Consider the following 57,671-nt stretch of genomic DNA (forward strand, 5'->3'; position numbering starts at 1 on the left):
AGCTGATAGCTGATAGCTGATAGCTGATAGCTGATAGCTGATAGCTGATAGCTGATAGCTAACGCATTTTGGTCAAGCTTTCAGTCTTATCCAAAAACATCTCGGTGAAAATACTCATCACTGTTCGCTTACGCACCCGGATATTGGCACTGATAGACATACCCGATTGCAATGGCACTTCTTTGCCATAAGCTTGAATGAACTGTTTATCCAATTCGATTTTGGCAGGGAAAGTATAGTCTTGACGCAATTCCGCAGGATCCGGTGGTAGGGCATCAGAACCAATAGATAGTACCTTCCCTTTTACATCACCAAACTCACTAAAGGGAAAAGAGTCAACTCTGACTTCGGTTTCCATACCTGCTTCCACAAACCCGATGTCTCGGTTAGTAAGATACACCTTAGCAATCAGAGAGCTACCCGGAACAATTTTTAGCACTGGCTCAGTGGTATTGGCAACAAAACCAGGAGTTGAGGGTTGCAAATCAAAGACTGTTCCATCAACAGGAGCTCGTAGTTCTTGATAGCTTAGGGTTAGTTGAGCCTGCTGCAACTGGCTATCAATTTCAGCCATCTGCTTATTGTTATCAACAATACGTTGATTTAATTGACTTATAATGCTAGCTATTTGGGTGTTTATGCTATCAATTCTTTCATTATTCTGAGCCATCAAATCCGTCAGTTCTCGTTGAGAAGAGGCAATGGTATTGAGTAGATTTGCTCTGACCCCAGCAATTTCTTTTTGCAAGCGTTGTTCTTCTTCAATCCTAGAGTTTATCTCAGTTTGGCGATTTTTGACCTCATTTTCCTGCCTCAAGAACTGAATCTTAGAAAAGCCCCCTTGTTCATACAGGGGTCTGAGATCTGCAAGAATACCCTGCTCAACTGTTAGGATGTCTCTGCCATTGGCAAGTTGAATCTGATTTTGTTTGAGCTGTTCCTGTAGGGAGCCAATTCTACTCTCAAGTTCAGCGATCCGAGCGTCAAGTGCTGAAGTACCATATTGTAAACGAATTCGTTGTTCAGGGCTAAGATTAGCGCTCTTAGAACCTCCACTCAGTTGAGCGCGATAAAGTCGAATTTCTGCCAGTACCGTGTTTCGACTAGCGATCAGAGAAGGCAGTTGTGAGGACAGTTGTATGTCCAAACCTGGTGGTGGTACAGGTGGATAATTAGGATTACTAATTGCAGCTTGATAAAACTGGTTTTCTCTGATTAAGGTAGCCCGGCGTTTATTGAGAGAAGTCAGTTGAGCCTGAGTAGCCTTAGGCTCAAACGAAAGGAGCAAATCCCCTTCTTTAACCCGCTGTCCTTCCTTAATATGAATTTTTGTTACCACTCCACCCACAGGAGCTTGGACTTCTTTAACTGCCCCTTGTGGCTCTAGCTTGCCCCGAGCGGGAACGGCATAGTCAATTTTGGCAAAGTAAGCCCACACCATACCAAAAGTTGTTAGACTCAACAGTGCCCAGAGAATGGCATGAGACCAATGGGGCGATTGTTCTAAAATAACTGGCTGGTCGAATTCGAGGTGACTATTAGAAGCACGATGTCTGTCCCTGGTGTCTTGAGGCACTGTGGTTTTGCTCATAGTACCCACAGAACCTAAGTTGATTTTTGGATTTCGTTTGGAACCATTGCCATTACCATTGCCATTACCATTGCCATTACCATTGCCATTACCATTGCCATTATATTGGCTCATCGTTATTAGCTCCTGCTATTTGTTAATACTTGGGTATTGGATGAATGATCAAGGATCAAAAAGAAAGAATGAAGGATAAAGGATGACGAATTAAGGATAAACAAGAAATAATGAAGGATAAAGGATGACGAATGAGATAATTATCGGGTTTAATAATTAAATTTAGTAACTAATAAAAAAACTGACTCATTGATCATTTTTATCACTTACTATAGGGGGAGTTAGCCAAAACTTCTCGCTCTCAATTAAACGCTTGCTGTAAAAGCAACTACCCGACCACTAGTATTTTTTTATCCTTGAGCCTAGTCTATCCGACACCAAGGGTTAAACCAAATAGCAAATACCGAGACAATACAAACTTCATCCTTCACCCTTAATCCTTAATGCTTAACCCTTCATGGTTAATCCTTCATCCTTCACCCTTCATAGCTACATTTGAGCATCTTGTTGCATGTAGAGGCAATAGTAACGACCTTTCTGAGCCATCAGTTCATCATGAGTGCCTTGCTCTACTATTGAACCCCGATCCATCATCAAAATGATATCAGCGTTGCGAATGGTTCCTAGGCGGTGGGTAATGAACAATACCGTGCTTTGTTGAAAAGCTTCCGCTAGATTTAAACACACTTGCCGCTCGGTGTCATAATCGAGGGCGCTGGTGGCTTCATCTAATATCATTAACTGGGGTGATTGCAAAATCGTTCTGGCGATCGCAATACGCTGTCGTTGTCCCCCGGAAAGACCTGAACCCCTTTCGCCAACGCTGCTATTGTAACCCAAAGGCAAGCTCATGATAAAATCGTGGGCTACTGCTATTTTTGCTGCCTGAATAATTTCCTCACTGTCTGCATCAGGATTGGTCAGAGCAATATTCTCTTGAACGCTGCCCTCAAACAACAGGGTTTCCTGAGGCACAATCCCAATCTGACGCCGCAGGGAATAGAGTTCGACTTTCGAGATATCGTAACCATCCACAATGATGCGACCGGACTCTGGACCATAGAGTCTAGCCAAAAGTTTGGTCATGGTACTCTTACCGGAACCACTTTGACCTACAATCCCTACAAATGAACCAGCTGGAATCTCGACGTTAATGTTATTCAGTTGCATTGGTCCACTCTTGGCAAAGCGGAAGGAGAGATTTTCATAGCGAATGTCTCCCCTGATAGAGGGCAAGGGGATATTACCCTGGTCTGCTTCAGCCACTTCTTTCGGTGTATCGACAATGTCACTGAGGCGTTCGAGAGATAGGGCTGTAGACTGGAAGTTTTGCCAAAGTTGGGCTAAACGCAGCAAGGGACTGGTAACGTAGCCCCCAATAATCCGAAAGGCAATCAACCCCCCTAAGCTTAATTGTCCATCTAGTACTAGATAGACCCCTACCCACAGCACAAGTAAACCAGAGAGTTTGTTCAAGAAGGTGCTCATAGAACTGGCGGCGGTAGAGGTTAGCACATTCTTGAAGCCTTCACTAACATAGCGCCCATATTTCTCTTGCCATTTCCAACGCGATCGCAATTCAATATTCTGGGCTTTGACGGTGGAAATACCAGATAATACCTCTACTAGATAGGATTGGGTTTGAGCATTCCGTTCTGCTTTATTGCGTAGCTGTTGCCGGACAATTGGGGAAACGATCAGGGTCAGGAGCATGAACAAAGGAATCACTGACAAAGTCACCACGGTCAGCACCCAACTAAACATGAACATGACCACGATGTAGATTATAGAAAAGACTGAATCTAACACCACGGTTAGGGCTGTCCCGGTCAAAAAGGAGCGGATATTTTCTAGCTCATTGATGCGGGTGGACAACTCCCCAACGGGTCGTTTCTCGAAATAGTTTAACGGTAAGCGCAACAGGTGGTCGATAATCTCGGAACCGAGAGCCATATCGATACGGTTGGTCGTATCTACAAACAGGTAGGTACGCAGGGTGATTAAAACCCCCTCAAAAACCGACACCACCAACAGTAAAATTCCCAGTACTTGCAAGGTATCGGTACTGTTTTGGGATATCACTTTGTCAATGAGTACCCGGATAATCAAGGGATAGGCTAGACCCAACAGTTGGACAAAGAAAGAAGCAATTAAAACTTCCGCCAATACCTTGCGGTAACGAACGATAGAAGGCCAAAACCAACTCAGACCAAACCGCTGGGTAGGGGTGTCTTTGGTCGGTTTTAACAGAAGTACCTGCCCGCCTTCTCCCCAGTTTTCTTCAAAATCCTTGGGTTTAAGCTTTTGAATTCCCAGCTGTGGCACCGCCAGCACTACTTGCCGTTCACTGGCTTCATAGAGAATAGCTAAGCTATCGTGCCACAACAGTATCGCTGGGGTCGGTAAACGTTTAATAGCGTTAGCTGGTATTGTTGCGAGTTGGGCAGTTAATCCCATCAGTTCTGCCACTGCACCACAGTGCTGAAGGGAGATTTGACCGGTGCGAGCATGCTGGTTTTTTAGCACCTTCCGTATACTATCTTTGCGGAAAGGCATTTTAAAGTACTTACTCAGCATTTGGAAACAAGCCAAGGATTCCTGCACCGCTCCTTTACCCCGTATAAAGGGGAATTTTGTAGGAGTAGTCTGGTCAGTGTAAATTGTCTCGGGAGCCTCATCCGGTCGGTCTGGAGCCTGGGGAATATCGTCTTGAGGTATAGTGCGAATTGTATCGGTAGGCTCAGCCAAGGTTTCCGAGTCAGTAGCGGTAGCTTCTGAGAAAATAGCTTCTGGAATTCCCACCAAGCGCGTTGCACCATGACCATTGACCTGTAAGCTAGACAATGCTTCCGAACTCAGACAAGACCCTACTGGTAAATTGGCGGCTGCTCCTCCACTCACAAACCATACTCGATTGGGGTCGAGTTGGCTTGACATTTGCTTGCCCCGAGGTAGGTTATAAACTAAAGCGTCTGACCAGGCTAACAGGGCAAGTGCTTTGAGGTCAGTCTCTGCCTCAGCCCGACGCCCCAACTCTGTTCCCAAAAGATCAAAGATTTCCACTAGACCACAACGGGCTTTGAAGGCATCTGAGAAAGATTTTTCTGTATCTAGCAGCCCTAAGAAGTCAGCCACATTGATGGTGACACAAACCGCTTCCACCGATGCGATCGCAGTTTCACACGGTATGCCCCTGACCAAACTGACCCAGCCAATAATCGCCCCTGGTTGTAGTAATTTGAGGGTTGTGGGGGTTTGACGGCGTTGGTCATAGCCAATTAGACGGGCTTTGCCTTGGAATAAAATCGAGATTTGGCCTGGCATTTTATCCCTGACCACAATTGTCTGGCCCATGCGGTAGCGCAACAGTTGGCAACTAGTGGACAGTTTTTGCCGTGCTGCCCTTGACAATTGATTGAACGGCGAAATACCAGCTAGAAACTCTTGAATTGTTGTTGTATAGGTCATTGAGCCTCTTAGGATTTGAGATTAGTTTGCAAGAGCGTGAGATTAGTTAGCTTAAATTTAATAACAGCTTCTCATGGGGTATTTATGAGGATATGCTATAAATATTAGGTCGGTTTTTTATGTAAAGACTCTGCAGAGCACCCTAGGACTTGCTTAGCGCTTCTTTCATTAAGAAATGTAACTAGTTGGCTATGCTATGATGGTGCATAGGGAAAATCTATTGAGACTAGCCTTAAACAACAAAAATTTACCCGATCACCATAGACTAATGATCATTTAGCCACGGCACAGTTTCAGGATTACCATAAATGCCAAGCTAGACGGGTTTTTCGGAATCTTCTCGATCTGGCGCGAGATAATCATGCCGAGAACGACCATACCCGCCCATGTTCCCCCAAATCCGGAATCAAAGCCGCTGTCTAAGGTTTCTTGAGTTTAGTTTCATTTCTAGAGTTTTGTTGTTAATCTAGCGCTGCTAATTGCTGATTCAGTTGCTCACTGAGCCAGGTGCTGAAACATTCATTCAGCAGTCGCTGGCGCATCGAATCATCTAACTGGGCTGGCATAAACTTCTCCAAACGCACGATTAACAGCCATTCTCCCAAGCGAGTCGGTGGGAACAATTGTCCGGGTTGGCTCAGGCGAAGCATTTGGGCTAAGGCGGGGTGAGGTACGCTCAGTTCAACTGGACCGATTAATCCCCCAGTTTGAGCTTCTGGTCCTTGGGAATATTCCCTAGCTAGGTCAGCAAAAGACTCTTCTCCTTCTTGAATGCGGAAATATATTTCTTGGGCTACCCCTGGGTCTTTAGTCCGAATCAGGGAATAAATCACTCGGTCTAATTGTCCCTTCCGTTCCAGAAAATAAGATTCTAGTTTGTGACTCCAGGTTTGTTGTTTGTATTTCTCAATCAGAATACTTCGTACCGCTAAGGCTTCTAATTGAGCTGGATTCATCCCACGCTGCTTTAGCCAAGCCTGTTTAGCCGTCTCGTCAATGAGCTGATTTTTTTCCAAGAACTGCTGATAGGCTTGAGCCTTCTCCTCTGGTGTGCAGCTTGCGGTAGCCACTGCCTCGTCAATGATAATCTCACGGATTAACGGTGGCAGCAATTGGTAACCAGCTAGCAGGGGAACAATTTCTTCTGCACTAATGACGCGATCGCCTATTCGTAAAACTGTAGTTGTCCCCATAAGAAATGTTTGGCTTTGTGGTAGCGCGGTTGTGGATATGATTTAGATATCGCCCACTGTATATTATAATTCCTAACTCTAAAGCTTCAACAGTACAGTTTTTGCACATTTACGAAACTAGGGTATGGGGAAAACGCTTTCTCGGGTTTTTGCTACTGGGTAACTGACTACTGACACCACATTACTTGATGTCATTCCATGGGTTGCAGTAATGGGGTTGATTTTGCCTTGCCCACGGAGCAAATGGCTTATTGGTTGAGGCTCGGTTCTGAGCAACTGGGCTGACGGCTAATAGCTGATACCTGAGTACTCGCCACTTGGTATCACTATATATTAAGTTTTAAAAAGATTTGGGAAAGCCAAATAAATCTAATCAAAGTATCTCAAATAACAAAACCAGGATCACAGACCCTAGAGCACCGAGCTATTACAAGGGTATTACAAGTTGCGGAGATTGATTTTACCTTGGTGACTGATTAGCCGAATAGCTATCATTTCATAATAACATAATTCTGATTTTAGAGCATGTGTAACATTGTTAGTCTGTCATTGATAATTAGTCTAAGCTAAGAGATTGTCCTGCCGTTGGGATAAGCGTGAAGCGTAACTATTGCAGAATATAAATCCGACCTGGCATTCTGTCATGATTATAATTACTGAGCAACCAAAACTCGCTGCTTATCGCTCTAGTTCATTGGTCTGAGTCTGTATTTCATTTTTCGCGGGTTTCCCCATTAGCTAGGTCTGTGTTTTACTAGTTCCCTCACATTTTTGTTTGTGTTTGTTCAACTGACTTCTCACCCCTAAAACCCCAATGGCTAGTAACCCCAATACAGAGGTTGGTTCTGGAACTGAGGTGGGATCAGTGGGTGTTGGCACTGAGGGGGGATCAGTGTGTGTTGGCACTGAGGGGGGATCAGTGGGTGTTGGCACTGAGGGGGGATCAGTTGGTTCCAGTCTGACTACATTGACATTATCGATTAGTAGTCCTGAATCAAAGGCACCATCCCCAACATCTGTTACACCTATGGTCACAGTGTAGGTTCCAGAGGCAGCAATTTTCTGAGAGTAGGTCTTAAAACCAGTTTCATTAACAAACGGTGTCATGGAATCAGCTAATACTGAGAAGGTATCAGCCAAACCATTCAACTGACCGGAAATTCCCACAAAAGCGAAGTCATTAAAATATTCAGAACCGAAATCATCTGTGAGGAAGTTGTAATCGAAATTAAGAACATCTCCTGCAACTGCTGTAAAGGTAGTTCTGATTGCTGATCCTTCAAACACCTCCCCCTTTCCTTTGCCGATCTGATCCAGCACTGTAATGTCCAGCTCTAGAAAATTGGCTAGCTCCACGAAGTTTTCTTGTTCCTGGGGAAGGAATGTATCTAGCTGGGCATAGAAACTGCCGTCAGTAGGTTGACTACCAAAACCTGCAGTGCGCACAGAAGCACTACCCAATGTTTCCCAGCCCGTAAAATAATTTTCAAAACTACCATTAGTGATGATGGTGGCTGAGGCAGGATTAGTATCAAATAGACTGGCCACACCGATCAGGCTGACAATACCTGTTCTCAAAGAGAAGCGCTTGTAGTTTTTAAGGTCAAACATATTGATTATCTTTGTTGAGAACTAGAGATTAGTCATTGGTAGATGCTTCCCAGTTCCAAAGTGGATATTTTTTCCGAGTAGACACTCTTAACCCATCTGACAGTCTTAGGTTGAAGACTGACCAGATTGCTGATTGGTTCCACACCTAAACTCGAAGCTGATCGTGAAAATCCGCGCATCACCTGTGGTTAATCATGCGATGATAAAATCGCCATCAACTATATCTAGATTTATATCGTTTTTATCAACATTTTTTAGGATAGCTAATGTTCTGAAGGGGGTGTACCCTTGAATACCATCTGGATCTACTCTAATATAAGTATCTGAACCAAACTGCTCAATTGTCAACCAATCTCCAACATTGGCATCTGAATTCAAACCTTCGTTGTGAAAAAGATCCCAAAAGAAACCAGAGGTTATAACCACAACATCTTCATCGTTGGGATCGAAATCTTCAATGATGTCCATCCTCTCGGAAAAGTTACTATACCAGGTCAGATCACGATCATCATCATAACCAAGGTTGATAAAGTCACCTCCACCACCTCCAAATACAGTGTCAGCCCCCCCTTGAGCGTCGATATTATCTGGCTCTGGGGTACCTGTGAGCCAGTCCCCTTTGTCTGTGCCATGTAGTGGATTAACATTTCGTGGATTAATATCTCGGATTTTCATAAGTGTTTAGTATGTGCTAACTCTGTGGTTTTTGATTGTTTTAATCATTTCCTTTAAGTCATGAGCAGAGGCATATTTTTCTCTATTAACGAGAAAATAATAGTTACTGCTACTGAGGGTTTAGAGTGGCAGCACACCCAGGAATTACTCTCCTAAAAGAGAAAACTATATTTTTCTCCTTGTCCATAAAAACCAGATAAATCCTAACTCATTTTTTCAGTATAAAATTGGTTTTAACACTAAAAATATTTCCCATAAACAATCTTTACTAACAGTTTAAAAATAGTGATAGTTTGTGTGGAGAATGTGAAGAATTTGATAATAATAAGGAAAGGTCAAGTGATGATGCTTATTCTTAGTTTTTCAATCCACTTAGAGGAAAATCCGGAATACTTGTCTGACAATTTTTCTGGTTATATCACAAGTGTTATCACAATTGTATAGACAAGATGCAGCCACAAAGGGAGGTAAGGCGCGCAAAAGCTATTAAGGGATTAAAGGGATGAAAGGGCTAATAGCAGGAAGAGGGTTAAGAGGGAGAAGAGGGGGAAGTTATAGCACTACGCATTAAAGTTAGGACATTGATACAAGCAGCAAAACCTTGTGTAGTAAACTTTTGCCTCTTGCCTCTTGCCTCTTGCCCTTGCGCGTAGCGCTATATACCAATTTCATTTATTCGAGCTACAGATGCTGAGCAGGTATAAGTTACAGGTTGCAGGTGATCAGCTTACAGGTTATTAAGCTAGTGTGCATTTAATGGGCATATTTTATACTTTCGGAATTAGGGAAGGTAGACAAGGGGGGATAAAGGGGCAGTGTTGTCTTTCCACTCTTGTCTCTCTTCCCAGTCTTCCCCCAGAAAAGTATTGCTGATCAAGGTGTCCTCTACTCCAGATTGAGTGTGCCATTCACCGATAACCCAAGCCTCGATGGTGATGATTTTGCCAAAAAAGCCGTCTCATTCGTCTATCCCCTGGTTTAGCATTGGCATGACTGCCATTGTTTTACTGTCACTCGCCCTGCGATTTTGGGGGTTGGGTCGATTTAATCGCCTAGTATTCGATGAAGTTTACTACGCTATATTTGCCAATAACTACTTAACCGGTACTTCCTTTTTCAATCCCCATCCTCCCCTAAGTCAGTACATCATTGCCATTGGCATCTGGATTGGCTCTCATCTACCTTTTGGACAGGATACAGTTAACGAGCTGACTGGTTCCTTACGCTCTACCTGGAGTTACCGATGGCTGAATGCCCTGACCGGTTCTTTGATTCCGATCGTAGTGGCGGCTCTGGCTTATCAACTCAATCGACGTCGCAGCTATGCCTTGATTGCTGCTCTGTTCGCAGCTACTGATGGTTTATTCCTGGTAGAATCCCGCTATGCCCTGAACAATATATATTTAGTGATCTTGGGATTACTGGGTCAGTTGTTTTTCCTTCTGGCTCTGAATCATCAGGCTGCCAAATCCTGGCTGATGCTAATCCTATCTGGTGTGTTTTTTGGTGCTTCCGCAGCGATTAAGTGGAATGGCTTGTGGTTTTTGTTAGGGATTTATATAGTATGGGCTGTGGCTTGGGTATGGCAATTATTTAGAACCTATTTTGGGCAGACAACCCGTACTCGCTCCATACCATCGGGACGCCATCCATTACAAAACCTGACCCAACTGAATGTCGGGCACATCGTGCTAAACTTGGTGATTTTACCAGCTCTGACCTACAGCCTGCTGTGGATTCCTCACTTACTGATGAATCCTAGCCCTGGATTCTGGGAGTCTCAAGTCAAAATTTTAACCTTCCATCAAAATGTGGGCAGTGGCACTGATGTCCATCCTTACTGTTCCCGGTGGTATACTTGGCTGTTAATGTGGCGTCCGGTTGCTTACTTCTATCAGACTGCTAGTCACAGCCCTGAGGCTGTTCCCACTGACTCCCTCTTATCGGCTGATGCGAGCAATGTAATCTATGATGTCCATGCCATGGGCAATCCTTTCCTATGGTGGCTCTCGACTACAGCTATTTTGTTGCTGCTGCTGCTGTTAACCCAACGCATCTTAGAAGGGGTGGGCTGGAAACTCATACCAACTTCCTATACCTGGATTACCCTCTATTTGATCGTAAACTACGCCGCTAACCTATTGCCCTGGACGAAAGTGACTCGCTGCACGTTTCTTTATCATTACATGGGAGCTTCAGTGTTTTCTGGATTAGCACTGGCGTGGCTAGTTGACCGCTGGCTACACAGTGAGAAAAACCAGTATCGTAGTGCTGGTTTCACTGTCATCTTGGTAGTTGTACTAGCTTTTATATTCTGGTTACCAATTTACTTAGGTCTACCCTTGTCTGAGTCAGGTTATCAGCTGCGGATGTGGTTCCGCTCCTGGATTTAGGGAAAATTTATTAATATCAGGGTTCAGCACTTATTGATGTTTTAGATAATGAAGAATGAGAAGTTGATCAGCATTTATTTTGCCGCCTGTGGCTAGTCAATAAGAATGACATAAGCCAATATAGGGCTGAGCAATTTCAGAATGATATTAGTAAAATAATTCAAATCCACAACCATCAATTATTCAAGAATGATACCGGATCAAAACGTTATATCGATGATTTTAAATCACATCTAATGAAACCGAAACAGCCTTAATAAAGTGGCTTTAAAAGCTATCAATTAAAGCCCTTTAAAATTGGATATTAACAATTAACAATATTCCTTTCGTTTCCAGAACAGTTTTAGTCCTGCGACTAAACCTAAGCCAAGGACACTCGAGGCTTCTGGTACTGGCTCTGGTTCTGATGGTGTGTAGTCGTAAGTAACCGTAACATCCGCTTGGGCTTTTGTTGCGATCGCATTGACGATATTAGCGATCCCGGTAACCATTGATATGGTTTCCGCAGAGAATAAAAAGTCTACGGGGTCAGTGCCTAGGAATGCATTAAACACTGAATCATTTGTGAAGGTTTTTTCACCGGATACATCACCGGTTAGTCCGATGAATGAAACTGCAGACGGACCCTGAAAATCTGTTGTGCCATCATAGGCAGCGACTTCCGCTGAATCTTGTACTGTTGCTGTTTCTGTGAACAGGGTTGTATTATTTGGTCCGACCAATGTGAATAAGCCTTCCAGATTCCAAGTCAGAGTTGCTGGCTGTGCGTCTAGGCTTTCACTCCGTGCGTCTCCTGACATTCCCCCGTTAAATTCTATGGTCACGGAATCAAGGGTACCAAGACTAGTGTCGAAGGGGTTGATAACAGGTGTCAGAGGCTCGTCAGTGATATTTGTCGGCATCAGTGGCACTGATGCGGATTGAACAATAGTGGCACTTTTAGCAGCAGTAGTAGTTGCCACAATACTGCTTAAAACAGAAACAGTAGCTACGCAAATCAGATATTTGGTTTTGATTGATGTGAAATTCAATCTTCATTTACAAGTTAATCATTTTTTTTTAAAATGGCAATTTTGATTGGGGATTTATGGGCTGATAAAATAAAATGAATTATCCGAATTTTTTCGGATAGAAATTTTGATTATTTGTGGTAAGGTGTTAGGTTTTTAAAATTTAGATTGTTTTGATTATCAAAAAAAGCCAAAACACTATTTCAGGGGATAATAACCACCGAATACCTTGCCGATCAACTAAGGAAAGCTTATCTAAAATATGGTTTGGTTAGAAAAGTTTAAACTTTACTATTGTCAGTTTTAAATTAACCATTAAGCATTAATCATTAACCATTAAAGAATTTGGAAACTGAGCTTTCAATGCTGGCAATACTGGACAGGGTTTCTTCTGCTGCAAGTTATCTCCTTTACCACTAAAGGTATTCCACCGAAATGGTCCCAAATCAGCTGCGGCCATCCACAGCAACCGTTTAGCTCGGGTCATGGCTACATAGAGCAAGCGGAATTCTTCAGCAGTCTTAAGCTGTGCGGCTTGTTCCCAAGCTTCAGGTGCCATGGGTAAGGGTTTCCCGTGAAGGTAGGCACGAATTTGAGCTCTGGCTACTTCTGCTAGGGTAAATTCTCCCAAAAACTGAGCGGCAGTAGGTACCCACGGATTACCTGGAAGGGTGTCTTCATGGAGAAAGGGCAAGAAAACATAGTCCCAGTCTAATCCTTTGGCTTTGTGCATGGTGATTACAGTCAGTTGATGGGAACGCAGATAAGGGGAGTCTGTATTGTCTGGGTCTACAGGTTCAAAACGTTCTGAGGTAACGATTTCCTGAAGTACTGTTAGAGTTTCACTGATAGAACTGTTAAAGGTCTGTTTTGCAATCCGTTCGGCTAATTTATCTGCTGTGGCTAGCTCGCATTGGTCATAGTTTAAGGTCTGAGCTAGGAAGGAAATTAGGTGATAATTGGGGAGTTCTAAACGAGCACGCAGTAAATCACAGCAGTAGCGGCGAGCTTTGATAACTGCTTTTGTCTGGGGTGGGTCCAATGGACCAGGATAGAGGAATTGTTCAGGATAAGTCGATAGAGCATTGAGGTCTTGGGTGGGAATTAACTGACGTTTTACCAAGACATCTAGGGCAGCTTTTAGATAATCCGGAGAATGGGGACGGTCGAGAAATTGCAGCAGTGTTAGGATTTGACTGGGAACGTGGGATTCGCGATCGCGTTTTTGGACATCATACACTTCAATCCCATGCTGGCGTTTGAGATACTCCAGTTGTTCCACCACAAAGGTTCCTTGTCGATTCTCCCGCACTAACACAGCAGCGTTATGGTTTTGGTTTTTGGCAAATAGCTCTACTACTCGCTTTCCAATCAGCTCGACTGTGTGGTAAATGTCCTTAGGAGTGTAAAGTTCTAAGCCTCTCCCTTCTGGATTTGGGTTGGCATCTAGTTGAGGATCATTGGCATCTACTCGACGAATGGTTTGAGGACGAAAGGGTAGCTCGGTGGATGGTTGGGTTTGGGGGATAGAGTCTGGCTGTGGTACTGTTTCGGTAGCGTTTTTGCTGCCATAGGTGCTATTGACCCAATTCACGATAAAGTTGGCAGCATCGATGATAACCTGGCTACTGCGACCCGCTTGATCCATTGTGGCTAAACGTCCTATTCCCTGACAGTCTTGGCAAAACCAATTGAAATAAATCGGGTCAGCTGGGGTAAAGGTAGAGTTAATGGCTTGATTGGGGTCTCCAACTCGGATCAGATTTGTTAAAGGTTGGGAGGTTAAAGGTTGGGAGGTGGAAGGTTGGGAGGTGGAAGGTTGGGAGGTGGAAGGTTGGGAGGTGGAAGGTTGGAAAGTTGAAGGTTGGGAGGTGGAAGGTTGGAAAGTTGAAGGTTGGGAGGTTGAAGGTTGGGAGGTTGAAGGTTGGGAGGTTGTTCGCGTAGCGTGGCCAATAGGCCAAGGTTCAAGGTTTGGTTCGGAACTAGCTGGGAATGTGGCTAGGGTTTGCAAGAGTCGGTATTGTAACGGTGTGGAATCTTGGGCTTCGTCTTCAAAGACGGCAAAAAATTGATTTTGCCAGAGCTGACGGATGGCATCGTTTTCTAGCACTCTCAGCGCGGCTAGAATCATGTCGTCGTAGTCGATGAATTCACGCGATCGCACTATGGTTTGATACTGTTGATACAGTCCTGCTGCGATCGCTAATATCCCATATTCATCGGTTGTCTGTTCACTGAGGTGCCACAAATCTGCTGGTAATAACCCAGAACTTTTGGCTTCATGGATAACAGTGTAGGCCAGGTTAGGTAACACTTCTGTTCGCAATACGGATTGTCGGCGCAACCGTTCTGTTTCTTCTCCATCAAAGCTTCGACCTTCGAGCAAGGTCAGATACCGGCGTGGATAATTAGCAATCCACTGTTCCACACAGGCACGGATTAAGCGATGACTTTGATTTGGAGTTACTAGAGTACTACTGTCTAGATTCAGTCCGGATAATTCTGGATGACGGTTAGCAATGTAGAGGGCTAAACCATGTAAGGTATAGACTACAAAACTATTTTGTGGGACTTTAAGCGCTTTTAGGTCATCGCGGATTTTAGCGCGAATACTGGCAGCGGCAGAGCGAGTGAAGGTGACTACCAGCAATTGATATCTGCTATGGAGTTGGTAATTTGCGATCGCAATTGCTGCAGCTTTTGCCATGCCAGTAGATTTCCCAGCACCAGGGACAGCGGAAACTGCTAAGGTTCCCCCTTGCCAGTCGGCCATTGGTTGTTGTCCCCTTCTTAAACTATTGCGGAGTCGTTGTAGTTCTTGGGCACGCCAAGCTGCGAGGGGGGTTTGCTGTGAGTCTGACTTGGTATCTGTATCCTCTGACATGTTGAGATGTGGTGCAACTGACTATTTGTTGGTATTTTAATTAGCCCAGGTTGCAAATCGCTATAGCTTTTGGTTAAGCTAGTTGCCCATTCAACCATTAGACCTCGCGAGTAGGGACAGATTTTCACAGGGCACTGAGAGCTTAGAGTAGCTTAATGATTATTCATAAATTGGTAAAGTAATCAGTAATAACGCAACAATAACTTAACAATTTCTGCGTTTTTTTTTTCATAAAACATGCCAAAATTACATGGGCAGTGTCAGTTCTGCTCAGCATAGTTTTAGTAAGGTTAACTCTAAAAGACTTCTTTCGCTTTTTTCATTTCACATTTTAAGGAGGAAATTATGAAGCGAGTTGCGATGTTTTTGATGTCTTTGATGGCGGCACTGGTACTCATTGCTACCCCAGCTCATGCGTCCATCATTCAAGCAGGCATTATTGAGCTGTGTTCACCAGGCCCAGTGGTAACAGCCTCTAAAGACACAAGCACATTTAAAGAAGTGTTCTTCGCACAGCCATTTCCGGAAGGCTCAGATGTGATCGTGATTCCAATGGTTCAAACCTTTAATGGAGCAGATACCCCTGGTGTCAGGATCGCAGATGTAACCACGAAGGGCTTTAAGTTCAAAATGAACGAATTAGTTCGGGGTGGTCCAAGGCAGGCTCTGTCAGATGGAGGACATACAAAAGAAACCATAGGTTGGATGGCTGTCGGTTTCTAATCACTCTTAGGGGTTTTTTCTGACCCCTGTCCCCTGTGCCCCATCCATGGGGCACAGGGGATTTAAGTATTTGGTAATGAAAGTGTGACAAAGGCTGTTGCTTAAGCAATCATTTCATAATTTCATGATTTATCGGAGTTGGTGGAAGTAATTGTTAAGCTAGGCTCATCTGGCAAGGTTATAATCATCACAGTCTATGCACTCTGAAATTGAAGATTTTACTGTTTGCCATGTTTGTGGTTTTCCTGAAGCTAGAACTCGCTACGGATCTCGAGCCTATGGGAAAGGAAAAGATCTACTGGTGATTGAAAATGTACCTATGGTGAGCTGCCCTAGTTGCGGTACGAGTTACTTAACATCATTTACTCTCAAAGAAATTGACCGTATTAAGCGCGATCGCTTGACAGTAGCACTAACAAAATCTGTGAAGGTTGCTAGTTTCTCAGTTTAATATTAACGAGTCCACTACACACAGGGAATTTCAAGATCATGGCAAATGGTAAATCCAAAGTTGCACTTATTACCGGGGCATCATCGGGTATGGGCAAAGAAATGGCCAAATCTCTGCTGAAGGATGGTCTGACCGTGGTAGTGGCGGCACGTAGTGTCGAGAAAATGGCTAACCTTAGAGAGTTGGGTGCTCACCCGCTGCGTATGGACATCACCGATGAGGCAAGTATCCAGGCTGCCGTGAATGAAATTCAAGATACTTATGGCAAGGTCGATGTTCTAGTCAATAATGCTGGTTTTGGCTGCTATGGGACAGTGGAGGAAACCTCTATTGATGATGCCCGCTACCAGTTCGAGGTCAACATCTTCGGCCTTGCCCGACTGACCCAGTTGTTGTTACCAAAGATGCGAGAAGCTCGCTCCGGCAAGATCATTAATATTAGTTCGATGGGTGGCAAGATGTATACACCCCTGGGAGCTTGGTATCATGCGTCTAAGCACGCCCTCGAAGGTTGGTCAGACTGTCTGAGATTAGAACTGGCTGCCTTTAATATTGATGTTGTGATCATTGAACCTGGTATCATCCGAACCGCATTTGGGAATGTACTTATGGGTCCAATGCTGGAGCGGTCGGGAAATGGCCCCTATGCTAAACTGGCCAACAGTGTTGCCAAGGCCACCGAAAAATCCTACAACAGCGGTAGCGGTTCTTCTTCAAAGGTGATTGCCGATATTGTCTCGAAGGCGGTTATTGCACGCAAACCAAAAACTCGCTATGTTGCCGGTCAATTTGCAGCACCAATGATCTTCATCCGAAAGTGGTTTGGCGACCGCATTTTCGATTGGGTGATCATGAGTAGAGTCAAGTAAAGTATGGTTGTTTGCTTCTCTTGCAAACTCCTAATCAGATTCCGATGAACGTTAGACTTTGCTGAGTATCAGTAGATGGTCTTGCAGAAGTGTTAACATTGACTTTGTCTTTGGGATGTGCTTCCATTGTCAAGCACCAAATGCACTACAGTTGCGTGTACCTAAAGGTGAGAGCGATCGCAACATTGGGCTAGACAAATCAATATGGATCAAATCATAGCAAAGGTTTTCTTAGAATGCGTTCGCGCAATCGATGCCAGCGAGTTGATAAGTCGCGTTTCTTCCACGGACAAAGAGTTTAGCTTTCAAAATTGGTTTGCTGTTCGTCTTGAAAGGCTTTCCTTGAACTTCGATGAACCTTCAAGAAATGCTTATCCAGACTTCAGGCTTGTTGATTTCCCCCTTGGCTTCGAGATAAAAGGATTAGGATTTCCAGGCAGGGAAGCAAACTATGACTGCAATAGTCAAGTGCCCTCAGGTCTGCATAATGGGAGGACAATTTACTATGTGTTTGGACGATACCCAGCAAAAACCAAGGAAAAGAACTATCCAGTCTATGATCTTGTCATGTGTCATGGCAATTTCTTAAATGCAGACCATTCTTATATCCATAAAAATAAGAATCTTAAAGGTTTCGGTAGCTATGGAGACATTATGATTCGTGACCGAAAAATGTATGTTGCACCTACACCATTTGCCCTTACGGATGGCACAGAACGCCAAGTTACTCTGATTGCTCCAACTGGCTTTAAATTTGGTATAGATTTAAAACACTCGGGTACTATCACACGTATAGAGACTCCAAGGCTGATCAGGGGTTATTACTTTGATATGATTGAACATACGCTTACACCTTCCTATATAGATAATCCAAACGCAGGAAAGAAACACACATTTGAAGTTTTTCGTGCAGCAAAATCTTTAGGACCAACAGTCACTCTTCGTTGATATGGAACTTTCATTCACAAGTCTTTTTTCTGGTGCAGGTGGCTTAGATATCGGCTTTGAAATGGCTGGTTTTAAACATCTATACTCCACAGATATTGATACATGGAGCGTTAAAACACTCCGTAATAATCGACCTGAGTGGGATGTTGAAGAAGCTGATATTCGAGAACTATCAGAAAGAGATTTACCTGATAGTGATGTAATTTTAGCAGGCGTTCCATGTCAGGGCTTTTCACTGGGCGGGAATCGAAAGGAAAATGACGAGAGGAATTTTCTGTTTCAAGAAGTTGTCCGAATGGCAAAGATCAAGAAGCCTCGCTTTATCGTAATTGAAAATGTTCTCAATCTCAGGACAATGAAAGAACCCAAAAGTGGAAAGCCTTTTGTTGACGTAATTTCAGAGCATTTCAAGAGTCTTGGATACTACATAAAATATAATGTCTTCAGAGTATCTGGTTTTGGAGTGCCTCAAACGAGAAGAAGATTTATTTTTATTGCCAGCTTCGACCGATTTCCCTCAGCTTTTCACTGGCCCACGCCAGAGCCAGATACACCAGCATCAGCATATTTAGCTGATCTGGCTGCCAATCCATTCATTTCCCTTCCTAATCATTGTCCTGAATGGGGGTTCAAAAGCCGTGTTCATGAGGAGACTGGAAAGGCATTTGATCCTACTGAGACCCCTGTACCATGTAGATTCTCTCGAACTGGATCTGACGGACATCCAATAAGATCTTTGGATGCCCCATTTCCTGCTATTGATACTGGAACTATTTGGGGGTGGGCTCAGGGAAATGTGGTGGCAGAAAGAAAGGAAAAAGATCGCGTCAATGGGCAATTTGTAAGGAATCCAAATATTAACTTAAAGCTATGGCGTATCAGTGCAAGCCGTCTTCGACGCTTTACTAATCGTGAATATGCCCGACTTCAAACTTTCCCAGACTCATGGGTATTTCATGGAGGAAATAAACGTCATGTCCACCAGCAGATTGGCAACGCTGTTCCTGTACAATTTGCCTATCGAGTTGCCTGTTTTCTTCAAGCAGTTTACCAAGCACAGTGTTTAGGCCAACCAATGAATTTATTTACTAATAATACGGTATTACAACTGGAATTGAATTTATAACTCAATAATTTGGTATGATCAAGCCGATTCGTAGGTTGGTTTGAAGGACAAAGCCCAACAAGACCCCGGGCAATCCCTAGGGGTGTTAACAGGGTGACAATGAGCAAGTCGAAGCTGGAGATTATTATAGGGATTCCCAGTTAGGCTCCCATTTACCACCTTTTTCCCCCGCTTTACAAATTGGTGACCATTCGCTACTGTAGCGGTAATTCTGTCACCCCAGCACTAGGCTAGAGTAAACTTTACTATCACCGTTATTCAGTTGTCACAAGTCCGAGACCTTGCCGCCCTTCTTTGAGTTTGTTAGCCTAATGGATAACGAAAGATTCCCACACTGTTCACCACAGCGAATAGTGATTGAGCTTTGCTCACGCTACGCGATCGAAGGCAGCAGCAATCGTGGCATATTCCTTGCTATGACCTGTACTTTAGAATTGTGTGATCAGGTTTTAAAGGTTGATTTAAGCGTGAAATTATTAAAAGAAACCATATTAGTTCTTCGTGATATCATTACAGGTGATGGAAATTGTTCACCCTCTCGAAGTGGTCCCCAATTGGTTGAATTTTTTAACCAATTTGGTTCGAACGATGAATACGGTCCAGGTTTTCCTGCACGTAAGAAATACGCTGAGGATAAGTTAGGTGAGTTTAACAATAGGCCAATCATGAAAGATATCCTGCTCGCGGCTATTGATCCTCGTGATTTTTGGGACAAAGGAAGTGAGAATAAAGAGGCAGTAGAACATCTTAATAAATATCTTGAATTTGATAATTATAAACTACAATGTTCAGAAAACAACAAATGGGATGTTTATAAATTGGATAGTTCTCAAATTGAATTATCACATCCTTATGGAAATTCGCAGGAAGTAACACATAAATTTATTGATGAGCAAATCAGTAAATGTGACGATAAGATTGCTAAAAGTGATTTTGATGGTGCAATCACTAACGCACGCTCTCTCGTTGAGGCAGTTTTGTTGGCAATCGAACAAGAGTTTGATCCTAATCCATCGGACTATAAGGTAAACTTACCTGAACGGTATAAGAGAGTTCAAAAACACCTTAATCTTTCTCCAGGACAGGAAAACCTTGCAAAGTGTTTAAAGGAAATTCTCAATGGTCTAACAAAGATAGTTAATGGCTTGGCTACTTTGCGAAATAACATGAGCGATGCTCACGCCAGATCCTATCAACCGTCGGAACATCATGCCAGACTAGCAGTTAATTCGGCTAAAACACTATGCCACTTTCTATTTGCAACAAAGGAGTATCAAATGCAGAAAAACAACAAACCTAACAATTAAAACCCAATGCAATAGCTAATTAAACTCAGTCAGAGAGTCACCCCCGACCCCTGGCTGCAAAAGCAGACATGAGACGATCACCATCACCCGCTCTTCAACATCCTGGTGCCTGACAATCACACCAAACCCCAACCATCCCTAGCCATGTTAAAAGGGTGACAATGGGCAGGTAAAACCTGGAGATTATTAACGAGTTACAACACCTAGAGCCTTGCCATCTCTCCCTGAGTCCAATAGACTCATTTAGAATCAACGAATCGCACCCTAAACTATGCATCGCATCGCCGCAACTCCGGGAGGATGGAACCCTGAAGCTGAAGGGGTTATCTTCATCGAACAAACCCCAGCACCGATTATTTTCCTGACTGCTGCTGACACGGATATCCAAACCCTAGCCGCATCGGTATCCCAACTTCCGCCAGATTTCCCAGCTATTCGAGTTGCTAATCTGTTGCAGTTGCAGCAACAACTAACCATTGATACCTATGCTGAGGATATCTTGGCCAAAGCACGGATTATCATTATCAGATTATTGGGGGGACGCTCCTACTGGTCTTATGGCTTAGAAGTGGTGAAAGAGACAGTAGAACAAACTGGCGCTAGGTTATTGGTTTTACCAGGAGATGACCGACCAGATCCTACCTTAACTAGTCACTCCACAGAAACTATTCCGATAGTGAATCAATTATGGCGCTACTTTACAGAAGGCGGTGTTGAGAATTTCACTAACGCTCTTAAATTTGTGGCAGATGTATGCTTGGAGCAAACTAATAATCCACCACCACCCAAACCTGTGCCTCGGGTTGGGGTTTATCCATGGCAATCGGGGATAACTGAAGAAGCTACTGACAATGTTACAACAAATTTTGCCCCCCTAGCCCCCCAGCGAGCAATCCCTCGCTGGGGGGAAATTGAGGTAAAGTCCCCCAGAATTGGGGGATTTAGGGGGCTTGCAGCTAAAGGTAGTGAGGTCAATTCATCTGAAAACGGCTGTAAAGGCAATCTTAAAGTAGGTATCCTGTTCTACCGTGCCCATTACTTAGCGGGAAATACAGCACCGATTGATGGGTTATGTCAGGCTTTGGTAGAACGGGGCTTGGAACCGGTGCCAGTATTTGTCTCTTCTTTACGGGATCTAGAGGTACAACGGGAATTGTTAGGCTATTTCCAAAATCCCGATAGCTCTAGTAGTGCGATTGAGCTTTGCTCACGCTACGCGATCGCAGTGTTGCTGAATACGACTAGTTTCTCGGTGGCTAAGTTGGATGCTGAGGTACATCAGTTGGAGTTGTGGGAACGGCTGGATGTGCCTGTGTTACAGGTTATTTTAAGTAGTGGCACGGTGGAACAGTGGGAGTCTGGGTTTCAGGGATTGATGCCGAGGGATACTGCTATGAATGTGGCGTTGCCGGAGGTGGATGGGCGAATTATTAGTCGTGCGATTTCCTTTAAGTCGGCGCAACGGTGGAATCCTGCTCTGGAAACGGATGTGGTGGTTTATGAACCGGTATGCGATCGCATTCAGTTTGTAGCAGATTTAGCCATGAATTGGCTACAGTTACGGCAAACCCTACCGAATCAGAGAAAGGTTGCTCTGATTTTAGCTAATTACCCCAATCGAGATGGCAGGCTGGCCAATGGCGTAGGATTAGATACCCCGGCCAGTTGTGTAGAGATTTTAAAAGGGTTACGGGATGCTGGGTATTGGGTTGAGAAGATTCCGGAAAGTGGGGATGAGTTGATTGAGTGGTTGACCGCTGGGGTGACCAATGATCCGGAAGGATGGCAGTTACGTTTGGTACGACAAGAGTTGAGTTGGCAGGACTATTGGGACTATTTTCAAGGGTTACCGATAGGGGTTCAAAAGGGAATCCGTGAGCGTTGGGGAGAGTTTGATGTTACAGCAAGTTTCGCCCCCCTAGCCCCCCAACTTTGGGGGGAAATTGAGTTAAAGTCCCCCAGAATTGGGGGATTTAGGGGGCTTGTCCCTAAAGGTAGTGAGGTCAATTTATCTGAAAACGGCTGTAAATTCTGATTGACAAACCGCTTTACCTGACGGTAGATTCGATTCTTTTTATCCTCTACTTTGCAGATAGAGATATGGTCAACATCCATCGGCACAGGAATAACGTTCTTAATACCAGGGTCAGCACTGGTTTGATTCACCACTAAAATCCCATTGGTAGGTCTGGTTTCGCAGTAAACCAGCATCGGGATTTGGCTAAACTGGTGGTCATTGCGATACAAAAGATTCAGTTCCCGTAAGCGAGAATGGTGCGCCTCCAATTCGTCAACACTGACAGTGGTTTGTAGAATCGTGCCAATGTGCTTAATCCAACTTGCCAAATCAGAACCAGAATGAGGGGTAGACAGGAAAACAATTCCCCTCGTCCCAGATGCGATCGCTTGCCATTTGCCAAAATCCCTAGCACTGCGCAGCATCTGTTTCACCAGCAGTCCCCCCATACTGTGAGTAACGAAAATTATTGGGCGATCGCCTATCTCATAGCTATCCAGTAGATCTAAACTATTAGTCGCCCGGTCTACCAGAGGCATAGAATTACCCTTCCATCTAAACGGTTCTACCTGATAAGCCAGAGACCAAATTCCCAGATCTGATAAATCTTCCCCCAGCCAAGCAGGCCAAAAATTATTATCATCTCGCCGTTCTTGCGGGTGCCAAGTACCCCGGGCATCACCCCCAAGTCCATGGACAAAAATGACATCCCCACGGCGAGAGGGGTTCTCAGTACCAGAAATTTCAATTAAATCGTTACGATCACTCACAGACTAGCTCTCCAGGAATGAAGGTCATTAGACTTCTTGCAGAAGTCGGGAACAGGGAACAGGGAACAGGGAACAGTGGAGAATAATTGAGACAAACAATATAGCACTACCCATTAAAGTTAGGACATTGATACAAGCAGCAAAAGCTGTTTTAGTAAACTTTTGCCTCTTGCCTTTTGCCTCTTGCCTTGGGCGTAGCGCTGTAACCCTGATCCTCAGCTAGGGTGCTGGCATCGGAGGAATTGACACCGATGGGTTTAATCGCCATGCCCTTACCAGATCTTGCTATCCAATAGAATAGCTACCAACTGACTGAGTCCGGAGAAATCCGGAAAGTGCTAATAAATTCTCTGTCTACCCATTATTCCGCCGCTCCCTACTCCCGATTCCCGATTCCCGATTCCCGATTCCCGACTCCCGATTCCTCTATTTTTATCCGGATAAAAAATAACTTATTTTTTTGTTATCAGAGAAAATAAAATTTTTTAAGAAAAGTAAAAACTTTCCGGATAATCAATAATGATGAGTTTTTACTTTAACTCAGTATTATCTCTATTTCTATAACTACATAATAGTTATGTAGTTAATTTTTTTCAGTAGTATTTCTAATTTACAACCATCTTTATAGGCGGTTACTTTAGAACTATGAAACGAGTTAAACACTAACTCAATTCCAGGATAAACTATCAACTCACAAAGCTCGAAAAACAATGAACAACAACTCTCTTTCTCTAAGCAAAACTCTCATCAACACAGGTCTCATTTTTGCGGGCTTAACTGCTGTACTGGCCACATCAGCTAACGCTGAATCAGCGATTCGTGGATCTGCCGTAGAGACACGGGCTTCTGGGAGCTCTATCAGTGTTTCTGGTGAGCTGATTTTACCTGAAGCTCTCCACTTTTCTGGTCCATTGACTGTTACACCAACCTACGCCGATGCTGGAACAAGCACTGCAACTATCGTTAACCTCACCCTAGATGGAACTGGAGTTGCGGCAGTCTCTACTACTACCACTAGTAGCTCAACAAATGCATTCCTTGCCGAAGCTGCAACGGCTCTAGGTGCTGCTACCACCGTTGAGGATCAAGCCGCTTTAATCCGTGCCGGAGCAGGTAATGAAGGCTTGGGTGCTCTAGAGTAAATTAACAGTAAGCAGGACTTACGCCAGGCACCCCGAAATCTCCTAAACGTGGTCAGGGTTGTAACATTGCTCTCGAATAAATTGTCAGGTAAATAGGCGTAAAAGGGAGTTGGGGTGCTGGGGAGAGGGGTTTTTCAGGTTAAACATACCTTTTTATTAGCTTTAATCCCCTCTATCTCCCCACCTCCCCACCAATCACATTTGAGTCCAACTTTGAAACAGCCCTGGGGGGTGAGGGAGGATTCCTGTTCCCTGATCCGAAGCTCACAGCGCTATAACTAGTTACCTAATAACTACAGTTGAATTCTAGTTTTATCCGGATAAAAAATAACTTATTTAGTTTAAAAAAGCAACAACATCCTAGATAAGCTTATCGTAAGCATTCAGCTATCAGCCATCAGCCATCAGCTAATGCGCTAATTGATGTGCTACTTGATGTGCTTATGGGCGATTAGGAAGCTACGGAACTTTTGAATCAAACAAGTAAGCAAAAGTTTAATCTGAGTTATGAAAAGCTGACTGCTGACCGCTGACGGCTGAATGCTTACAGCTTATCTGCCTTTAAATTGTTTATTTCCTATTCTCTGTTCCCTGTTCCCTGTTCCCTTTGATTAACTTATATATCCCAAATTAAATTCTGAACAGATTAGTCAATAAATACTGATCAAGTTTCCACGTAATTCAGTATTATCCCTAGTTTACTGACTACAAACTAGTTATAGATTTCGATAAGTTAAGTGTTCTCTCGGATTTACTATAGTCTTCCCATGAAGTTACTTTATAACTATGAAACGGGTTCAAGGATGACCTAAGTTCAGGATAAACTATCAAGGGACAAAGCTCGAAAAACCATGAATAATAAGCATCTAAATCTAGGAAAAATTCTGATCAACACAGGTCTCGTTTTTGCGGGCTTAACTGGTCTACTAGCTACATCAGCTAATGCTGAATCAGCGATTCGCGGATCTGCCGTGGAGACAAGGGCTTCTGGGAGTTCTATCAGTGTTTCCGGTGAGCTGATTTTACCTGAAGCTCTCCACTTTCCTGGTCCATTAGTTGTTACACCAGCATACACTGGTGCAGGAACAAACACTGCAACTATCGATACCCTCACCCTAGATGGCGGTACAGCTGCGGCAGTGTCGGCTACTACCAGTAGTAGCTCAACAAATGCATTCCTTGAGGCAGCTGCAGACGCTCTCGATGCTGCTGTTACTGCTGCTGTAGTTGAGGATCAAGCCGCTTTAATCCGTGCGGGAGCTGGTACTGAAGGCTTAGGTGCTCTAGATTAAATTAACAGTAAATTCATCCTGTTAAATCAGGGAAAACGCATCTTAATTAAGAAACCCTCTATTAGCCTCAACACTCAGCATTCAGCTATTAGCTATTGAACAGTGCTATAGAGTCATAAGTTTTCCGTAATCCACATCAATGGTTTACTGTCAAGACTAATTTAGATGCGTTTACCCTTTCTCTTCAATTACGTTTTATTGATCATGCCTCCTGGGATTTCTGTGTAGAGAAATGCTAGGAGTATTTTTTATGTTTGTATATAAAAATAGCAAAGGTAACAGGGAGCAGGGAGCAGGGAGCAGGGAACAGGAAACAGGTGATATGGGAGTAGTAAAAAAAAATTGCATTAATTTAAAAATTTATATATCCATAATTTAGGTAATTCTAGGAATTTACGAGAGCATCAATACCATTAAAAAGCGACGATATTGAGTTTTATTAAACTATTAATAAAAAAATATTTTTATGAAACAACTGTATACAATTAGGGGACAACAATGGATGCACTAGCTTTATTTTTTATAGCATTTTTTTCTGATAAAACACCAACGTTTCCTACAAATTTTAATCATTACAAAATTTCTGAAAGCGTACAATTTGAAATCAAAGAGGCGGATTTTTTTAGGTCTAATCCTGATCAGGTTAAAGACTTTATCATTTCTAAGCAGCCAGAGGCTCAGCCAGAAAATCATCTAAATGTATTGGAAACAGAGGTTGCTGAATCTAGGTCACCTGAAGCAGAGTCAAGCACCTTAGCAGCACAAACCCAAAATCAAGAAAATTCAAAAAAAACTCCCATCAGTGATGTTATAACTCAAAGTGCCACCAAGTATCCTTGGATTATTAATCCCACCGATAAGTTAACCTTTGAGCCCACATCATTTAGACCAAATAAAAACGAAAATTATCTAGAGACAGAGTTAAGATTCGCTGACGACAATCCCATTCTGGATAGATTTACCTTTGCTAATTTTCCTAAAGATCATCAATTCTACTGGGTTCTTGATGGCAATACTGTTGTTATAGAGACTCAAGGATTTCAAGGTGGTCTTCTCTACCAAGGAAAGTCAAGGGATACTCAACTCACCCAAACAGCGACTGTAGAGCAATCCTTGTGGGGGCTACAATTTATCTCAGCTTTGCCCACTAATTTTGAAGAGTTAGTTGGAGACGTTGAGGTTAATGACTTGACAGTAAGGGTAATCTCTGGAGAATTGAGAACTCCACAAGGAATACGGGCTGGTGAAGTAATCATTAATAGTGGAATTGATCCTGATGATCCTAATGTCACTGTTTTGGAAAATAGGGTAATTAATCTTGGCAGTGGCTCAACTTTGAATAGTAGCGGTGGAGGCTCTTTATTCCAATTTTTAGATGCAGATAATGCTCCCCAGATTTTGCAAGGTTATCCAACCACAAATCTACAACCTTTGTTAGATAATGGTAATGTCAAATTGGAAGAAGGGGAAATAATTCCTCAAGAGGCTCTACAAGCAGCGGGAATTACCTGGGGAGACCCTTTGACAGGAGAAGGTCTTAATTTCACGGCTCCTTCCACATCTATCCCTGGGGTTAAGATTGCCCAACCAGGGGGAGGGATGACCAATGATTTATTGAATTTATCTGTCAATCCTTTCCTAACTGAAGAGGAAAGAGATTTTCATTATCTAAATTCTTTACATTGGATTCCCCTTGGTCAAAGAGCTACTGAAGTTGACTTGAATCTTGATAGTCAAGACAGTAAGCATTGGTACAGATTTTATATCAGTAAATCTCACAACCGAAGCCTGATTCAGTATGACCCAGTAGATATCAGTGCCAGTTACTCAAGTATTTTTTCCAACCCAGGTATTTCCCTAACCCTATCCTTTGATGGCGACCTGGATTCGAACCAAATTGCCAATGCGACTCTGGGAATGGTACTGGGGATAGTTTTTGAATTTATTGATTTTAATAATATAGACAACAGTATTAAAGACGCTCGACAAAAATTTGACAATAATGAAGGATTTGCTCGGTTACAGACTAAAGCTACTCCCCAACAGCGACGTCAAATCAATCAAAGACTTAATCAAACCTTAGCTAATACTAATCGCTCTAGTCGCCTCAATCAGGTATCGGGTAGGGTGACGTTTCCTAGTAAAATTAGCCCTAACCACTCTAGGATAGTCCAACTGAGAACAGGGAATCATCAGCGAGCTATTGATTTTATTCAAAGAGATATAAGTGATTGGGATCAAGGAGAGACGTCTTTTTCTGAACTAAGACTATCTAACCAAGATTTTGGTCCATTGGGTTTTATTGCTGGAGTAGTTCCTTTGAATAATACTGCGATTACTCCTAGTAACCAATCATCAGCGGTAGACGTTATTTTGACTAGTCCTGATGGCAGACAATTTGTGCAACAATTTAGGTCTTTTGATAATACTGTTGTACCAATCAACAGTGGCCGAGCATTTGATATTGCATTTGATCGGATTACACTCACCCAGACTTCTCAACGAAGTATTCGAGACAAAACCTTTGCTGGTTATGTATCTCTACCGACTATAGAAGTATTAGTAGCTGGTACATCGGAAAATTTTAACTATGGTGTCAGCTTAGGAGGTTGGTTTAATCTGGCTCCTAATTCAGCACCAGGGGTTGGAGAAAACAATCCTTCAGATGTTTCCGACGATAATGGATTTACCAAAGAACCGACTGTGGGAGTCTATAGCCACGCTCAGGTAAATTGGATTAATCGACATGTAGCGGTTGACTCAAGCAATAAACCAATCGCCATCATCACTCACGTGCCATTTTTTAGTATTAATTGGAATAGTTCTGCGAATCGATTGAATCCTTTCCAAATCACAGCCGCTTATTCCTTTTCACGTCAGGGAAAAAGCGTAGGGTATTCAGTTACTCCTGCTATTCTCTATACTCCAGAAGGTCTGAATGCTTTTATGCCAGAAAATAGTCAAGGGGAAGTTGTCGGATATGTTACTGGAGACTTAGGAACTGTCGGCGGTTTAAAATCCAACCTTAATCTAGAGATAGGTAGAAAGGTGTTTTATGATGTAGAGCTTTCACAACGAGTGATCGAGAATTTTTCTCTAGGCGCTTTTGTCAGAAATTTCACCACTACCAATGTGGGGCTTGACAGTCGAGTGTCAGGCTTTAACTATGGCGCTATCTTGAAGTACCATTCAGATAATGGTTTATTTATAGACGCTAAACTAGGTACAGGTGACGAGGGATTTGATGCTAGAGTCGAAGCAGGTGCTCAGTTCAAATTTTAATAGTTAGGCATTGAAGATTAGTTAATTGCAACATATTAAGTTTAAGGTTGTTGAAAGTTAAAGGTTAGTTGTTTGAACGTTGAAAGTTGAATCTTGGGTTTTGAATTTTTAATTTTGAATTTTGAATTCCTAATAATGAGTGATACTTTTTAATAAAGCTTATTCAACACTTGGTAGAGTAGAGTTAACTCGCAAGAAATTATCTAATTTTTCATAGGTTCCAGCGTAGGTAATAGTGGAAGTATCATAACCTTTGAGATTGACAGTGTGTTGCTTGAACTTAAGCTCAGACTTTCGGATTTTGGAAAGGTAGCGGTATGTATCCTCCCCTAGGGCAATATCTAAACCAAGTTCCTTGGTGGCAGATTCGAGGCGAAAAGCGGCAATTACAGTATCCCCAACCGCAGTGTATTCTGGGCGATCGCCACTACCAGTAGTGTTACCAACAATAGCATAACCGGTGTTGATTCCAGTACCAATTCGGAGTGGGAAGGGCAGAGGATACTCCTTAGACAGATTGTTAGTCATTTTGTTCAGGTCATTGACCGCTTGCAAAATACTCATGGCTTCTTCATCACTGACCCCTTTAGAGCCATGAAACCAAATCGCCATAATTGCGTCACCGATATATTTATCTACCCAACTGCCACACCTTTTCAGAATTTCTCCAGACTCCCGGAACCAGCTGCCAATTGCCACTGAGAGGGTGGTTTCATCTAACTGGTGGGTGAGTACGGTGAAGTTCCGGATGTCCACCACCATCACAGAAATCAGGCGGCGCACGTGCAATATTGAGGTTTGGGTATCTTTATGTATAGGTTCGGATGGTTCAGTTTTATGAGCCTTGGGTGGGCAATAAAACTCCAATTCTGTCTGACCAAAGGTAAGATGATCGCCATTGCGCAAGGTCACCGGAATACTGACTCTGCGTCCATTGACAAATGTACCGTTACGGCTGCCTAAATCAATAAGATAGAAATCACCGTTTTCGGTACACTGCAACATCGCATGGTTTCTGGAAATCCAGCGATCTGAAAGTACAAAATTGTTATCATAACTACGACCGACGGTCCAGCAATTACTACCAACTAATGGCATATACTGATCGTCAGAGCCGGTAGGCATAAGTAGGTAAGGGGTGGATCGCAAAGTCACCACAGATATAGGAGCAACAACAGGGTTAATTGAGACGTTGATCATTGCATCAATTTTCCAAGATTTCCCCTGATCAGGGAAGGATAGCGCAGAAGTTGGAGAAACAATAGCAGCCATAAGTTACTAACCAATTACTGCTAATCGAGCTTGAGTTTGCTGCTGTCAAAGACCCAGCAAGACTCAGAAGCTGACCCTAGTAGATGGATTCAAAGGATGATCAAGTCATTTCGGAATGACAACGCTCAAAACTAACCTAACCTAATATAAATATATAAATCACTAAATATAAATAAATAAATGACGAAGGCTTCCGAAGAAGCCCACACTGTACCCTTTAGGGTCAGTGTCTGGAGTCATCATGCTAGGTTAGCTGCCAACCAAAAAAGACTATCTACCACGATTGTACTCAACACCGCTCCACTAAACGTCCACCAATGAGGCTGTTCTTTTGTCAATGACCAAAGACCAACTATTCCTAGCGTAGCAACCAAAACCACTGCCCAGCTAATTCCCCAAGGGGTTTGGACTTGTGCGATCGCATTTTGAAAGATTGGTTTTGCCAGTACTGGCTCTACTACCATCACCTGACGCCAGTAGGGAATTAGATGGGTCAAGTAGAAATAGATGTCGGTCATGGCTGTACCGAATAACGAACCCAAGTAAAACAGATTTCCTACCTTTCCCCAACCCCGCCACAATCCCCACAGAGCAAATGGTAGACCAATCGCCTCTACCGGTAAATGCCATAGAGGTTCAGTGCGCAACCAACCCCAATATAATGAACCAGCCAGCCAACTCCAGCTAAATCCCAACAGCAAGTCACCCCAGACTTGGGTTGATGGACGTTGGAGCAGTTTTACACCCAGCCACACCCAAGCTAGGGTGATGGCTAAACTCAACAGTGGCAAAAGCCGCACTAGGGGAGCTTGGAAGAACACTGGCACAGAAACCAGGAAGGAGGCGGCAGCAAATAATAGCCATCCTTGAGGATTACTAACTCCCCTAGGGGGGATAGATAGAAGTAGTTGCCCTGACTGATGGGAATTCCTTAGGCCTAGATGAGAAAACCAAGTATTTTTAAACAAAATTTTGTTATTTATCGTTAATTATCTTTATTGAACTTAATATATCATTACCAATATCCCCCCTGGGGGCATATTGGTAAGAGTAGTTGAATGTAGTGGTGTATGGCAAGGGTAGAAATATCTAATCTCAAGTCTGAACTCAAAAACTCATGAAAAATTAAGATTTGCCAAGCCATTGGTGGTGGGCTACGGGTAGGGCCATGGCTATAGCGCTACGCTTAGCGTCAGAAGTCAGAAGTCAGAAGTCAGAAGTAAGCTATGAATAAGTTTCGGAGTTTAGGAGCGATGCAGCAAGGGAACAGGGGGTTTCCCCCACTCGCTATTGCATCAAGACAATGTCCTGACCTTCATGGGTAGTGCTATATTGCTAGACTTTTTCCCGATTCCCGATTCCCGATTCCCGATTCCCGATTCCCGACTCCCGATTCCCGATTCCCGACTCCCGATTCTTGATTCCCTAAAACCCAATCGACAACTGGGCTAATTGTGAAATAAATCCTATAATTCCCCCGATTAACACTAACCATAGGGAATTTACCTTAAATCGAAATACCAGCACCGCGCTAGTTATTGCCACTATAACGGTTAACCAATCTACTAAAGCAGTACGTGCTAAAATATATGTTACTCCTGTCATCAGTCCTAAGGAAGCCGCATTAACACCGTCGAGGAATCCACTTGCCCAAGGGGATTGCCGTAGCTTGGGCACCCAAGGATTGATGATTCCCACTAACATAAAGGCAGGCAAGAAGATTCCAACGGTGGCAGCGATTGCGCCAACATTTCCATTCAGGAGATAGCCAATGAAGGTAGCAGTGGTAAACACAGGACCGGGAGTGACTTGACCGATTGCGATCGCATCAAGCAGTTGTTGGGAAGTAAGCCATTGGTGACGCTCTACTAAATCTTGCTGTAGAAACGCCAGCAGCACATAACCACTACCATATAGAACGGAGCCAATTTTTAGGAAGAATAGGAAGACACTAGCAGAAGATATAGAAGCGGCGGATGGTACACCGGTCTGGGCTAAAAGACTAGAGAAAGGCACAAGTAAAGCACCTGTGATGTTATTTCCTCTACGCCACAGGGTTTTGACTAGCATTACCGCAGCTCCGACCAACAGCAGTAACAGAATTTCATGGGTGCCTAAGAAGAAAGCGATAGTAGCTGCAATTCCTGCTACTGTAGTGGGAATATCTTTTGCTGCTTTTTTCCCCAACTTCCATAACGCTTGTAAAACAATGGCGATGATAACTGGTTTGATACCATAAAGGAGCCACTCTACCTGGGGCACACTCTGGTAACGGGCATAAATTGCTGCCATTATCCAGACAATCACCATTGCTGGCAAGATAAAACAAGAACCAGCAACAAACAGCCCTCGCCATCCTGCTCGCTCATAACCGATGTGAATCGCTAATTCTGTAGAGTTAGGGCCTGGAAGAAGATTGGTAACGCCCAGTAGATCCAGTAGCTTCTCATGACTCATCCACTGTCGTCGCTTTACTACTTCATCATCCATCATGGCAATGTGAGCAGCTGGGCCACCAAAGGCAATTGTCCCCAATTTAAAAAAGACTAGTGCTAATTCTTTTAGTCGTTGCCCCTCTTGTTGTGGGGACAGTTGAGCGTCAGAACTGTTGTGTTGCTCAGGCTGAATATCGTCTATTTCGTTAGACACTGGCTTGACTCGAAAGGTGTCAAGGTTAATATACCAAAGGGAAGAGGGAACAGGGAATAGGGAATAGGGAGTCGGGAATCGGGAATCGGGAATCGGGAGTCGGTAGTCGGGAGTCGGGAGTCGGGAATCGGGGTAATAAAATTTAATTTATAGTTATTTGCAGATAACTTATTATAGATAGTTCAGCAGTTATCTTACAGCTATCAGCTATCAGATAACTGCGATGCTCTTTCAGAGCCGCTACGCGATTGGCCGTAGGCCACGCTACGCGAACGTGTTTTTTGAGGTTATTGTATTGGTTATTGAGCAATTCGTGTAGGAATTTTAATAATTTTTGATGCCCTATTCCCTACTCCCTACTCCCTACTCCCTACTCCCTACTCCCTACTCCCTACTTCCTTTGCTATTATTTTGGTTATTTTTATGGTACAATAGTCCTAGAGTAATCTGGTGTAATCTATGGCTAAGTTTTACTCAGAAATCAATCAAGATTTAAGAGAGTTTATTGAGGAGCAAAAGATATTTTTTACAGCCACAGCTCCCCATCAAGGTCGTATTAACCTATCCCCCAAAGGTATTAATACCTTTCGGTGTATTGATAGTAAAACAGTGGCTTATCTAGATTTAACCGGTAGCGGTAACGAGACATCGGCTCATTTGCTGGAAAATGGCAGAATGACAATCATGTTTTGTAGCTTCACTGAAAAGCCATTAATTCTCCGCCTTTATGGTCACGGTCAGGTAATTCGACCTAGGGATAATGAATGGGGAAAATTTTACTCCCTATTCAATAGCCTACCAGGAGAAAGGCAGATTATTGTATTAAATGTAGAATCTGCCCAAACCTCCTGTGGTTATGGTGTACCTTTGTATGACTTAAAAGCAGAGAGGGAAACTCTGCTCAAGTGGGCCAATAACAAGGGAGAAAAGGGAATTCACGAGTATTGGCAAGCCAAAAATATTGAGAGTATAGATGGGTTGCCGACTAAGATTTTAGAAGATTAACCAGAATTAATAATTAAGAATTAAGAATGTAGAATTAAGAATGTAGAATTAAGAATTAAGAATTAAGAATTAAGAATTAAGAATTAAGAATTAAGAATTCTACATTCTGACAAAGAACCAAACTAACTTATTTTTTAGTTTGGTCTAGATTAGCAACAGTGCTATTCAACCCTATGGGATTTTCCTGGGCTAAAGCACTATTGATATGTGATTGCTCTCCCGTAATCAAGGCAGTTGCTTGCTCTAATGCCTCGATGCGATCGCTAACTCGGTTTCTTTCTGGTAATAGTTGCAGGATTTTCAACTTTTCCAGCCTTTGATTAACCCTACCAGTCGCACCTACGATAAACACATCACGACGTTTGTCACGAGCCTCCTTAACCATAGTCTCTATCGCTAAAGAAGCGGTCACTCCCAACAAGGGAACATCGCTGAGATCTAAAATCAGGACATCATACTTTTCTACCATCCCCATCCGCTGAGAGATACCCTTGGCTGCACCAAAGCTCATTGGTCCGCCGAGACGGAATAGGAAAATTCGACCACGAGCTTGTTTCAGAAGTTGTTTTTCTTCATAGCTCAAACTATTTTCACCATCATCAGGAGCAGTAATTTCCTTGATTTGATTAATTTGTAGCTCACTGAGGTTTTTGACAGTCAACAGGTTGGCAATGAACACCCCAACGGCAACGGCTGTAATTAGGTCAACAAATACAGTCATGAATAACACTAAATACATTAATGCTGCTGCCTTGAGGGAGACTTGATGGGCTCGTTTTAGGAAGCTCCAGTCAATAATATCGATTCCTACTTTAATCAAGATGCCCGCCAGGACAGCATGGGGAATACTTTCAGTGAGGCTTCCCGCCCCCACAACAATCACCAGCAGCACTAGGGCATGAATCATGCCTGAAAGGGGGGTTTGACCACCAGCCTTAACATTGATTACCGTCCGCATGGTAGCACCAGCACCAGGGAGCCCACCAAACAAGCCAGCAATCGTATTACCGATACCCTGACCAATTAATTCCCGGTCAGAGTCGTGCTGGGTACGGGTAATATTATCAGCAACCATGGACGTTAACAGAGAGTCGATAGCTCCCAAGGTGGCTAACATTAGACCATAGCCAAGCATGTCTTTGATTTGACTGAACTTAAAGACTGGCAAATATAGCTTGGGTAAGCCTGTGGGGATGTCTCCAATCCGTCTGAGCTCGCTGTCTGGCAGGTCTGGGAAAAAGACAACCGATATCAACGTACAGACTATCAGTGCTAGCAAGGGGGATGGAATTAATCGACTCAGCTTCCTAGGTGATCCAAACATAATCACCAGAGTCAGGATTGCTAGACCGGTAGCGGCAAAATGGGGATTAGCCACAAAGGTAGGAAAATTGCTGACAGATTCCACCACATTCCCAGAACTAGGATGCCCGAAAAATGGACCAATCTGTAACAACAGAATGATCACACCAATCCCTGACATAAAGCCAGATATAACTGTGTAGGGCATCAGGGTAATATATTTACCCAGCCGCAACACCCCAAATAAGATTTGAAATATCCCCCCTAGCATGACAACAGTAAATGCCATGGCTAGACCATTCTCTGGGTTTTTAGCAACTAGCGCCGTAAACACCGTTGTCATCACTACGGTCATCGGGCCAGTGGGACCAGAAATCTGAGAGGGAGTACCGCCAAACAGAGCGGCAAACAGACCAACAAAAATAGCGCCGTAAAGACCATGAATTGCCCCAGCACCGGAGGATACTCCAAAGGCTAGGGCTAATGGTAGTGCAACAATGGCAGCAGTCAGGCCGCCAAAGACATCACCGCGCAAATTACGGAAATGTAAACCATTAACAAATTGCATGAGTGGGTAATTTAGTGAAAGAATAATACTTGCAAAGTGGCCCACATCTAATTGATTCTTTCCATATCACTTGGAATTCCTACCATGATGGTATAGGAAAATCTAAGGGGTAGAGCCATCCAAATATAGAAACCGAGATTTACCTGGGCAACACTAAAGTATATGGAAGCTAGAGTTGCTTATAGCAATAATTGCTATATAAGATGCCATAGAATTTTACACTAGAATTTTACACTGCCAGAGGTGAAACTGTTTAGAGTTTTGGTTAATCGATAGAGTTTTAGCATTAAATCAATGGATGACTAGCACCAGAGACTCTAATCCCCCCAGGGCAAACGGAGCTAAATTATAGAAACCTTACTCAGAAGCGATGCAGAGGTGCGAACCGTGGCGAATTTAATAATTAGATGCGGAAAGCGCACCTAAGAAAGATTTAACACCTAACAAAGATTTAACAATTAATAAGCAAAAATACTTATATTATCAATCTTATATCCAGAGGTGCGACCCGTGGCGAATTTAATAATTAGATGCGGAAAGCGCACCTATAGGCACTTCAAAATAACATAGGTTTACCCTAGTCATCTCCCCAAAGAATAATTGAGCAAGGTTAGTGGGAGTATAAAGAAGAATTGGTGGATTATTTCGCAAATTCTGGTTAAAAATTCCTGGAAAATCAATTACTCTCACTAGAGATTAGACAGTCTCTGACCAGACACGACTCAATGGGACAATAGTTGCTGATATCGAGCTCAGGTTAAATCAGATTGGGATAGTCCTGGTAAGATTGGGCTAATTACTGGTAACCTATCCTGCTGTTGACGAGAAAGCATGCAAAAAATCCTGAGTTGGGCAATACTAGCTTCTGTGATTACATTACCTGTTTTACCTGTTTCGGCTGAGCAACCCCTTTTCCTGGCCTATCCCCCCCGTGAGCATAAAACTACTGCAGAGAAAATTTTCTTGATTGGTACTGCAGCCCCTACTTCAGAGGTATTGGTCAATGGTAGACCTATCCCCCGTAGCCAAAGTGGGAATTTTGCTCCTAGTTTCCCTTTGCAGCTGGGAGAAAATCGGTTTACCTTGCGCTATCTAAACCAGAAAATTCAAGTTAACGTAACCAGGCTGTCTACTGAACCACAGTTACCACAAGGTTTGGGATTTTCCAAAGATTCCCTGACCCCAGCAGCAGATATTGCTAGATTACCTGGAGAACAGATTTGTTTTGGTGCGATCGCATCCCCTCGTGCTAGGGTTTCTGTGACCCTGGGCAATCAACGGATTTCCTTACTCCCTCAATCCCAAGATGTCCAACTTCCGTCTAATTTTGCCGTATTGACTGGTCAAAACCAACCTACACCTCGTGCAGCTATTAATAACTACCAGGGATGTGCCGAAATTTCACAAGCTGGTAATTTTGGCAACCCTGTGTTTCAACTAAATCTCAATGGCGAGAGAGTCAGTCAGCGGGGTACAGGTACAGTGGAAATTTTATCTCCTAACCGCTTAGAGGTAATAGAGGTAATAGAAGAGGCTGGGGTTGCCCGCACTGGACCGAGTACTAACTATTCTCGCTTAACGCCTTTACCAAAGGGAACTAGAGCAGCAGTTACTGGTAAACAAGGAGACTGGTTACGTCTTGATTATGGTGCTTGGATTCGCCAGAAGGAAACCAAGGTAATTTCTGGTGCAACTCCGCCGAAGTCTATTATTCGCAGTATCACCTCCCGACAGGTACCTGGAGCAACAGAAATTCTCTTTCCCCTAGAGATACCAGTACCAGTGAGTGTGCAGCAGTCCGATAAAACCTTTACTTTAACGCTACATAATCTAACGGCTCAAACGGATACGATTTTCTTGAATGATGACCCAGTGATTAAGCGCCTAGACTGGTACCAAGTTACTCCAGACCGGGTGCAGTATAATTTTAGACTCAAATCTGAGCAGCAGTGGGGGTATGACTTAAGGTATGAAGGCACTACTCTAATTCTGTCTCTAAGACATCCACCAAACTTGAGCAGTAGAAGCAGACTGGGTGTATCGACTCAGCAGTTAGCAGGAATTAAGATACTGCTCGATCCCGGACATGGGGGAGCCGAAACAGGAGCGAGCGGACCGAATGGGTATCCAGAAAAGGATGTTAATTTAGTAGTCTCGAAACTGTTGCAAAAGGAATTGGTACAACGGGGAGCAACGGTATATATGACACGGGAAACTGATAAGGATGTGTCATTACGAGACCGCATGGATATGATTCACGAACTAGAACCAACGATTGCCCTTTCTATCCATTACAATGCGCTACCAGATTATGGTGATGCTATTAATACTGCTGGGATCGGAATGTTTTGGTATCATACCCAAGCCCACGATTTATCAGTGTTTTTGCATAATTATTTAGTCCAAAAACTCCGACGTCCATCCTACGGAGTATTTTGGAATAATCTCGCCCTAACCCGTCCTCACAAAGCTCCTTCGGTGCTATTGGAATTGGGATTTATGATTAATCCGGTGGAATTTGAATGGATTAGCAATCCCCAAGAACAAAGGCAATTGGCTAATGCGATCGCAGATGGGATTACTGAATGGTTGGCTACTGTGGAGTAATGCACGCTTTGTGGAATAGGGAACAGGGAACAGGGAACAGGGAACAGGGAACAGTGGACAATAATTGACGCAAAGCGATGCAGAGGTGCGACCCGTGGCGAATTTAATTACGGGTCAAACGCACCATTAAGGTCTTGAGAAGGCAGCGCCGACCTGCGGGGGTTTCCCCCACTCGCGCTTTGCATCAAGAACACTATTAGAAAACTACTTTTGCGCATAGGTCTACTATACCTTGAGCTCAAAGAGGAATCTTAGCAATTCTGTTGATCCATTCTTCAGCACTTGATGCTAACCCAATTAAAACCAACTCCTCAATAACAACTTCAATCGCCGACTTCTTGGACACAACGATAACTCCTGCGCTTTTGCGACTCACAATAAACTCGGCAAAATGCCTTGGCATTGTCTTGCGGTCGTGGGTCACAAGAATGCGTCCTTGCTGTGCTGCTTTTGCAAGTACTTCTAAATCGCTTAAACCTTGCAACTGGGCTTCCAAAGCAGTTTGGAAATCTATTGAAGGCTCTTGTCGTAGAACGCCAGTAACAATTATCTGATTGAAATCAGCATCAGCTTGGTAGCAGACGTTCATTCTCCTAGCCTCTGTTTTTTGGCTAATCGTGACCTAAGTTTGTTATACAGAGACGGATCCGTGTTTTGTAATGGTTGAGCCATGGCATCAAACTCTTCCTCTTCCACAGCGAGGTAAGTATCAATCTGATCACGATTAGCTAAGTAGAAAGCGATCGCTCCGTAAACTTGTTCAAGGGTCAACAGTGGGAAAGATTGAACAATACTTTCTGGTGATAATCCGTTGCGGAAATTATACACAACGGAGTCGAGAGAAATTCGTGTGCCTGCAATCCAGTAACCATGGTCTCGATACTCTACATAGGTTTTAGCTTCTAGAACTGGCATAAATTTACCTTGAATATATCTCCGATCGATCATACTGCGGGTCGCACCTCAGGTACACAGGATTGTTTTCCCACTTCCGACTTACCTGCTCCCTGCTCGCTCCTCCCTGCTCGCTGCTCCCTAAAAACAAGGATAGGTGTGGGTGGGATACAAAGTACCCGCAAGGGTACTGTAAAGTCTCCTAAACTTTGCCTATCATAACTAGTATAAAGCCTATTTATAGTAATCCTTGCATAAAAATCCCAACTCAAGGTGATAAGTAATTAAGGAGTAAAGTTACCCACTCCTAATTAACTTTATAAAAGGTTCTAACCAATCGGTAATTTCTGGAAATTTATAGGAGTCAGATCATCATGGAAAAACATCAACCAATAGAATTTTCCCTAGAACAGGAGTTCAATCTTAAAGTTTTTGAGACGCAAATTCAAAATCTCGACCTTGAACAAGCCAAGAATCTTCTGTGCGAGCTCTATAGACAGATGTCAATTCGTGAAATTCATTTCAGGAATTTCGTTAAGCACAGTTTAATCGGAAATCCTCCACCTTGGAGTGAGTAAGCTCAGGGGGCAAGGGATGAAAGTAAGCTTATGCGCTATGCGCACGCTACTTGAGGTGCTATCAGCTATCAGCTATCAGCTATCAGCTTGCATAGGTAAACATTCGTTTAATTTATTGCGAATCGGCGCAGCTACCCTGGGTTTATGTTAAGCATGATAGCTGACGGCTGACCGCTGACGGCTGACCGCTGACCGCTGACCGCTAAATGCTTACTTTTGCCTCATACGGTAAATTTGCCAATTAAATTCTGATTAGCTTAACCCAATTATCCGGAATCCACAGCTAAATTACTGAAGAAACAATAAACAAAGCAGTTAGAGTCAAGGCGACTGAGACACAATAACATTATTAAGTGCATCATGTAGGTAGCTATAAATACATTTAAACTGAATTGCTAAATTATCGATGAATTCAGTAACTCAGCAATTCAGAGTAATTTATCACCTACTTACTGTTCACAGGGTCAGTTAACCAAGGCTCTCTAGCTTTAATTCACAATCAAGGAGTATCCCATGGTAAAACAAATGTGCTGGTTATCGAGCTTTGGTAGCAATGAACCAAAAATGTTGCACTTGCGGACTTCCCCTTATGAGGCTTGGCGTCCGTACACAGCTTTTCCCCAATATGCTGTCCCAGATTATCCAGTACCTGGCGGTTCTAAAGGCTGGGCAACCTATCAGAAACTAAGACTCTCAGACTGGGTTTTGGTTCCTAGTGACAATGAAACTATGGATTATAAAGCAAGTTAATAATTTAGTAATAAATGAAGAATTAAGAATGTAGAATGTAGAATGTAGAATTCTTAATTCTTAATTCTTAATTCTTAATTCTTCAACAGTTAAACTAATTACTTGACTAGATAAGGACTGGTTAACTTATCTAACTGTTGCACTAACAAGCTAAGGAATAAACCGACATCAGTAACAACACCAACAGATTCTACTGAACCGCGATCGCTTAATTTTGTCACTACGGCGGGGTTAATATCCACACAGACCATCTTCACTCCGGCTGGAGTCATATTCCCGACGCCAATAGAATGGAGCATAGTAGACAGCATCAAGATCATATCTGTCCCTTCCAATAACTTGGCATAGTCTTGCTGTGCTTTAATCAAATCCATCTGGGTATCTGGCAGAGGACCATCATCTCGGATGGAACCAGCTAGGACAAATGGTACGTTATTGCGGACGCATTCATACATCACCCCTTTAGTTAATACACCCTGTTCTACAGCTTGGGCAATACTACCGCAGCGACGGATAGTATTGATTACCTTGAGATGGTGTCGGTGTCCACCATGGACAACTACTCCTCGTTTCATATCCACACCCAAAGAGGTTCCCATCAGGGATTGCTCGATGTCATGAACTGCGATCGCATTTCCCCCTAACAGCGCCTGAACATACCCTTGTCGAATCAAACGGGATAAATGTTCACTACCGCCAGTGTGAATTACCACAGGTCCTGCTGTCACTACTACTCTGCCCCCTTGGTCCCGGATTTGGCGCAGCTCCCAAGCAATTTGTTCGACTACTAATTCTACCCGGCGCTCACTAGAGACCCCAGATGCCATAAAACTAAATTCTTGCTGATTGCGTTGTTCACGGGATTGAGTTTTGCGCACCGTGCGGATTCCTTCTACTCCCACGATCACCTGCTCTCCAACTTCCAAATCCCGCAGCACTTTACAACGAGCGATTACACCGTCTGGGGTTTCAGTTATTGCGATCGCACCATCCATGCGTTGATGTTGCACCTTCAGCCACTCACAATTTACCCGTACTTCCGTCGGATAAATGGTAGTAACATAAAAGTCATCAGGAGCAACCCCTGCTTGAGTAACAGGTTCCAAGTTAGCATCACACACCTCTTGGGCAGGAGTGACAGCTCCTAGATCAATCAGCTTAGTCATAATCTCTGCCATCACCTCATGATCTGGTGCAGAGACTTTCAGTTCAGCATTAGAGGTGCTTTGCCGCTGTGTTCCTAGGTCGAAGTTAAGTACCTGGAAGCTACCCCCACCTCCTACAATTAAATCCAAGGCACGGCTGATGATACCAGAATCAAGCAAATGACCTTCCAAACGAATAATGCGACTTTCAACCGGTTGATTGCCATGGATTTCACTGCGGACTGGTTCAGTTACCCGTAAGGTTAGGCATTTAGCAGCACCACCAGCTTTGAGAAATTCCGTCAAGGGGGTTTCAATCACCTCAAACCCAGCTTGACCGAGCCGATCTTTCAAGCGATCGCTAACTTTGTTCATCACTACAAGTTGATCAATATTGACCGCATTGCAAGCAAAGTTCACTGCATCAGCTTCCTCTATGGCGATTCGTTTTTCCGGTGCTACCCGCATTTCGATTAAGCGGTTGGAATAGGCATCAAATGCTGGGGGATAGTAGAGTAAATAGCCACCACTCAGGGGACAGAAGCAAGTGTCCAAGTGATAGAAACGTTGATCCATTAGGCGCAGGGACACAACTTCAATATCTAGCCATTTAGCAAGGTATGGATGGGAATCAAGTTCTGAGCGGAAGCCATAGCCAGCCCACAGCCAACGCCCTTCCCGGTCTAGCAGAGCATCCCCAGCTCCTTCAAAGGGTAAGTCTTGAGGAAGTTCATAGACAGTGTAGCCATTGTCATTAAACCATTGCTTGAAATAAGGTTCTTCTCCCTGGCGCTCTTTGTGGAGGAAGCGGCTAAGCACTACATTCTTGCCCAAGACTAATCCAGCATTGGCTGTAAATACCATATCTGGCCAACCGGATTGAGGAGAAACTAAATCGACTAGGGCATGCTCTTTGATGACATAGTGCAGTTTTTGCCACTGTTCTACAGCGCGATCCCTCGATGACTTGTGAATATTTCCCTCCATCCAGGGATTAATCACATAATCCACATCGTAGTGGTCAGGGGGACACATGAGGAAGCGAATTGATTCTGTCATAGTCGATTTCTGATCTGGTAGATACCTACACGACCAAGGTAAGTCAGCAATTAAACCAATGTCACGACAATTTGCCATTGACAGGGGAGTAGGTTAAGTTGGTGGATTGGTCTTATATATAAAGGCTAACCCTTAATTATACCATGAAAAAAATATTTATAACTAGACTGAAGCGAATTCTGCTTACCACCAGCATCAGTATTGTGAGCGTGCCACTGTTGATCTATGGCGGATTGCTGGTCAAGCGTCCGCTTCCCACCGACAAGCAGCAACAACTGTTCCAAGGCATCGTATATCAAAGAGATGCTCGCAACTCACCCCGTCCGCTGATGGTACATACTGTTACCATAGACCTAACCGCACCAGGAATTAAACTGTTAGTAACACCAGGAAATAAAGTCGATAAAAATGAATTTGCTGCCCGGACTACTTCGGAATTTGTGCGGGAGTTTAACTTACAATTAGCTATTAATGGTAGTTTTTTTTATCCTTTTCGCCAGTATCCACCGAACTCCTATCCTAAACCTAGTGATCCGGTCATAGTACAAGGCCAAGTTATCTCTGAGGGGAAATCCTATGCTCCTCCAAAAGCAACTTCCTCAGTGCTTTGTATTTCAAAGTTTATCCGCGCTCAAATTTATCAAAACCGTTGTCCTATAGGTACATCTGAGGGACTAGCCGGTAGAGAAATTTTACTAAAAGAAGGAAAGCCAGCAGTATTGGGAGGTCGTGGAGGTGAGAACCTATTCTCTCCCCGCACTGCTGTCGCTATTGATAAATCAGGCAAAACTTTGTGGTTAATTATTGTTGATGGTCGCCAACGGTTTTACAGCGAAGGAGTTAGTTTGGCTGAGTTGACTACTATTATTCAAGAATTAGGAGCCGATAGCGCCCTAAATTTGGATGGGGGTGGTTCCACCACTCTGGTAGTAGCAAATAAGACTAAGTTACGGGTATTAAATTCACCGATTCAGACTCGTATTCCTACCCGCCAACGTCCAGTTGCTAACCATCTGGGCATCTATGCTTTGCCGGTAGATAACAGGGAGTAGGGAGTAGGGAATAGGGAGTAGGGAGTAGGGAGTAGGGAGTAGGGAATATAAAAAAAATATCACCATTAATTGATGATTTTTATAGCTATTTTATACCAAAAGATAGTAGTTAATAAACCCCATTAATATAATACAGTTTAAATGCACAATATACCAATCCTAAATGAATTGTGATAATTTTTGTTCCCTGTTCCCTGTTCCCTGTTCCCTTTGGTATAGCTTAGAGCATGAAAAAATTAAATATAACTAGAGTTAAGCGAATTCTGCTTACCACCAGCATCAGTATTGTGAGCATTGTGAGCGTGCCACTTTTGATCTATGGCGGATTGCTGCTCAAGCGTCCACTTCCTACCGACAAGCAGCAACAACTTTTCCCAGGCATTTTGTATCAAAGAGATACTCGCAAATCTCCCCGTCCGCTGATGGTACATACTGTTACCATAGACCTAACCGCACCAGGAATTAAACTGTTAGTAACACCAGGAAATAAAGTCGATAAAAATGAATTTGCTGCCCGGACTACTTCGGAATTTGTGCGGGAGTTTAACTTACAATTAGCTATCAACGGTAGTTTCTTTTATCCTTTTCGGGAGTATCCACCTAACTCCTATCCTAAATCTGGTGATCCGGTCAAAGTAGAAGGGCAAGTTATCTCTGAGGGGAAATCCTATGCTCCTCCAAAATCAAAAAATTATTCAGTGCTGTGTATTTCAAAGCTTCTCCAAGTTCAAATCTATCAAAACCGTTGCCCTCTAGGCACATCTGAGGGATTGGCGGGTAGAGAAATTTTACTAAAGGAAGGGAAGCCAGCAGTATTGGGAGATAGTACAGATGAAAAACTATTGTATCCCCGCACTGCTGTGGCTATTGATAAATCAGGCAAAACTTTGTGGTTAATTATTGTTGATGGTCGCCAGCGCTTTTACAGTGAAGGGGTTACTTTGGCTGAATTAACTAGTATTATTCAAGAATTAGGAGCCGATAGCGCCCTCAATTTGGATGGGGGTGGTTCCACCACTCTGGTAGTAGCAAATAATACAAATAAGCTAAGAGTATTAAATTCACCGATTCAGACCCGTATTCCTACGCGCCAACGGGCAATTGCTAACCATTTGGGCATCTATGCTTTGCCGATAGATGTGTTGAACAGGGAATAGGTGGATGTAGCATAAATGGGATAAAAAAAATGTCTAGTCTGATCGAATGGTTTCCATAAAAGCACTATAATATCTGACTCGGAAATTAATTTTAGGAGTACTCAAACATGGTAGACAAAAAAAAGATTCTAGAAGACACCATGACTTTATTGATGTCAGTAACCCCAGATACGCCTTTGGGTAAACTGTTAAACCTTTGTTTAGCAGCTAAGGCAGATCCGAGTATCAGCAAAAGTGCCCGTGAATTTGCTGTAGAACTTCTCGAAGATCCTAGCAACATTTACTCTTGGACCATGGATGTTATTGGGAGCGATGCCAACTATACCGATGCAGAGTGGGAAGCTTTGAACGATATGAAATTGGATGATACTGAAGCCTTTGTAGCAGACTTCCAGTCGGAATTGGAAAGTCTGGACTTGGATTGAGATCACAGGGTATCGACGCAGGGTGAAGGGTTAAGAATTTAGGTGGGGAGAGGTCTAATCATCAATAATAATGTTGACTATAAACATATTATCAACACTCAACCTTGGCTTTTCGGCCACGCTACCGAAACAACCTACCCTTCACCGAAGGCCAAAGGCGAAAAACCTTCAACCTTCAACCTTCAACCTTCAACCTTCAACCTTCAACCTTCAACCTACACCCTTCACCATTACTTTACCCTAACAATCATCCCTTCTTTGACTATAAACGCGCGATCAAACACTTCTTTGACTTCCACTGCTAGGTTGTCGAGAAAATCATCACAGTGATTGGGTTCGTGGTGGAAGATAGCCAGTTTCTTAACACCAGCAGCTTCTGCGAGCTTCACCCCTTCCTGCCAGGTGGAATGTCCCCAACCTACTTTGGGAGATTTGGGGTTGTGGTATTCTTCATCGGTATACATAGCATCGTAGATTAACATATCAGCATCACGGGCTAGATACACCACATTTTGATCAAGGCGGTCGGGAAAATGTTCTGTATCGGTGCAGTAGCACACGGAATGCCCTTGCCAGGTTACGCGATAGCCAATAGCACCATTAGGATGATTTAAAGGAGCAGTTTCTATGGTAATATCTTTTATGGTGATAGTGTTATGACCTGCTTCTAAGTCATAGAACTTCAAATCTGCCTTGACTTTGTTAGTAGGAACTGGAGCATTCAAGTGTAAGACCCGCTCCTTGAAGTGTTTCTCCATGCACTCCCCGGGGGGAGCTGCGCCATAAATATGTAAAATGTTCCCTTCCACAAAGACTGGAATGAAAAATGGCACGCCTTGAATATGATCCCAGTGGTAGTGAGTAAAAAACCAATAAGCTTCAATGGGTAACTGCTGCTTAAGGCTTTTTCCCAGCAACCGCAAGCCAGTACCACCATCGAAAATCAGGCGTAACCCAGCCACTTGCATCTCTACACAAGACGTATTGCCGCCATATTGAATTGTGTCCTGTCCAGGGCTAGGTATACTGCCTCGGACTCCCCAAAATTTAACCGAAAACTCGGAGGAAGTGCTTATCTTCATTGGTAAGTTAATGCTTCAAAGTACCGCACTGACCCTGATGACGCAACAGGTGATCGCACAATACCAAAGCAACCATTGCTTCTACCATAGGTACGGCCCTGGGTAAAACACAAGGGTCGTGACGTCCTTTAGCAGCTAGAATGGTTTCTTCACCAGTAGTGGTGACAGTACGTTGTTCTTTGCGGATGGTAGCAGTGGGTTTAAACGCTACTCTAATAATAATAGTCTCGCCATTACTAATGCCACCTTGAATGCCACCGGAGCGATTTGTAACAGTGCGCACTCCACCGGTTTCGTCTGTGTAAAATTCATCATTATGCTCACTGCCGGTAAGTAGAGTGCCCCCAAAGCCAGAGCCAATCTCGAAACCTTTACTAGCTGGTAGGGACATCACCCCTTTGGCTAAATCCGCTTCTAGCTTATCAAAGACTGGCTCTCCCAAGCCTTTGGGTATATGGCGAGCCACACATTCTACTACACCCCCAACGGAATCACCGCTACGTCCAGTTTCTTCAATCAGTTCAATCATCCGTTCAGCACATTCTGAATCAGGGCAACGAACAATATTACTTTCTACCTGGTCTTGAGTAACGGTGTTGGAGTCTACGATACCTTCTAAGGTTTTGATACGCTTGACGTAGCCAATGATTTCTACACCAGCAGCTTGCTGGAGAATTTTTTTTGCGATCGCACCCGCTGCCACTCGCCCGATGGTTTCCCGGGCTGAAGAACGTCCTCCCCCCTGCCAGTTCCGAATGCCATACTTAGCATCATAGGTAGCATCAGCATGGGAAGGCCGATACGTCTTTTGCATCTCGCTATAGTCTTGGGGCCTAGTGTCTTTATTGCGCACCATAATCATAATTGGTGTGCCTAGGGTTTTGCCCTGAAATACTCCTGAAACAATTTCACAAGTATCAGTTTCTTTACGAGGAGTAGTAATCTTACTCTGACCCGGACGCCTGCGGTCTAAATCTACCTGAATTTCTGCCGCAGAAATTTCCAATCGCGGTGGACAGCCATCAATGACTACCCCAACCCCACCCCCGTGGGATTCTCCGAATGTAGTGATTCGAAACAGATGTCCAAAGGTATTGCCCATAGTTCCTGCTTTAGTAGTGCTCTAATGGTAGTACTTAGTTATTTTATGAAACCACGACTTGCTATGCCTTTAGCCTACTCGAGTCCATTCCCATCCCCTGTCGGTTTGAACACTGCCCAAACCTCAGATCACCTCCGTTTCTTTCCCTGATCCGACCTTCTCTATTCCCTACCTGCAGCGCTATAAATTTTAACTAACTTTTCAACAATCCCAATTTTTCCTGCAGAGCGTGACGCATAATATCCACTGGTGGAGTTTGTCCTAACCAAATTTTGAAAGCTGCTGCTCCCTGTTGCACCAGCATTTCCAATCCATCAATAGCGATCGCGCCCTGTTCCTTGGCTTGTCTTAAAAACTGAGTGGGATTAGGAGTATAAATCAAGTCATAAGCGATCGCATTTTCTGGCAACCTAGCCATGGTTACCTGATCCACAGGAGACTGCTCGACCTTGGGATACATTCCCACAGGAGTAGCATTAACTAACAAATTGGCTTGAGCCAGGAGTTCCGGTAGTTGTTGCCAAGGATGAGTATGAATAGTAATAGCAAGGTCAGAATTAATCCAGCTTTGCTTAAATTGACCTAACTTGTCCTGATTGCGGCCAAGCACATGAATCTCAGTACAACCGAGTTCGGCACAACCCACTACTACGGCTCGTGCTGCACCACCACACCCCAAAATGACTACAGTAGTTTGACTCCAATCCCGGTTATACCGTTTCAACGGGGAGATAAATCCTTCGATATCGGTATTCGTACCAATCCAACCGATATCGGTGCGATACACAGTATTCACTGCTCCCACCCCTTGAGCCACTGTTGAAATTTCCGACAACAAGGGGATGATACTCTGCTTGTGGGGAATGGTGATACTGAAGCCCACTAGACCAATCGCCTCAAAACCAGCGATCGCATTTTTCAAATCTGCTGATTTTACCGGTAAGGGTAGGTAGACATAATCCACATCCAAGGATGCGATCGCTCGGTTATGCATCAGTGGTGATAAAGAATGTTCCACTGGATCACCAATCACACCCAGTAACTTTGTTGTTCCTGTTATTTGCACCATCACCCACGTTCTACGCACATAACTTTATAAGTTTAAGCCTGAAATAGTTAATAATTGCGACCTTAATATTTCTTATTAACTATTTTTGATTAAGATTGCTGCCTTCGGTTGACAATTCGTTTACAATTCACCATCAACCGTCCACAATACTTACCCCAAGCATCACATTTGAATGAACTCTCATTTTTCTGATGGTGGCTAAAATAGATCATATCGAGCCAATTCTAGTGCCAATTATAATACTAATTAACTAGGCAGCAACGGCATGAACCCAACTGGTATTCAAAAGAGTGGAGCCATGAATTCAATCATTTGTATGAAATGTGAGCAAATCAATCCCAGTCGGGCAAGTTTTTGCTCTCGTTGTGGTGCCTCTCTACTCCCTCCCAGTAGCAGTCTCTTAGACACTAATCTAGACAATAGTAATCTAGACAATAGTAATCTAGACAATAGTAATCTAGACAATAAATTAGAGACTGGAAGCCGATTACGCGATCGCTACATAATTCAGCGCACCTTAGGACAAGGGGGATTTGGCAAAACCTACCTCGCCAAAGACACTGGACGCTTTAATGAACTAGTAACCCTAAAAGAGCTGACTCCAAGAAACCAGGGCACCCAACCCATTGAAAAAGCCGAAGAACTATTTCAACGGGAAGCAACCATGCTGCACAAGCTTTCATCCCCCCAAATTCCGAGATTCTGGGAATTTTTTCGGGATGGCAAACGGTTGTTTCTCGTCCAAGACTACATTGAAGGAAAAACCTATCAAACCTTACTCGAAGAACGAGTAAGCAAAGGGGAACGGTTCAGCGAAACCGAAATTCTCCAACTGTTTCAGCAATTGCTCCCGGTCTTAAGCTACCTACACCAATTAGGCATAATTCACCGAGATATTGCTCCGGACAATATTATCCGTCGTGCTTCCGATGGACTACCAGTATTAATTGACTTGGGTGGTGTCAAACAAATTGCTCTAGAAGTCAATACCCCCGTAACCAGTGGGCAAAACTCCGCCATCTACGCTGGTGGGACTTGCTTAGGTAAAGTTGGCTATGCACCTGATGAACAGCTACGCTTAGGGATTGCTGCTCCCCATAGTGACCTGTATGCTTTGGGAGTAACAGCACTAGTACTAATGACTGGTAAACAGCCCCAGGAACTGGTTGACCCTTATACCCTTAGCTGGCGAACTGAAGAAGAAGTAACTTTATCTCCAGATTTTAATACTATCCTATCTCGTTTGCTGGCATCCCAACCCTCTGAGCGATTCCAATCTGCTGAACAGGTTCTAGACCTAATCCAAACCGATGATTCTGATGATTCTAAGGTTAGAGAAACAGAAATCAAGGGTACTGTGGCTGTAACTCCCCAGTCTAAATCCTACCCACCACCTACTCCCATCAATAATTCCGGTTGCAAGCAAGTGTTTGACGAATCTGTTCCAGTGCCAGCAGAGATTCAAGGCTGGAACTGGGGTGCCTTTTGTCTACCAGGTTTGTGGTGTGTCACCAATCAAGTTTGGATTGGACTGATTGCCTGGACCGATCTATCCTTAGTGACTGGATTTCTTGCTTGGCCAGTGATGGGGATTATTTTGGGCATCAAGGGCAATGAGTGGGCATGGAAAAGTCGCCGTTGGAAGAGTATCAAAGCCTTTAAGCGCCATCAACGGGGTTGGGCGATCACATCCTTCGTCATTATTGGTATGATAGTTACCCTACTATTGTTGTTATTTTTAGTATTCTTTATTGGGATAACCTCCCTAGTGCCGTGGTGAATCACCGATTGCTCAACTGTAGCATCCGTGTGTTCAGTGCGTTGCATGCTAGTTTCAGGTTAATCCCAGGGGCATTGCTATTACTACCATCACTATCTAAAGGAGAATAAAAATGACTAGCTTTCCTGCCTGGACTCAAATAATTGTCGCCATGTCAGAATCACAAGTTTTTTACACAGAAGAAGCAACAGGCTATGACAGCATCAGCTTGATTTTACCTGGAAAGCCCTTCGATCTAACCCTTTCCTTAGAAACCTATGAAGACGCGATCGAGATAATTTTTGAAATTTATCCAGACCAAAATGCTTACCGATTAAATATGCGGAACAAGCAGGAAGGAGTAGACCTCCAACAGAAAAGTACTGAAGAAAATTTAGATTTAACTGGATTAGACGCACGGCAAATTGGAACCTACAGTGAATTTTGCCGACATTTAGAGGAATTGTATGGAGTAGCTCAAGAAGTAGGTTGGTAATCGTAAGCGATCAGCTTTTGAAGAAAGAGCTAAGCATTGGTTAATGTCACAGGCTAGAAGCCTGTGCCACAAATCTGTTCCCGTAGCGTAGCCATAGGCCAAGGACTTTTATCAATACTTTCACTTATCATTAATCTATCAATATTAAATTCTCCCGGGTTTATTTTCAGCTGACTGCTGAACGCTGACTGCTGTTCGCGCACCGTGCGCGTAGCGCATATGCTTTGCTAACTAATTACCAGGTTTTACAGCTTGTCTTTTGATATTTTAAATGACATGATATACACTACCATGGGCAATTTAGCAAAGTCCATGGTTAAAACAACAACTGTCGATCGGATGAGCAAGACCTTATTCACTTACCGACCCAAAGAAATCCCACTCAGCCCTCAGCACTTAGCACTATTTTCAGCACTTAGAACTATTTTAAGATTAGCATCAGCCAGTTTGCTAACTATCAGCTTACTAGGTAGTGGTTGTGGAATGGCTAGCCATGAAGATCTAGATTCTGAACAGACCCATGCTCAGGTCCATGGTGATAAAACTGAAACCGGTAATCACCATAGTAAAGACATGGAGCATAATCACCATAATCACAAAGTCGGCAGCAGTAGTCACCATGGTGAAGATATGGGTCATCATCATGGCACAATGGAAATTCCTTCTGGTCAACCTGTTCCAGATGTTGACATAGTGGTGTATCCAGATCCGATGACAGGATGGAATTTGGAAATAAAGGTTTCTAACTTCCAATTTTCTGCCAAGAATGCTAGCAAAGCCCATCAACCAGGAGAAGGACATGCCCATCTATTCATCAATGGCAAAAAAATTACCAGGATTTACGGCAATTGGTATTATATTGGCAAGCTTGAACCTGGTAGAAATGAAATCACGGTTACCTTAAATTCCAACAACCATCAGGATTTAGTTCATAATGGTGAATTGATTTCAGATACTGAAATTATCGAGCTTACCTCAAATTAGGCTAACTATAGGGTGATGATTGATGGGGGAAGCTAACACATCACTGGAAACTTCGGATCAGTAGTAAACAGGGATATATCGCTTTTTAGTAGTGTTTTCTTTCACTACTGTTTCCGCCAATTCTTCTTCCCTTGTCTGAAGTTACGCCGCCCGCCCGAAGTAACTAGATCTGAAGTTACTGATAACTGGAGGGATGTCTATTGTGTTATGGCTATGTGTTGTGGCTACGAGGATGACCCGGAGTCCACGCCTATCGTAAGCATCCCGTATTGCTGCTACCTTCCGGTCCTGACAAGGTTTGGGCGTTGCGATCGCGTCGATCCGAGCCACTTATTATAATAGCATCAATTTGGCAAAATGGGAAGGAAGATCTCAGTTTTGATCTATTTCGCGAATATCCCCACCCCGTAATAGCATGAAGAGCTTACACAGTGGGGCATACCGACTTTAACCATAAATTTCCCACTGCCGCGAGGGGTAACTTGAACAATCGGATATTGACCATAGTCAGTATCATAGTCAACGGTTTGGCCATTGTTATCATACAGACCTAGGTCAATATCGAGACAAGCATCATCACAAAAACTTACTAAGGTATAAGATTTACCAGCTTCTAGATCCAGGGTAAATGCATCGACTTGGTTCCGGGAAAGTCTATTTACTACCGGTCGATGAGTTGGCATATAATCGCGGTCTCTTAAATACTGTGCTGCTGCGATTAATTTATTTTCAACTTGCCCCTGACGAGGAGAGCTAGCCAAACCAGCAGTGGGGGTGAATAGTAAGCTACTAGCTAGGAGAGCTAGGCCATTCCGAACTATCTTAGTATTAATCATATATAATAGCAATAAGCGTTTGATTTAATGTTGACTTAAGAGTGATTTTTAGTTATTCCAATTCTCAGCAATGCCTGCAACCAATAAATCTTACCTTTTGGTAATTGATAATTGGAGTAGGATTACCGATGGCTCGAACAATCTTATGTTGCAGGCTTAAAAAGCCTTCTAGGATAACAATCTAGTAATCTTAGTGTCACTCATGGTTGATTAGTGCTTGTTGTGCCAATCCAAAATCACCAATAATGTAGAGGCGCACACACAGCATTTTCAAACGAGTAGCAGATTCTTGGGTAGTCAATAGGATTCACTATTAACAGTTATAGCAGTCGCCAGGGCAGGCGCGGACATGACAAAAGTCTCAAACCTAAGTAAGCGCAAGAGTTTGACTTCTGACTTCTGACTTCTGACTTCTGACTTCTGCTATATCACTAGAATCTTGATTACTGACTAGCTCCTCTAGGTGGCTTATGTTATGATTATCGGAGACTAATGTATGGGATAACGTATACTAATGTATAACTTATGTATGATTACCCTCAAGGATTATCAATCTGGCAGGTAATTAAAAATTAGCTATTAGCCATTCCAGAAGCTGATAGCTGATAGCACCTCAAGTAGCACCATCTGTAGCGCATTAGCTGATAGCTGAGCAATAAGTCCCATTAAACTGACGATACTTACCAAAAAAAATACTCCGCTGGTGAGCGAAGTAAGTAAGTTTAAAGGAGCAATGATAAGCTTTGCTGAACTAAGGAATGATATGAATTAGACTTGGGTAGTTAGCAAATAGTGAATTACCAATTATCCATTACTATTATCTATTACCCATTACCCTAAATCATGCCATTAATCAGCAATGTCAAATCCTTAGGTACACAATATTAAAGCTTGGTGCCGCACTCAGGACAAAAATTGTTACTTGCTACATTCTTGGCACCACAGTTACTGCAATAGATTAGCTCCGTAGCATTCTTGAGTATTGGTTTTTCTGGTAAACCAATCATTTGGGCATTACTCTTACCAGGGGCTACCATTGGGTAACAATTCTCGTCTTTGGTTACATGAACATCTAACAACACAGGACCATCGTAGGCTAGCATTTGTGCGATCGCATCCTGTAGTTCATCCCGACTGGTAACTATCATGCCCTTAACCCCGTAAGCCTGAGCCAGTTGCACAAAATCCGGCATCCCGACTTCCATATTTGACGAGGAATAACGCTGCCCATAGAACGCTTGTTGCCACTGGCGTACCATTCCCTGCCAACCGTTGTTAATAATCACGGTCTTAACATTGATGCCATATTGAGCCAGGGTACCCAGTTCCTGGATATTCATCTGAATACTGGCATCACCGGCAATACAAATCACTTGCTGATCTCGGAATGCTACCTGGACTCCCATGGCTGCTGGCATTCCATAGCCCATAGTGCCCAATCCCCCACTGGAAATCCACTGGCGCGGTCCATTATTAAGAAATTGCGCTGCCCACATTTGATGTTGACCGACATCCGTGGTGTAGTAAGCTTTAGGTGCTTGACGCCCTACCTCTACAATCACTTCTTGGGGAGATAGACTATCGGGGTATTGAGGTACCTGCAAGGGATAGTCCTGACGCCAACGGTTAATCCGTGCGAGCCACTCCTGGGTTTGATTAGGTTCTGCTGAGATATTCATTTCCTGGTAACGGCGCAACATATCTTGCAAAACCCGACGCACATCCCCTACAATCGGTACTTGGGGATAGCGGTTTTTACCGACCTCAGCGGGATCAATGTCGATGTGAATGACTTGAGCGTGAGAGGCAAACTGATCCAGTTTCCCGGTCACCCGGTCATCAAATCGCGCCCCTACAGCAATCAGCAGGTCACACTCACTAACAGCAAAGTTAGCATAGGCAGTGCCATGCATCCCCAGCATTTTTAGGGATAGGGGATGGGATTCATCAAATGCTCCCTTACCCATCAACGTGGTAGTTACCGGAATTTGGAAGATTTCTGCCAGTTGGCGCAGTTCATCATGGGCACCAGCAGCAATGGTTCCGCCACCAACGTAAAGCAGGGGTCGTCGTGCTTGCCGAATTAAATTTAGGGCTTGGTTAATTTGGCGGGGATTGCCCTTTAGTGTTGGACGATAGCCCACCAACTTGAGTTGATTAGCTTCCACCGGTACATAGTCACATTCCTCTAAACCCACGTCTTTGGGTACGTCAATCAGGACTGGCCCAGGACGTCCGGTGCTAGCGATATGGAAGGCTTCGGCAACAATCTGCGCCATATCAGCAGGGTTACGCACCACATAAGAGTGTTTGACAACCGGCAAGGTAATCCCAAAGATATCGGTTTCCTGGAAGGCATCAGAACCAATAGCAGCACGGGCGACTTGACCGGTTACACAAATTAGGGGAATTGAGTCCATGTGAGCAGTAGCTATACCGGTAACTAGGTTAGTGGCTCCCGGACCAGATGTAGCAAAACAGACACCGACTTTGCCAGTAGCACGGGCATAACCATCAGCAGCGTGGGATGCTCCTTGCTCGTGTCGGACTAGGATGTGCTGTATTTTACCAGCATCTTCCCAGTGGTATAGTTCGTCATATATAGGTAGAATTGCACCACCGGGATAGCCGAAGATATGGGTCACACCGTGACGGTGGAGACTATCCATTAGAGCAAATGCTCCTGTGCGGCGAGTGGGGGTAGTTGATGAGGCTGGGGTTGTTGAGATTACTTGGGATTGCACGCTTATCACCTCTAGTGGTAGATCAGGTCCTTTGGTGCGACCTGTGGCCAATTAAATTCGCCAAGGTCAAGAACACCTATGCTGTTAAGGGTGTTAGATTGCTGATAATAGCTGAGCAGAATTTTAGAATAACTGTTAATTTTACTACAGTACGGGTTTTGTATTTCAGTTTACTCTTAATATATGGAACTGTCCAGACAACTTGGCAGGATTTTTCCTTTGAGCACTCTGGGTCTAGTTATCAGCTAGAACCATAAAATAGATAAATCAGTCTACGATTGTATGCTAGTGGTAACTCTAACTAGTTATGCTTTAGGAAAAATTTATAATTTATGGTATTATTTTTGTTGAGTGCTAAATAAGTAAGGACTAATTTTAATGGTGAATAAAGTCCCAAATTAAACCAAACGGAATTAGTCTACTACACCGATACCTAATTGATGATCAGGGGGATGTTCCCCCATGGCATAGAGTACCCTACGCAAGTTAACCAACCCTTGACGATTTAACTGTAATACTTCTACAGTTGCTCTTCCTATAGTTGTTAACCCGATTACCAAAGTATAGTCATCATTCCAAGTAAAATGATCTAACCACTTCTGTTTTCTTGGGTTGTAAAGAGGAACTATGTCCTTACTAACTGGATCAAGCCCTTCTGTCTTGGTATATTTATGATTATTACAGCCTTGACAGGCTAGGGCTAAGTTATCGAGTTCAGATTTTCCACCTCGACTTAGAGGTTGGATATGTTCGATCGAAAAAGATTGGGTGGCAAAGCGAGCTTGGCTCCGACAATATTCACAACATCCTTGAGCTCGTGATTCAACTGCTTGTCTATGTTTTGCTTTAATTGATTTATCAGACATTGCCAGGGAAATGAATATCCAAATCTGCCATCAGGGTGCTTAAGGATATTTGGCGCAAACGAGCTAATTCTGCCATGGCTTCGACACGTTTAGCTTCGATGGTTTCCACTTGATCACTTAAAGCCAAAAGTTCCCTATACTGATCAGGTGTCAGCATCTCCATTCTTCGTTTTTCAATCAGTTCATCGTAGCGGTTTTGAATGTCTGCTGGTATACCTTGATTAATAGTAATTAGCAACCTAGCCTGATCTGAAGAAAGCCTGGGTGCTTTGCGTTGTGCCTGGAGGGATATGATGTATGCTCCAACGTTCTCCAGTTCAGATAAACTAAGTTGCTCGACAGCTTTAAGTAACTGCTCGTAGGAGAGCTGAGCTTCGACTTTAAGATTTCCCATTGGTTGTTCGTCGATTTTAGCGCTAATTTAATTATAAAAAAATAAATTATAAAAAAATAGGAGCGAAGCATTGGGATAACGCTAAACACTCCAAGCTAGATTTTATGTTCAAATGTTTCGCGATAATTAGGATAAAAAACCCTTTGATAATCCAGTCCTTGATTAGGGTAGGAAAGTTGCTCGACGCGCGACCTAAGGGTCGAAACAACCCTTAGGTAGACTAAAAAACTTAATCAGCAGTGACAGGTAATTGGGTTTTTCCAGACAGCAACGCTTTAGTTGTGGATTCTCCTGCTTGTCGCAATTGTCGTCCTAGCTGTAGGTTCAATAACGCTAGGGCTAGGGACTGACCAATGATGGCCAAGAAAACACTTCCATTAGCATAGGGCAAAATACCCCAATGAAATACCGAAAATAGCCATACAGCAGGAGTCTCATAGGTAGTCATCGACCCAATCGCAAACAGGATGGGTGGTAAGAGAATCAATCCTCCTACCGCTATTACTGCACCAGCGGCTCGCTTCTGTGTTTTCATCAACAGCATCAACTGAGCAACTGTGGCGTAAATCATGATCAGACTGCTATTGAGCAACAGTGTGAACAGGGCAGTTATCTTGTAATCATTGGCAGGCCAAAGTAATATCCACGTCAGTAACATCGCAGATGCGATCGCACAATTTATTGCCACTGCCACCACAGCCGGACTTTTGTCACCCCAGATTAAGTCAGCTATCAGCCCTCCTTTTTTGCGGAAAGTCCGATCCTGATGTCGGTAACGAGCCCAATCTTGTAAGGTTTGTCGATGGGGACTCAAGGCAGCAATCAGAGCTAAAAACAGCACCACGTTGAACAGCAGCAGCATCTCTGAATTCTCCTCCAAGCCATGGGTATAACCACGCCAGTTTTTGACTTGAGGGTTGAGGGCAAATCCTAAAATCGCTGCTTGCAAGCTAGCGGTCAGCCAGTAACTTTGTTGCTTGTTAATCAAGGTAGCTTTAGGGTTATGGAAGCAACGATTTAGCCCTTGCCCAAACCAGTAGGTTCCAACACCGTAGTTGAGGACAATAAAA

Annotated in this window: 47 protein-coding genes, 1 other RNA gene and 1 pseudogene (1 of these 49 only partly in view); 25 read left to right on the top strand and 24 right to left on the bottom strand. The window is 43.6% G+C overall.

From position 1 onward, the window contains the following. Positions 1-58: 58 nt before the first annotated feature. From BJP37_RS26350 to BJP37_RS26370, 5 genes are all read right to left on the bottom strand, one after another. Positions 59-1,705, bottom strand: a complete 1,647-nt coding sequence (locus tag BJP37_RS26350; protein ID WP_075903292.1) for a beta-barrel domain-containing protein — start codon at positions 1,703-1,705, stop codon at positions 59-61. A 429-nt stretch (positions 1,706-2,134) separates the two neighbouring features. After that, the gene (locus tag BJP37_RS26355) at positions 2,135-5,113 is read right to left on the bottom strand and encodes a peptidase domain-containing ABC transporter (RefSeq protein ID WP_075903294.1); all 2,979 of its coding nucleotides are present in this window, start codon (positions 5,111-5,113) and stop codon (positions 2,135-2,137) included. A 461-nt stretch (positions 5,114-5,574) separates the two neighbouring features. After that, complete coding sequence (locus tag BJP37_RS26360; RefSeq protein WP_009149356.1) at positions 5,575-6,306, bottom strand: peptidylprolyl isomerase; 732 nt, start codon at positions 6,304-6,306, stop codon at positions 5,575-5,577. Between the two features lie 738 nt (positions 6,307-7,044). Beyond that, positions 7,045-7,917 (bottom strand): PEP-CTERM sorting domain-containing protein, encoded by an 873-nt coding sequence (locus BJP37_RS26365; RefSeq protein WP_075903296.1) that lies wholly within the window; start codon positions 7,915-7,917, stop codon positions 7,045-7,047. A 192-nt stretch (positions 7,918-8,109) separates the two neighbouring features. Beyond that, the gene (locus BJP37_RS26370) at positions 8,110-8,592 is read right to left on the bottom strand and encodes a hypothetical protein (RefSeq protein WP_075903298.1); all 483 of its coding nucleotides are present in this window, start codon (positions 8,590-8,592) and stop codon (positions 8,110-8,112) included. A 935-nt stretch (positions 8,593-9,527) separates the two neighbouring features. On the opposite strand from BJP37_RS26370, the gene BJP37_RS26375 reads away from it, so the two are divergent. After that, positions 9,528-10,985: a dolichyl-phosphate-mannose--protein mannosyltransferase gene (locus BJP37_RS26375; RefSeq protein WP_075906481.1), complete on the top strand. Its 1,458-nt coding sequence runs from the start codon at positions 9,528-9,530 to the stop codon at positions 10,983-10,985. A 311-nt stretch (positions 10,986-11,296) separates the two neighbouring features. Here the strand turns inward: BJP37_RS26375 and BJP37_RS26380 are convergent, their stop codons facing one another. Both BJP37_RS26380 and BJP37_RS26385 read right to left on the bottom strand, forming a co-directional pair. Next, on the bottom strand, positions 11,297-12,016 hold the full coding sequence (locus BJP37_RS26380; RefSeq protein WP_143727807.1) for a choice-of-anchor E domain-containing protein: 720 nt from the start codon (positions 12,014-12,016) through the stop codon (positions 11,297-11,299). Positions 12,017-12,317: 301 nt separating this feature from the next. After that, positions 12,318-14,879 (bottom strand): UvrD-helicase domain-containing protein, encoded by a 2,562-nt coding sequence (locus tag BJP37_RS26385; protein WP_075903300.1) that lies wholly within the window; start codon positions 14,877-14,879, stop codon positions 12,318-12,320. A 345-nt stretch (positions 14,880-15,224) separates the two neighbouring features. Between BJP37_RS26385 and BJP37_RS26390 the strand changes: the two genes are divergently transcribed. From BJP37_RS26390 to BJP37_RS26420, 7 genes and pseudogenes are all read left to right on the top strand, one after another. Then, positions 15,225-15,602, top strand: a complete 378-nt coding sequence (locus BJP37_RS26390; protein ID WP_143727808.1) for a hypothetical protein — start codon at positions 15,225-15,227, stop codon at positions 15,600-15,602. Between the two features lie 196 nt (positions 15,603-15,798). After that, positions 15,799-16,053: a YgiT-type zinc finger protein gene (locus BJP37_RS26395; RefSeq protein WP_075903302.1), complete on the top strand. Its 255-nt coding sequence runs from the start codon at positions 15,799-15,801 to the stop codon at positions 16,051-16,053. Between the two features lie 38 nt (positions 16,054-16,091). Further along, on the top strand, positions 16,092-16,922 hold the full coding sequence (locus BJP37_RS26400; RefSeq protein WP_075903304.1) for an oxidoreductase: 831 nt from the start codon (positions 16,092-16,094) through the stop codon (positions 16,920-16,922). A 204-nt stretch (positions 16,923-17,126) separates the two neighbouring features. Next, entirely contained in the window at positions 17,127-17,870 is a 744-nt protein-coding gene (locus tag BJP37_RS26405; protein ID WP_075903306.1) for a hypothetical protein, read from the top strand. Position 17,871: 1 nt separating this feature from the next. Continuing rightward, entirely contained in the window at positions 17,872-18,996 is a 1,125-nt protein-coding gene (locus BJP37_RS26410) for a DNA cytosine methyltransferase (protein WP_075903308.1), read from the top strand. A gap of 311 nt (positions 18,997-19,307) precedes the next feature. Then, complete coding sequence (locus tag BJP37_RS26415) at positions 19,308-20,303, top strand: abortive infection family protein (protein ID WP_229415453.1); 996 nt, start codon at positions 19,308-19,310, stop codon at positions 20,301-20,303. 271 nt (positions 20,304-20,574) lie between these two features. Beyond that, a pseudogene (locus tag BJP37_RS26420) lies at positions 20,575-22,194 on the top strand (cobaltochelatase subunit CobN); the annotation flags it as partial. Here BJP37_RS26420 and BJP37_RS42875 read toward each other — a convergent pair. Further along, positions 22,164-23,090, bottom strand: coding sequence for an esterase/lipase family protein (locus BJP37_RS42875; RefSeq protein ID WP_229415454.1), 927 nt, complete (start codon positions 23,088-23,090; stop codon positions 22,164-22,166). The pseudogene BJP37_RS26420 and the gene BJP37_RS42875 sit on opposite strands and share 31 nt — an antisense overlap. 335 nt (positions 23,091-23,425) lie before the next feature. Here BJP37_RS42875 and BJP37_RS40125 point away from each other — a divergent pair, with 335 nt between their 5' ends. The 4 genes from BJP37_RS40125 to BJP37_RS26440 all read left to right on the top strand — a co-directional run bounded on the left by BJP37_RS40125 (position 23,426) and on the right by BJP37_RS26440 (position 28,806). Beyond that, positions 23,426-23,569 (top strand): hypothetical protein, encoded by a 144-nt coding sequence (locus BJP37_RS40125; protein WP_158069792.1) that lies wholly within the window; start codon positions 23,426-23,428, stop codon positions 23,567-23,569. A 231-nt stretch (positions 23,570-23,800) separates the two neighbouring features. Beyond that, complete coding sequence (locus BJP37_RS26430) at positions 23,801-24,232, top strand: hypothetical protein (protein ID WP_075903310.1); 432 nt, start codon at positions 23,801-23,803, stop codon at positions 24,230-24,232. A gap of 851 nt (positions 24,233-25,083) precedes the next feature. After that, positions 25,084-25,524 carry a hypothetical protein gene (locus tag BJP37_RS26435; protein WP_075903312.1) on the top strand — a complete coding sequence of 147 codons (441 nt, stop codon included), beginning with the start codon at positions 25,084-25,086 and terminating at the stop codon, positions 25,522-25,524. Between the two features lie 498 nt (positions 25,525-26,022). Beyond that, entirely contained in the window at positions 26,023-28,806 is a 2,784-nt protein-coding gene (locus tag BJP37_RS26440; RefSeq protein WP_075903314.1) for a hypothetical protein, read from the top strand. Positions 28,807-28,965: 159 nt separating this feature from the next. On the opposite strand, the gene BJP37_RS26445 is transcribed toward BJP37_RS26440, so the two are convergent. Then, positions 28,966-29,931, bottom strand: a complete 966-nt coding sequence (locus tag BJP37_RS26445) for an adenylate/guanylate cyclase domain-containing protein (RefSeq protein WP_438941544.1) — start codon at positions 29,929-29,931, stop codon at positions 28,966-28,968. Between the two features lie 386 nt (positions 29,932-30,317). After that, positions 30,318-30,974 (bottom strand): DUF3120 domain-containing protein, encoded by a 657-nt coding sequence (locus tag BJP37_RS26450; RefSeq protein WP_075906491.1) that lies wholly within the window; start codon positions 30,972-30,974, stop codon positions 30,318-30,320. A gap of 421 nt (positions 30,975-31,395) precedes the next feature. On the opposite strand from BJP37_RS26450, the gene BJP37_RS43970 reads away from it, so the two are divergent. Continuing rightward, positions 31,396-31,530 carry a hypothetical protein gene (locus BJP37_RS43970; RefSeq protein WP_269087073.1) on the top strand — a complete coding sequence of 45 codons (135 nt, stop codon included), beginning with the start codon at positions 31,396-31,398 and terminating at the stop codon, positions 31,528-31,530. On the opposite strand, the gene BJP37_RS26455 is transcribed toward BJP37_RS43970, so the two are convergent. After that, positions 31,504-32,727, bottom strand: a complete 1,224-nt coding sequence (locus tag BJP37_RS26455; protein ID WP_198954189.1) for a chromate transporter — start codon at positions 32,725-32,727, stop codon at positions 31,504-31,506. The two genes, BJP37_RS43970 and BJP37_RS26455, sit on opposite strands and share 27 nt — an antisense overlap. Positions 32,728-33,064: 337 nt before the next feature. On the opposite strand from BJP37_RS26455, the gene BJP37_RS40130 reads away from it, so the two are divergent. Next, on the top strand, positions 33,065-33,223 hold the full coding sequence (locus tag BJP37_RS40130; protein WP_158069793.1) for a hypothetical protein: 159 nt from the start codon (positions 33,065-33,067) through the stop codon (positions 33,221-33,223). Beyond that, positions 33,187-33,732, top strand: coding sequence for a pyridoxamine 5'-phosphate oxidase family protein (locus BJP37_RS26460; protein WP_075903316.1), 546 nt, complete (start codon positions 33,187-33,189; stop codon positions 33,730-33,732). The genes BJP37_RS40130 and BJP37_RS26460 overlap by 37 nt, the downstream gene beginning before the upstream one ends. Before the next feature lie 127 nt (positions 33,733-33,859). Here BJP37_RS26460 and BJP37_RS26465 read toward each other — a convergent pair whose 3' ends face one another. Next, positions 33,860-35,602: a SulP family inorganic anion transporter gene (locus tag BJP37_RS26465; RefSeq protein ID WP_075903318.1), complete on the bottom strand. Its 1,743-nt coding sequence runs from the start codon at positions 35,600-35,602 to the stop codon at positions 33,860-33,862. A gap of 831 nt (positions 35,603-36,433) precedes the next feature. Between BJP37_RS26465 and BJP37_RS26470 the strand changes: the two genes are divergently transcribed. Next, on the top strand, positions 36,434-38,209 hold the full coding sequence (locus tag BJP37_RS26470; protein WP_075903320.1) for an N-acetylmuramoyl-L-alanine amidase: 1,776 nt from the start codon (positions 36,434-36,436) through the stop codon (positions 38,207-38,209). A gap of 238 nt (positions 38,210-38,447) precedes the next feature. Here BJP37_RS26470 and BJP37_RS26475 read toward each other — a convergent pair whose 3' ends face one another. Further along, complete coding sequence (locus tag BJP37_RS26475; RefSeq protein WP_075903322.1) at positions 38,448-38,798, bottom strand: DUF5615 family PIN-like protein; 351 nt, start codon at positions 38,796-38,798, stop codon at positions 38,448-38,450. Continuing rightward, positions 38,795-39,124, bottom strand: coding sequence for a DUF433 domain-containing protein (locus BJP37_RS26480; RefSeq protein WP_075903324.1), 330 nt, complete (start codon positions 39,122-39,124; stop codon positions 38,795-38,797). Before BJP37_RS26480 ends, BJP37_RS26475 begins: the two co-directional genes overlap by 4 nt. 353 nt (positions 39,125-39,477) lie before the next feature. Between BJP37_RS26480 and BJP37_RS26485 the strand changes: the two genes are divergently transcribed. Together BJP37_RS26485 and BJP37_RS26490 are read left to right on the top strand one after the other, a co-directional pair. Beyond that, positions 39,478-39,681: an NblA/ycf18 family protein gene (locus BJP37_RS26485; RefSeq protein WP_075903326.1), complete on the top strand. Its 204-nt coding sequence runs from the start codon at positions 39,478-39,480 to the stop codon at positions 39,679-39,681. Positions 39,682-40,194: 513 nt separating this feature from the next. Then, positions 40,195-40,431 (top strand): hypothetical protein, encoded by a 237-nt coding sequence (locus BJP37_RS26490; protein WP_070395824.1) that lies wholly within the window; start codon positions 40,195-40,197, stop codon positions 40,429-40,431. 98 nt (positions 40,432-40,529) lie between these two features. Here BJP37_RS26490 and argZ read toward each other — a convergent pair whose 3' ends face one another. Then, on the bottom strand, positions 40,530-42,635 hold the full coding sequence (argZ, locus tag BJP37_RS26495; RefSeq protein ID WP_075903328.1) for a bifunctional arginine dihydrolase/ornithine cyclodeaminase: 2,106 nt from the start codon (positions 42,633-42,635) through the stop codon (positions 40,530-40,532). Between the two features lie 143 nt (positions 42,636-42,778). Between argZ and BJP37_RS26500 the strand changes: the two genes are divergently transcribed. The 4 genes from BJP37_RS26500 (at position 42,779) to BJP37_RS37490 (ending at position 45,513) form a co-directional block, all read left to right on the top strand. After that, complete coding sequence (locus BJP37_RS26500; RefSeq protein ID WP_081431343.1) at positions 42,779-43,687, top strand: phosphodiester glycosidase family protein; 909 nt, start codon at positions 42,779-42,781, stop codon at positions 43,685-43,687. A 227-nt stretch (positions 43,688-43,914) separates the two neighbouring features. Next, positions 43,915-44,844, top strand: coding sequence for a phosphodiester glycosidase family protein (locus BJP37_RS26505; protein ID WP_075903330.1), 930 nt, complete (start codon positions 43,915-43,917; stop codon positions 44,842-44,844). 107 nt (positions 44,845-44,951) lie between these two features. Then, complete coding sequence (locus BJP37_RS26510; protein WP_075903332.1) at positions 44,952-45,269, top strand: hypothetical protein; 318 nt, start codon at positions 44,952-44,954, stop codon at positions 45,267-45,269. Positions 45,270-45,339: 70 nt separating this feature from the next. Beyond that, a complete protein-coding gene (locus BJP37_RS37490; protein ID WP_143727809.1) occupies positions 45,340-45,513 on the top strand; it encodes a restriction endonuclease in 174 nt (57 codons plus the stop codon). On the opposite strand, the gene BJP37_RS26515 is transcribed toward BJP37_RS37490, so the two are convergent. From BJP37_RS26515 to BJP37_RS26525, 3 genes are all read right to left on the bottom strand, one after another. After that, positions 45,500-46,351: an MBL fold metallo-hydrolase gene (locus BJP37_RS26515; RefSeq protein WP_075903334.1), complete on the bottom strand. Its 852-nt coding sequence runs from the start codon at positions 46,349-46,351 to the stop codon at positions 45,500-45,502. The two genes, BJP37_RS37490 and BJP37_RS26515, sit on opposite strands and share 14 nt — an antisense overlap. 7 nt (positions 46,352-46,358) lie before the next feature. Further along, complete coding sequence (aroC, locus tag BJP37_RS26520) at positions 46,359-47,453, bottom strand: chorismate synthase (protein ID WP_075903336.1); 1,095 nt, start codon at positions 47,451-47,453, stop codon at positions 46,359-46,361. Between the two features lie 193 nt (positions 47,454-47,646). Next, positions 47,647-48,522 (bottom strand): shikimate dehydrogenase, encoded by an 876-nt coding sequence (locus BJP37_RS26525; RefSeq protein WP_075903338.1) that lies wholly within the window; start codon positions 48,520-48,522, stop codon positions 47,647-47,649. Between the two features lie 298 nt (positions 48,523-48,820). Here BJP37_RS26525 and BJP37_RS26530 point away from each other — a divergent pair, with 298 nt between their 5' ends. From BJP37_RS26530 to BJP37_RS41550, 3 genes are all read left to right on the top strand, one after another. Next, positions 48,821-50,302, top strand: a complete 1,482-nt coding sequence (locus tag BJP37_RS26530; protein WP_075906497.1) for a protein kinase domain-containing protein — start codon at positions 48,821-48,823, stop codon at positions 50,300-50,302. A gap of 112 nt (positions 50,303-50,414) precedes the next feature. Further along, entirely contained in the window at positions 50,415-50,777 is a 363-nt protein-coding gene (locus tag BJP37_RS26535; RefSeq protein WP_075903340.1) for a hypothetical protein, read from the top strand. A gap of 312 nt (positions 50,778-51,089) precedes the next feature. Beyond that, a complete protein-coding gene (locus tag BJP37_RS41550; RefSeq protein ID WP_198954190.1) occupies positions 51,090-51,761 on the top strand; it encodes a hypothetical protein in 672 nt (223 codons plus the stop codon). A gap of 231 nt (positions 51,762-51,992) precedes the next feature. Here BJP37_RS41550 and ffs read toward each other — a convergent pair. The 6 genes from ffs to BJP37_RS26570 form a co-directional block, all read right to left on the bottom strand. Further along, an RNA gene (ffs, locus tag BJP37_RS26545) (signal recognition particle sRNA small type) lies at positions 51,993-52,089 on the bottom strand. Positions 52,090-52,144: 55 nt separating this feature from the next. Beyond that, a complete protein-coding gene (locus tag BJP37_RS26550; RefSeq protein ID WP_075903342.1) occupies positions 52,145-52,597 on the bottom strand; it encodes a hypothetical protein in 453 nt (150 codons plus the stop codon). Between the two features lie 884 nt (positions 52,598-53,481). Continuing rightward, on the bottom strand, positions 53,482-55,341 hold the full coding sequence (gene ilvB, locus BJP37_RS26555; protein WP_198954191.1) for a biosynthetic-type acetolactate synthase large subunit: 1,860 nt from the start codon (positions 55,339-55,341) through the stop codon (positions 53,482-53,484). A gap of 413 nt (positions 55,342-55,754) precedes the next feature. Further along, complete coding sequence (locus BJP37_RS26560; protein ID WP_075903344.1) at positions 55,755-56,207, bottom strand: HNH endonuclease; 453 nt, start codon at positions 56,205-56,207, stop codon at positions 55,755-55,757. Next, positions 56,200-56,601, bottom strand: a complete 402-nt coding sequence (locus BJP37_RS26565; RefSeq protein WP_075903346.1) for an STAS/SEC14 domain-containing protein — start codon at positions 56,599-56,601, stop codon at positions 56,200-56,202. Before BJP37_RS26565 ends, BJP37_RS26560 begins: the two co-directional genes overlap by 8 nt. Before the next feature lie 229 nt (positions 56,602-56,830). Then, positions 56,831-57,671, bottom strand: partial view of an ABC transporter permease subunit gene (locus BJP37_RS26570; RefSeq protein WP_075903348.1) — the 3' portion only. It continues 794 nt past the right edge of the window; the window shows 841 of its 1,635 coding nt (coding positions 795-1,635); its start codon lies beyond the right edge, outside the window; its stop codon occupies positions 56,831-56,833.

Source organism: Moorena bouillonii PNG, assembly GCF_001942495.1.
Classification (GTDB): Bacteria; Cyanobacteriota; Cyanobacteriia; order Cyanobacteriales; family Coleofasciculaceae; genus Moorena; species Moorena bouillonii.

Coding starts and splice junctions, on each gene's coding strand:
- BJP37_RS26350 (WP_075903292.1), bottom strand. CDS start 1,705: ATGAGCCAATATAATGGCAATGGTAATGGCAATGGTAATGGCAATGGT.
- BJP37_RS26355 (WP_075903294.1), bottom strand. CDS start 5,113: ATGACCTATACAACAACAATTCAAGAGTTTCTAGCTGGTATTTCGCCG.
- BJP37_RS26360 (WP_009149356.1), bottom strand. CDS start 6,306: ATGGGGACAACTACAGTTTTACGAATAGGCGATCGCGTCATTAGTGCA.
- BJP37_RS26365 (WP_075903296.1), bottom strand. CDS start 7,917: ATGTTTGACCTTAAAAACTACAAGCGCTTCTCTTTGAGAACAGGTATT.
- BJP37_RS26370 (WP_075903298.1), bottom strand. CDS start 8,592: ATGAAAATCCGAGATATTAATCCACGAAATGTTAATCCACTACATGGC.
- BJP37_RS26375 (WP_075906481.1), top strand. CDS start 9,528: ATGATTTTGCCAAAAAAGCCGTCTCATTCGTCTATCCCCTGGTTTAGC.
- BJP37_RS26385 (WP_075903300.1), bottom strand. CDS start 14,879: ATGTCAGAGGATACAGATACCAAGTCAGACTCACAGCAAACCCCCCTC.
- BJP37_RS26390 (WP_143727808.1), top strand. CDS start 15,225: ATGAAGCGAGTTGCGATGTTTTTGATGTCTTTGATGGCGGCACTGGTA.
- BJP37_RS26395 (WP_075903302.1), top strand. CDS start 15,799: ATGCACTCTGAAATTGAAGATTTTACTGTTTGCCATGTTTGTGGTTTT.
- BJP37_RS26400 (WP_075903304.1), top strand. CDS start 16,092: ATGGCAAATGGTAAATCCAAAGTTGCACTTATTACCGGGGCATCATCG.
- BJP37_RS26405 (WP_075903306.1), top strand. CDS start 17,127: ATGGATCAAATCATAGCAAAGGTTTTCTTAGAATGCGTTCGCGCAATC.
- BJP37_RS26410 (WP_075903308.1), top strand. CDS start 17,872: ATGGAACTTTCATTCACAAGTCTTTTTTCTGGTGCAGGTGGCTTAGAT.
- BJP37_RS26415 (WP_229415453.1), top strand. CDS start 19,308: ATGGATAACGAAAGATTCCCACACTGTTCACCACAGCGAATAGTGATT.
- BJP37_RS26430 (WP_075903310.1), top strand. CDS start 23,801: ATGAACAACAACTCTCTTTCTCTAAGCAAAACTCTCATCAACACAGGT.
- BJP37_RS26435 (WP_075903312.1), top strand. CDS start 25,084: ATGAATAATAAGCATCTAAATCTAGGAAAAATTCTGATCAACACAGGT.
- BJP37_RS26440 (WP_075903314.1), top strand. CDS start 26,023: ATGGATGCACTAGCTTTATTTTTTATAGCATTTTTTTCTGATAAAACA.
- BJP37_RS26445 (WP_438941544.1), bottom strand. CDS start 29,931: ATGCCTACCGGCTCTGACGATCAGTATATGCCATTAGTTGGTAGTAAT.
- BJP37_RS43970 (WP_269087073.1), top strand. CDS start 31,396: ATGGGTAGTGCTATATTGCTAGACTTTTTCCCGATTCCCGATTCCCGA.
- BJP37_RS40130 (WP_158069793.1), top strand. CDS start 33,065: ATGCCCTATTCCCTACTCCCTACTCCCTACTCCCTACTCCCTACTCCC.
- BJP37_RS26460 (WP_075903316.1), top strand. CDS start 33,187: ATGGCTAAGTTTTACTCAGAAATCAATCAAGATTTAAGAGAGTTTATT.
- BJP37_RS26465 (WP_075903318.1), bottom strand. CDS start 35,602: ATGCAATTTGTTAATGGTTTACATTTCCGTAATTTGCGCGGTGATGTC.
- BJP37_RS26470 (WP_075903320.1), top strand. CDS start 36,434: ATGCAAAAAATCCTGAGTTGGGCAATACTAGCTTCTGTGATTACATTA.
- BJP37_RS26475 (WP_075903322.1), bottom strand. CDS start 38,798: ATGAACGTCTGCTACCAAGCTGATGCTGATTTCAATCAGATAATTGTT.
- BJP37_RS26480 (WP_075903324.1), bottom strand. CDS start 39,124: ATGCCAGTTCTAGAAGCTAAAACCTATGTAGAGTATCGAGACCATGGT.
- BJP37_RS26485 (WP_075903326.1), top strand. CDS start 39,478: ATGGAAAAACATCAACCAATAGAATTTTCCCTAGAACAGGAGTTCAAT.
- BJP37_RS26490 (WP_070395824.1), top strand. CDS start 40,195: ATGGTAAAACAAATGTGCTGGTTATCGAGCTTTGGTAGCAATGAACCA.
- argZ (WP_075903328.1), bottom strand. CDS start 42,635: ATGACAGAATCAATTCGCTTCCTCATGTGTCCCCCTGACCACTACGAT.
- BJP37_RS26500 (WP_081431343.1), top strand. CDS start 42,779: ATGAAAAAAATATTTATAACTAGACTGAAGCGAATTCTGCTTACCACC.
- BJP37_RS26505 (WP_075903330.1), top strand. CDS start 43,915: ATGAAAAAATTAAATATAACTAGAGTTAAGCGAATTCTGCTTACCACC.
- BJP37_RS26510 (WP_075903332.1), top strand. CDS start 44,952: ATGGTAGACAAAAAAAAGATTCTAGAAGACACCATGACTTTATTGATG.
- BJP37_RS37490 (WP_143727809.1), top strand. CDS start 45,340: ATGTTGACTATAAACATATTATCAACACTCAACCTTGGCTTTTCGGCC.
- BJP37_RS26515 (WP_075903334.1), bottom strand. CDS start 46,351: ATGAAGATAAGCACTTCCTCCGAGTTTTCGGTTAAATTTTGGGGAGTC.
- aroC (WP_075903336.1), bottom strand. CDS start 47,453: ATGGGCAATACCTTTGGACATCTGTTTCGAATCACTACATTCGGAGAA.
- BJP37_RS26525 (WP_075903338.1), bottom strand. CDS start 48,522: ATGGTGCAAATAACAGGAACAACAAAGTTACTGGGTGTGATTGGTGAT.
- BJP37_RS26530 (WP_075906497.1), top strand. CDS start 48,821: ATGAATTCAATCATTTGTATGAAATGTGAGCAAATCAATCCCAGTCGG.
- BJP37_RS26535 (WP_075903340.1), top strand. CDS start 50,415: ATGACTAGCTTTCCTGCCTGGACTCAAATAATTGTCGCCATGTCAGAA.
- BJP37_RS41550 (WP_198954190.1), top strand. CDS start 51,090: ATGGTTAAAACAACAACTGTCGATCGGATGAGCAAGACCTTATTCACT.
- BJP37_RS26550 (WP_075903342.1), bottom strand. CDS start 52,597: ATGATTAATACTAAGATAGTTCGGAATGGCCTAGCTCTCCTAGCTAGT.
- BJP37_RS26560 (WP_075903344.1), bottom strand. CDS start 56,207: ATGTCTGATAAATCAATTAAAGCAAAACATAGACAAGCAGTTGAATCA.
- BJP37_RS26565 (WP_075903346.1), bottom strand. CDS start 56,601: ATGGGAAATCTTAAAGTCGAAGCTCAGCTCTCCTACGAGCAGTTACTT.